The organism is Aureimonas sp. Leaf427, from assembly GCF_001425485.1.
Lineage (GTDB): Bacteria > Pseudomonadota > Alphaproteobacteria > Rhizobiales > Rhizobiaceae > Plantimonas.
The window spans coordinates 1-55,983 of the sequence record NZ_LMQW01000048.1; the positions used below are offsets into that span (position 1 = coordinate 1).

A 55,983-nucleotide genomic window follows, 5' to 3' on the forward strand; every position below is an offset into this window, starting at 1 on the left:
GCGTGGTCGTGGCGCTGCCGTGACGAACCTGTCCCATAGAGCCTCCTTCCAATTCGAGGAAAGGATCTCACCATGAAACCCTGGGATTGAACACCTAGGAACCTCTGCCTCGTCGCAGCTTCACCGTTGCCCTTCCAGGGGCAACCCATCCACCAAAGGCTGAAAGGAGCCATTGATGGGCAACATTGTAACCGCGAATTTCCGCGGAGACGAGCTTTTCGGTTTTGAGAGCGACGACGGCACGTTCGTCGCGCTCAAGCCGATCGTTAAAGCGATGGGACTGGACTGGAATGCCCAGCGTCAGCGTCTCAATCGGGACCCGATCCTGTCCGAAGGGACGTGTGTCATGCACGTACCCTTCGGCTGTGGCGGGGCGCAGGAGACGACTTGCCTGAAGCTCGAACTCGTTAACGGCTGGTTGTTCACCATCGACAGCAGCCGCATCAAGGACGAAACGGTCAAGGCGAAGGTGCTCGTCTACCAACGCGAATGCTACGGCGTCCTGTTCGAAAACTTCTACCGCGGCGCCAAGCTGCCGGGGGTGGAGATACCCGCCGACAGCGAGGCTCATGAACCCGAGACGGGGCGCATTCGCATGGTGACGGAAGCTCGCCAAACGTTCGGCACTCGCGCGGCCGGACAGCTCTGGTTCATCCTCGGCTTGCCGATCGCGATGATGGAACAGAAGCGTCAGCTTGATCTGATCGAGTTCTCGCGGATCAAGACGGCTGACGGATCGCCAGCAGCCTGAAGCAAAGCGGCCCGGCCGAGAGCTTGGTATGCGACGAGCAGAGCTCAGGGTTCAAACACCCAGTCCCCCGACAACGAAGCCTTAAAGCCAAACCGCTGCCCGGAGACGGACCTCCCCAGGCAGCGGCGGCGAAATGGAAAGGCCGGTCGAGAGCGTTCCCCCCGCCACAATCTACGGCAAGCAGGCGAACGCTTCAAGAACACGAGGAGGGACGGAACAGTGAGCGACTGCCTCGTGAACGTTCGGATCGGCCTCTTCCATTTTCAGCTCTCCAAGAGCTGGCGGCTCCGCTTCAGCCGCAACGATTTTCACCGCGGATACCCGGACGGACGGGTCGCGATCTACGAGCTCTTCGGGCTGGAAAGGCTGTGGCGATGACGACGATCGAACGCACCCGTCTTGCGTTGCCCGAGCGGCGATTCCTGAACTCTCGGCAGGCCGCCGATTACCTCGCCGTCTCGCCCAACGTGTTCCAGCGGGAATGCCCGGTTGCACCGGTTCGGTTCGGCGCCGTGGTGCGCTGGGATCGGAAGGCGCTGGACACCTGGCTTGACGGACTCACGAAAACCGAGGCCAACCTTTCGGGCGATGATTGGCTCGGGATGATGGATGATGCTGCGGCGGGGACCTAGCACAGTGACGGTGAAGGGACTGAAGCGGTACACCGTCAAGGGCGAGATGTACTGCTACCATCGGGCAAGCGGCACGCGCCTGATGGCCACGTTCGGAACGCCGGAGTTCTTCGAGGAGCTGCGCGTCGCCGAGGAGAAGGCGAAGGGCCGGCCGGCCGCGATCGATGGGACGCTGGCTGCGGCGATCGCGCTCTACAAGACGCACCATCGGTGGCTCGATCTCGCGCCGCGGTCCAAGTCCGATTACGAGAAGGTGCTGGCCTATCTCGAGCCTCTGAGCCGGATGCCCTTGGCCTCGATCGACCGGGCGTTCATCGCCGGGCTGCGCGACAAGGCCTTCGCGAAGAGGAAGCGGCGGTTCGCGAACTATGTCATCGCGGTTCTCGCGGCCGTCTTCGGCGTGGCGACCGAGCGCGGCAAGATGAAGGACAATCCGGCCAAGGGCGTCCGCCAGATCCCGAAACCCAAGAGCGCGCCGAAGGCAAACCGGGCCTGGAAGGCGAACGAGCGCGCCGCCGTGATGGACGCGGCACCGCCGGCATTGAAGCTGGCGATCGCGCTGGGAATGTACGCCGGCCTTCGCGAGGGCGACGTGATCTCACTGCCGCGCAACTGCGTCCAGGACGGGCGGATCGTCGCTCGGACGAACAAGGCGGGCGTCGATATCGCTTGGCCGCTGCATTCGACTCTGGCCGAAGTGATCGAACAGGCGGCGAGCGCTGAAGCGGCGAGAGCCGAGAAGGATCGGTTGGCGGGCAAGCTGGCGAAGCCGGCCGCGATGACGCTGTGCGTGAACTCGCGCGGCACGGCATTGACCGGCGACGGCTTCCGCTCCTCGTTCTTCAAGCTGATCGGCAAGCTGGAGGAGGACGGGCGGGTGGCGCCCGGTCTGACGTTCCACGGCCTGCGGCACACGATCGGCGCGCTGCTGAAGGAAGACGGCGCGAGCGAGGAGGATATCGCGATTGCGCTCGGTCAGAAGACGATTGCGATGGCCCGGCACTACTCGCAGGAGGCGAATCATCGCACCCGAATGACGGCCGCGACGATCGCTTTCGACCCCATCAAGAGGAACAAAGCGGGCGCATAATTGTCTAACGCGACTGTCTAAGGATGGCGGTTCTGTTCTGATCCGTGCCCATGAGAGCCAAAAGCTTAGCGATTTCAGTGGGTTTGCTGGCTGGGGAACCTGGATTCGAACCAAGACTAGCGGAGTCAGAGTCCGCTGTTCTACCCTTAAACTATTCCCCAGCAGGGTATCGTGCTGTGCGACAGCCGATGAGGGGTCCTATAGTCGATCGAGGGCGGTCTGGAAACCCCTCTTTTTGCCTGCTCGTCATTTCCGATCCGATCCGATCCGATCCGACACGGGTCGGGGGTGAAGAGGGGTGGCCGCGTCCGCTCGAGCGGCGCTGGCGTTGATCGCCGGCCGACGGCGAGGGCTGGGAGATGAGTTCGGAACGTTCGCCAAGGGCCGGATGCGGCTGATGCCGGGGGATGGCGGACTTGGTCGGGCGGAGGACGGGAGGCTCGAAAGGGTGGTGCGGGAGGGGAAGAGGCGCGGGTGGGCCGCCCGTGAGGACGGGGTGGATGGTCTGCCATGGCGGGCGGGACCGCTCTTGTGCTTCGCGAAGGGCTTGGTACAGTCCGCACAACACAAAAACCAAGGCGCGAGAACCGACCTTTCGGGTTGTGCGGCGCCGGAGAGATATAGTGAGCATCGATGATATTCGGGGGAGACCGCCTGCCGCGCTGATCGATCCGATGGGGGCATCCCGCCGGGACGATGACGGTTCCGCTGCGAAGGGTGCCTCCGCGCGGCCGCGTCTTGCGTCGGGCAAGGCCGGGTCGTTTCGCTATGCCGAAGATGCGGGGCGGGAGGCTTCGATGTCGCCGAACCTGTCGGCGCGGTCGAAGGCCATGTCTGCGGGGCCGTCCGGGCAGCGGAGCGGCATGGCGTCGGAGGATGCCGCGCGGCGGGCGGACGATGGTGCGGCAGTCCAGCGGGCGCTCGGCGATCGGCCGGCGCCGGATCGCATCCCCGTGCCTGCATCCGAGGATGGGAACGTGCGACCGGGGCAGGCCCAAGCCGGGCCGGACGAAGGTGCCGCTCCGCCGCTGACCAAGCGGCAGAAGCGTCGGCGGCGGAAGCCGGGCGTGCAGCCGAGCCTTGCGGGCGGACCGACGGAACGAGGGTCTTCGGGCGGGAGGTCCACGGATAAAAGCGCGTCCGCCGAGGGGGTATCCCCCGCGGCCGGTTCGTCGCAGCCTTCGAAGGAGCCGGGCGCGCGTTCGCGCCGGCGGCGTCGCAAGGGCCTCCAACGCCCGGCCACTCCGTCGCAGGCCGGTTCCAAAGCCGATTCGTCCGTCGACGGCCCGGAGGTCGGGCCGCGCGCGGGCTCCGCGTCGCCGGGCTCGGCTGGCGCGCAGGCGGCCGGCGATCACGGCGACGCATCGCGCCTTGCCGGCCGTGACCTGTCTGCCGGGAATTCTCGGCAACGGAGCGGCGAACAGCGTGCGTCCGATGGGCGCGTGGCGTCCGGGAGCGTTGCTGAGGCCGGCTTCCGGGGCGGCGTCGAGGATCGTGCCGAGGCCGATCGCCCCGCGTTCGACGATCGCCACGCGGGTTTCGCTCGCATCGCGGTCCCGGCCGGACAGGACACGAACGGCTCCGGCCCGGGCTCGGCGGCGTCGGGCGCGGCTTCGCCGGCGACCGGCAACGATCGTCCGAGCGTCGGAGCGACGACGCAGGCGCCGAGGGCGGATGCATCGGCCGCGACGTCCGGCGACCGGATCGGCTCGGCGATACAGCCGATGGCGGCCTCTCATCAGGCCGCGGCGGCCGGGGAGGGCGAGCGCGTTCAGCCCCCGGTCTATGCCGCTCTCGATCTCGGCACGAACAATTGCCGTCTTCTGGTCGCGGTGCCGACGCGGCCCGGACAGTTCCGGGTGGTCGACGCCTTCTCGCGGATCGTGCGGCTCGGCGAAGGGCTCGGCCGCACCGGGCGTCTGGCCGGCCCCGCCATGGATCGCGCGGCCGCGGCGCTCGCGATCTGTGCGCAGAAGCTGTCCGCGCGAACGGTCGCGGGCGCCCGGCTGATCGCGACGGAGGCCTGCCGGGCGGCGGCGAATGGCGAGGAGTTCATCGAGCGCGTGAAGCGCGAGACCGGGCTGGAGCTCGAGATCGTCAGCCGCGAGACGGAGGCGCGCCTTGCGGTCTCCGGCTGCGGCTCGCTGGTCGATCGCACGGCGGAGGGCGCGGTGCTCTTCGATATCGGCGGCGGTTCGACGGAGATCGCGCTTCTCGACCTTCGCGGCGGGTCCTCGCGGCGCCTGTCCAACCACATCGTCGCCTGGACCTCGCTGCCGGTCGGCGTCGTGTCGCTGGCCGAGAGCCATGGCGGGCGCGATGTCGGCCCCGAGCTTTTCGAGGCGATGATCGAGGAAGTGGTCGAGCGCATCGCGCGCTTTCCCGGCCGCGGCCGGCTGGACGAGCTGGTCGGCGGTCCCGCCTTCCATCTTCTGGGCACGTCCGGCACGGTGACGACGCTCGCGGGCGTGCATCTGGGGCTGGAGCGCTACGATCGCCGACAGGTGGACGGGCTGTGGCTCAGCGATGCCGAGGTGACGGAACTCGTCGCCCGCATCGCCGGCTGGAGCTTCGAGGAGCGCGTCGCCAACCCTTGCATCGGCAGCGACCGGGCCGATCTGGTGCTGGCGGGCTGCGCAATTCTGGAGGCCATCCGCCGGGTCTGGCCGGCGCGCACGCTGCGCGTGGCCGATCGTGGCCTGCGCGAAGGCCTGCTCACGGAAATGATGGTCGCCGACGGCGTCTGGCGCCGGCCCCAGCCTGTGCGCCCGAAGGCTCTGGCATGAGCGGCGGGGGCATGATCCCCGATGACATGAGGAACAGATAATGGTGGGCGGTCGGGGAGACGATCGCGGGCTCGTGGTCCGCGTCAAGAAGAAGAACAAGCTGAAGGCGTCCTCGCGCGCCTGGCTCGAGCGGCAGTTGAACGATCCCTATGTCCGCCGCTCCAAGCTCGACGGCTATCGCTCCCGCGCGGCCTACAAGCTGATCGAGATCGACGATCGCTACAAGCTCCTGAAGCCCGGCATGCGGATCGTCGATCTCGGCGCCGCGCCGGGCGGCTGGACGCAGGTCGCGGTCGAGCGGGCCAATGCCTCCGACAAGGAATCGCGCATCGTCGCGATCGATTATCTGCCGGTCGATCCGATCCCCGGCGCGACGATCTTCGAGCTGGATTTTCTCGACGAGACCGCGCCCGGCCGCCTCATCGAGGCGCTGGACGGGCCGCCGGACATCGTCGTTTCCGACATGGCCGCGCCGACGACCGGCCATCGCAAGACCGACCATATCCGCACCATGCATCTGTGCGAGGTCGCGGCGGATTTCGCCGTCCGCACGCTGAAGCCCGGCGGCCACTTTCTGACGAAGACCTTCCAGGGCGGCACGGAAAACGAGCTTCTGACCATGCTGAAGCAGCATTTCGTCAGCGTCCACCATGTGAAACCGCCGGCGAGCCGCGAGGATTCGGTCGAGCTCTATCTCCTCGCCAAGTCCTTCAAGGGACGGCGCGAGGAACAGGTGGAGGTGCCGGAAGCCGAGGGCGAGCCGGGCCCGCTCGGTTGACAGCCGGGCTCGGCGTCGTATCGACCGACGCGGGGCATCGGCGATCGCCCGGGGCCGTCCGTCTCATTCCGCGGGAACGCGCCGGCCGGCGATCTCGGCGCCGGCTTCCGAGGAGAGGTTGACGAAGGCGATGGCCGCAAAGACGGTGACGGCGCCGACGATGATGAAGGCCCGCTGGAAATCGGCGATGGTGGAGACGCCGTCCGTGCCGAACGCCATCTGGATTTCGAGAATCGCGCCAGCGGTCGCGACGCCGGTGGCGATGGCGACCTGCTGGAAGGCGGCGAGCATGGCCGTCGCGTCGCCCGTGCGCGCTTCCGGCACGTCGGCGAAGGCAAGGACGTTGACGCTCGTGAAGAAGAGCGAGCGGAAGAAGCCGCCGATGAGAAGCAGCGAGATGAGGAGCAAGAGCGGCGTCGTCGGCTCGTAGAAGCCGATCAGCGTCATCAGGCCCCCGCCGATCACGCCCGCGCCGATCAACGTGGACCGGAAGCCGAAGCGTTTGAGGACCGGCTTGGCCAGGAACTTCATCATCATGGCGCCGCCGATCGAGGCCGCGCTCACGAGGCCGGACTGAAGCGGCGTGTAGCCGAAGCCGAGCTGGAGCATCAGTGGGAAGAGGAAGGGCACCGCGCCCGCTCCGATGCGGAAGATCGCGCCGCCGATGATGGCCGCGCGCAGCGTCTGGATCTTCAGGAGCCGGAGTTCGAGAACCGGCCGCGTCGTCTGCCGCGCATGGCGCACGTAGAAGGCGGCGGCGATCGCCCCCGCGATCACCATGATCCCGCCGAAGACGGGCGGCAGCGCCGGCAGCGACACGACGGAGAGGCCGAAGACGATGCCCGCGCAGGCAAAACCCGACAGGGCGAAGCCTCGCCAGTCGAAGGAGATGTCGGGGACGGGCTCGACGAAGGGCAGGAAGCGCGTGGCCAGCGCGATGCCGACGAGGCCGATCGGCAGGTTGATGAGGAAGATCCAGCGCCAGTCCGCATAGGTCGCGATGGCGCCGCCGATGGGCGGGCCGACGAGCGGGCCGACGAGGGCCGGAATGGTGAACCAGGCCATGGCCGAGACGAGATCCGAGCGCGGCACGGCACGCACGAGGAGCAGTCGCCCGACCGGCGTCATCATCGCCCCGCCGACGCCCTGCAGGAAGCGCGCGGCGACGAAGCCTTCGAGCGAATTGGCGATGGCGCAGGCGAGCGAGCCGACCACGAAGACCCCGATCGCCCAGCGGAAGACGGTCTTGGCGCCGAACCGGTCGGCCATGCGCCCCGAGATCGGGATGAAGACGGCCAGCGAGACGTAGTAGCTCGTCAGAGCCAGCTTCAGGGCGATGGGGCTGGTGCCGATGTCGCGCGCGATCGTGGCGAGCGACGTCGCGATGACGGTCGAGTCCATGTTTTCCATGAACAGCGCGACCGCCAGCACCAGGGGAACGATGCGCTTCACGGCGGATGGCCTCGGGGAGGGGGATGAACGAGCGTCTGCCCGACTTAGGGCGAATGCAGGGCCGAGGCAATCGAACGCGCCGGATGCCCGCCGCTCGCGGAGCCGATCCCGCGACGCAATTCTAGCGGAGGGAAGGCCTGCGGAACCGGGCGTCCGGCCTTGCAAGGCTTGGGCCGGCGGGTATTCTTCCCTACGGGTGGGGGGATGACGGCATGGGTTCCGGGGGACGATTCTTTCGCGACAAGACGCCGCCGCGTCTTCTCATGCTGGCGGCCCTCGCGCTCCTGACGGCGTCCCAGTTCTTCGCCTATTTCGAGACGCCCGGACGGCTGCTTGCAGGCTTCGAGCGCCCGGCGGGCACCGCGCCCGGCATATGGGACGAGCTGCCCGTCACGGGCTGGCAGCTGCACCCGCAGGCGCTTCCGATCCTCGTCGTCCTCTCGCTTGCCTTTCTCGCCGGCGAGATCGCCGAGCATCCGTTTTTTCGCCGCTTCGGCTACTGGATTTCGCTCGGCCTCGCCTTCGCGGCCATGTCGCCGGGGGCGCCGACCCGCGCGACGGGCGCGGCCATGGGCGGCGTCGCCTTCCTCATGGTCCTCGTCGCGGCCGTGTGGCAGCAGCTCCTGCCGCGCATGATCGCCCCGCCTGCCGCGACGGGCGCGCCGCCCGAGGCCTGATCCGCGCGGCGGCAGCGGCAGGTTCCGCCGCTTCCGCTTGCCGATGGCCGGTGTCTCCCCAGGTTGCCTTATGAAGAGGCCTCGATGCGCCGGTCGACATCCGGCGAGCCCATGCGGCCCGATCGGGAAGAGGATGCGACATGACCATCAATCGACGCGACGCGATGAAGCTGGCGGCCGCCGGCGGGCTCTCCGCCGGAACGGTTCTCGCGGCCGCCACCGCCACCGCCGGCGCTGCGACGGCGGCAGGCGCCAAGGATGAGACCGGGCCGGGCTGGCACCGCGTGAAGATCGGCGCAGCCACCGTCACGGTCGTCCTCGACGGCGTGCGCCCCGGCGACGGCCCGCATCCGACCTTCGGCGAGAACCAGAGCGCGGAGGCGGTGGCAACCCTAATGCGCGAGAACCTTCTGCCGGAAACCCGCTTCGCCAACGGCTTCAATCCGGTTTTCGTCGAGACCGGCGATACGCTCGTCCTCTTCGACACGGGAATGGGGCCGATGGGGCGGGCGAACGGCCTCGGCCTGCTGGTCGAGCGCATGGGCGCGGCCGGCCTCTCGCCGGAGGATGTCGACATCGTCGTTCTCACCCATATGCACGGCGACCATATCGGCGGGCTGATGGAGGAGGGCAGGCCGACCTTCCCGAACGCCCGCTATGTCGCGGGGCAGGTCGAGTTCGATTTCTGGACCTCCGCCGAGGCGAAGGCCGGGTCCCGCGCCGACAATGCCAAGCTGGTCGAGGCCAACGTCGTGCCGCTGAAGGACAAGACGAGGTTCATCGCGGAAGGGGCCGAGGTCGCGCCCGGCATCACGGCGCACGAGGCCTTCGGTCACTCGCCCGGCCACATGATCTTCGAGCTCGTCTCCGGCGATCAAACGCTCTGGCTGACCGCCGACACCGCCAACCACTTCGTCGCCTCGCTCCAGCGTCCCGACTGGGAGGTGCGCTTCGACATGGACAAGGCCGCCGCCATCGCCACGCGGCGCCGCGTCTTCGATCGGATCGCCGAGGAGAGAGTCCCGTTCCTCGGCTATCACATGCCGTTTCCGGGTATCGGCTATGCGCAAAAGACGGGGGAGGGCTATCGCTTCGTGCCCCTAAGCTACCAGCTCGACGTCTAAAACCGGGCGAAAGCCGGTTTTAGCAGCCTCGCCGCCCTGTGGACGGCGGGTGCCGCCATCGCCGTCGTGCGACCGGGGTTCTTCCCAATCCGGGGAGGGCATGCTAGCAGCCCGTGCCAACCCTTCGCCGCCCGCTGCACCGCACACCGGCCGGCAAGGTCTCAGATCACGAGGGACTTGGCATGGCTCGCATCATCGAAACCGCGACCGGCGCGACCGCGCTGACCTTCGACGACGTCCTCCTCCAGCCGGGCCATTCGCAGGTCATGCCGGGCGAGGTCGATCTGCGCACCCGCGTCACCCGCACGCTGAAGCTCAACATTCCGATTCTCTCCGCCGCCATGGACACGGTGACGGAAGCGCGGCTCGCCATCGCCATGGCGCAGGCCGGCGGCATCGGCGTCATCCACCGCAATCTGACGCCCGCCGAACAGGCCGAGGCCGTGCGGCAGGTGAAGAAGTTCGAGAGCGGCATGGTCGTGAACCCCGTCACGATCGGCCCGAACGCCACGCTCGGCGATGCGCGCGCGCTGATGGTGCAGCACCGCATCTCCGGCATTCCCGTCGTCACGGAAGGCGGGCCGACGCCGGGGCAACTCGTCGGCATCCTGACCAATCGTGACGTGCGCTTCGCCACCGACGACCGCCAGCCGATCCACGAGCTGATGACGAAGGACAATCTCATCACGGTCGCCGAGACGGTCGCGCAGGACGAGGCCAAGCGCCTTCTCCACCAGCACCGGATCGAGAAGCTCGTCGTCGTCGACGGCGACAACCGCTGCATCGGCCTCATCACCGTCAAGGACATCGAGAAGTCCCAGCTGAATCCCAACGCCTCGAAGGATGCGCAGGGGCGCCTTCTCGCGGCCGCCGCCACCAGCGTCGGCGAGGACGGGTTCGAGCGGGCCGAGCGCCTGATCGACGCAGGGATCGACGTCATCGTCGTCGACACCGCCCACGGCCATTCCCAGCGCGTGCTCGACGCGGTGGAGCGCGTGAAGCGCATGTCGAACGAGTGCCAGGTGATCGCCGGCAACATCGCGACGCCCGACGGCGCAAAGGCGCTGATCGATGCCGGCGCGGACGCGATCAAGGTCGGCATCGGCCCCGGCTCGATCTGCACGACGCGCATCGTCGCCGGCGTCGGCGTGCCGCAGCTCTCCGCCATCATGGGCGCCTGCGAGGAGGCCGACAAGGCGGGGGTTCCCGTCATCGCGGACGGCGGCATCAAGTATTCCGGCGATCTCGCCAAGGCGCTCGCCGCCGGCGCCTCCGCCGCCATGATCGGCTCGCTTCTGGCCGGCACCGACGAGAGCCCCGGCGAGGTCTACCTGCACCAGGGCCGCTCCTACAAATCCTACCGCGGCATGGGCTCGGTCGGCGCGATGGCGCGCGGTTCGGCGGACCGCTACTTCCAGGCCGAGGTGCGCGACACGCTGAAGCTCGTGCCGGAGGGCATCGAGGGCCAGGTTCCCTACAAGGGCCAGGTCTCGGCCGTCCTGCACCAGCTCGCCGGCGGTCTGCGCGCCGCCATGGGCTATGTCGGCGCGGCCGATCTGGAGGCCTTCCGCACCAAGGCGACCTTCGTGCGCATCTCCAATGCCGGCCTTCGCGAGAGCCACGCTCACGACGTGACGATCACGCGCGAAAGCCCGAATTATCCGGGCTCCGGCCTCTGAGGCCGGCGCCGTGAACGGCAATCTCGCCATCCTCTGGCCGATGATCGTCCAGGCGTTCCTGACGCTCGCCGTCTATGGCGTGCTCGCCGTCAGGCGTGGCGCGGCGCGGAGCGACGAGGCACAGATGGCCGCCTGGCGCGCGTCGGGAACGGAGCCGGCGCGGGGCGCCGTCGCCGCGCGCAACATCGCCAACCAGTTCGAGCTGCCCGTTCTCTTCTATGCGGTCTGCTTGGCGCTCTACGTCGTCAACGGCGCCTCCTGGCTCGCCGTGCTCCTGGCCTGGATCTTCGCCGGCTCGCGCATTCTCCACGCCGCGATCCATCTCGGCCCCAACCGCGTCAGCCAGCGCATGCCGGTGTGGCTGGTCGGTTATGCAGCCGTCGCCGCGCTCTGGCTCATTCTCTCCGTCCACATCCTGGGCGTGGGCGGCGTCTGATTTCCGATCGCGGCGGAAGGGCCGTCTCCCGTTCGGATCGAGCGGTGACGGTGGCGATCTATGCGACGGCGAGGGCGGCCGGCGCGGCCAAGCCGTCGAAGCGCCCGACCCGGTTTCGGCCGGCGCCCTTGGCGGCATAGAGCGCGTTGTCCGCCCGTCGCATCGCCGGCACGAGATCGCCCTCTCCCGTCTGCAACTCGGTGAGGCCGATGCTGACGGTGACGTGGACCGGTCCCGCCGGCAGATCGAACGGCTCTGCCTGGATCGCCGCCCTCAACCGCTCCGCGATCTTGAGGTTCTGATCGACGGTCGAGTTCGGCAGGATCACGAGAAACTCCTCGCCGCCCCATCGCGCGGCGATGTCGCCCGTTCGAAGGCTCGATCGAATCCGCTCCGAAAACTGCTTCAAGACGGTGTCGCCGGCGTCGTGACCGAAGGTGTCGTTGATGGACTTGAAATGGTCGATATCGGCGACGAGCAGGCCCGTCGAAGGCCGGTTCGGCGAAACGACGTCTCGGCTTTTCACGAGACGATCGAGACCCCGGCGATTGGCGAGACCCGTCAGCGGATCGACCTCCGCAAGGCCCTGAAGCTCGAGACTCGCCCGTTCGCCGGCCATGGCGAGGTAACCGAAATAGACCAGGACCCCCGTCACCTGATCGACGACGATCGACATGCGGCCGCTGTCCACGGTCCGGCTGTTCATCTCGCCGAGGAGGATCATGACGATCGAAATGAGGAAGATCAGACAGTAGCCGAAGAAAGCGAGCGCGACGACATATTGCGACCAGAGACGCTGTTCCGCCGACGGACGAAGGATCTCGGCGACCGGAAGCCCCGCCGAAACCATGCAGATGGCGAAGATGGGGAGGAGGGCCGTGTTGAGGCTGAACCCTGCCGCCATGCTCGCCGTGGAGACGAGGCTGGGCAGGATCGTCAGCGCGACCACGGCCGGCCAGACGATCGTTCGGCCATAGAAGAGCCGCAACCCGCTCCAGGACAGCGTGAGGCTCGCAGAGAAGCAGACATAGACGATAAAGCCCGAGACCGCGCCGAGATCGTCGGTCGGCGGGATCTGCGCCACGACGAAGGTCCCGATCGTCGATGTCACCAAAGCGCCGATCCAATGCCACAGGCATCGTTCCTGGGGCCGACGAAGGGCGATGACGAAGAAGACGACGAGATAGGCGAAGCGGCTGAGGAAGCTCGCGAAGAACAGGGTTGCGACATCGAGGGGCGCGGCCATGTCAGCCCTCGTTCGCGATGGGAACGGATGCCGCAACCGACGCGCTTTCGCGGCGAAGCCCTTCTGCAAAGACGGGACGGCGACGCCCGCCGTTCCAGCCCTGGCCGATGAACGTGCCTTCGAACGCGCGCCGCCGAACCTCGAAGGGCGGCATCGCTCGGATGTGGCGGTCCACATGCTGGGGCGCCCGGCACTTCATTGGCATAGAATAAGCTCTACTTATATTCTAGCTTGCCTAGAGCTTGCGACGGTCCAGCCATTAGAATTGCCAACTATAAAGAAAAAGTGTAGCAACATCGCTGCAAGAGTATTTATATTATAGTTAAGCAGACATCGCCGTGGGTTTTTGCTTCTGCCTTCCAAGTCGCAAGGCACGGTCCGTGCCGTGTGCGACGTCCCGCTGACTCAGGAGGCCGTCGCCATGACGATGAAACCGGCGGATTATCGCCGTTCGATCGCACGTCCGGTGCGGGCCTTCGTGCTGGCATCGGCCTTCGCGTCCACGGGACCGGGCATCGCCGAAGCTGCCGATGCCGCGACGGCGCTGCCGTCCGCCAAGACCGATGCGCCCGCCTCGACGGGGCTCGGGGCCGGCGACTGGCTCCTCCGCGCCCGCATCATGGGGCTTCTGCCCCATGGCGAGACGTCGGATGTCGGATTGATCGGCGGTCGCATCGAAACGCCCGATCAGATCATGCCCGACGGCGAGATGGCCTATTTCCTGACCGACCATGTGTCCTTGGAAGTTCAGGGCGGCATCGCTTTGTCCAAGCCGAAGATCGTCGACACCGTCGTCGGCACGCTCGAGATCGGCTCGATCTGGAGCGCTGCCGTCTCCACCCTCGCGCAGTACCATTTCCGTCCCGAGGCGCGGCTGAACCCCTATGTCGGTGCCGGCGCCAGCGTATCCTGGCCGGTGCGGATCGATCCGGCCGCCGGTATCGCCGATTTCGACATCGAGCGGCTCGTCTCCCCGATGGTTCAGGTCGGTTTCGACTATCAGCTGTCCGACGACTGGTTCGCCAATGCGATGGCGAAATACGTGTTCGTGCCCGGGCAGACCTATACGGGCGGCGGAGCGTCGTTCAAGTCGGACCTCGACATGGTCGTCGTCGGCGTCGGAATCGGCTATCGGCTCTGATCGCAACGCCCGGCCCCGGGGCTTGGTCGAGCCTCCGGCGTTATGACGCCACCGTCGCGGTCAACGCCGTCTTCAGCGTGGCGCCGTCGGCGAAAAGACGAACGGGAACGCTCGCCTCCCGGCCGCGAATGTCCGCCGTCAGCGCTTCGCCGACCGAGGGGTCGAGCCCCGCCGCCTGCATCAGCCGCTCGGAAAGGCAGACCGGGGCGTTCTGCGCCTTGGCGATGCCTTCCAGGCGCGAGGCGGTGTTCACGGTGTCGCCGAGCGCGGTGAAGGCGGTGTCGGTCTCTCCCCCGCCGATGCGCCCGAGGATCGCCGGACCGCAGTGAAGCCCGATCGCCACCCGCAGCGGCTCGTCGAGATCGGCGGCCAGTTCCTGGTTGATCGCCTCGATGACGCCGAGAAGATCGAGCGCGGCCTCCACGGCATGGCGCGCGCCGGTCTCGATCGGCTCCTCGATCGCGAAGAGCGCCATCAGCCCGTCGCCCATGAACTTGTCGATCTGCCCGCCCCGCAGCGCGACGACGCGCGACGCGCGGTCGAAATAGGCGTTGAGGAGATGCACCACGTCGTAGACGAGGCGCCGCTCGGTGAGCCGCGTGAAGCCCCGCAGATCCGCGAACATCACGGCGACCTCCCGTTCGACGCCCCAGCGATAGGGATCGGTCGCCGAGGCCGGGTCGTAAACCTTGGAGGCGCCGACGAGGAGGCGCACGGTGACGTCGCCCGTCGGCCGCGCCTGGCAGGCGAGGCGCACGTCCGGCGGCGCGTCGATCCGGTCGAGCAGCCGGGCCTCCGCCGGGCCCGCGGGCGAGAGCGACGACAGGCCCGAGAGGATCTGCACGCGGCAGGTCGAGCAGCGCGCGCGGCCCCCGCAGGCCGAGGCATGGGCGATCCCCGCCTCGCGGCTGATGTCGAGCAGCGTCTGTCCGAAGCCGCCCCGCACGCTGCGATTGCCGTCGTAGGTGACGGTGAACTCCGCGCGCAGCCGCTTGAGGAACGGCTTGATCAGCGGCGAGAAGACGAGGGCGACCCCGGCGAGGAAGGAGACGAGACGCAGCCCGCTCGTCTCGCGCAAAATCCAGTGGAGCGCCGGCAGCGGCAGATAGCGCCGCCCGGCATTCTCGGCTTCCACGAGGCGGGCGGCGCTGACGAAGCCCGTGAAGGCGAAGATGAGGATGGCGACGGCGACCCAGCCGAGGACCGGCGCGAGCCGCCCGTACCAGGGCTTCAGCCGCAGCCAGGCATGGATGCCGACGCAGCCGTGCAGCCAGACGACGGTGAGAAGCAGCGTCTGCAGAAGCAGCCCGCTCGGCCAGACCAGGGTGAGGAGCCGGCGGTAGCCGACCTCGACGTCGAGGATCACCTCCGCGCCGCGGGTCGCCAGGATGTGGGGAAAGAGGAGCGCGGGCACGGCGAGGCCGGTCGCGATTTGGACGAGCTGCCAGACCGGCATGCGCCAGCTCTGGCGGCGCACCGTCTTCGCCACGACCAGGAGCGTGTGGACGACGAGAGCGCCGTAGAGCGCGGTGAGGCCGACGGGGCCCGTCCAGATGGCCCGCTTGATCTCGGCGCCGGCTTCGAGGGCGGACAGGGAGATGTTGCCGAGCGCATGGTTGAGGAGATGGGTGGTCGCGTAGGCGAAGAGGACCAGTCCCGAGGCCAGACGAAGCGATGCGATGCTGGGCAGGCGGCGGCGCCAGATCGCGATCGCCGCCTTGCGCCCTCCTCGTTCGTCCTCCGCCGTTCGAACCGTCACGAAGGCTCCCCGTCTCGCCCGCCGCGAGCGATGCGACGCGCGCGACGTGACCCGAGATCGCTTCGCTTTGCAATCCATTTTGCCGCGAAGGCGGGCCGGTCGGGTCGCCGCTCGGGCGCCTGAACGGCCTTACGGCCGAGCGTTGACATCGCCGCGAAGGCGGGGCGGTCGTCCCGCGACGAAAGCGCGCGAGGCACCACGAAAGCGCCGGCGACATGGTGGCGCGGCCGAACGGCGAGGGCGCCGTCACGAGGGCTCGTCGGTACGATGCCGGCCACCCCGCCGCGCCCGCTTGTCGTGCGGCCGAGGCGCCGGGGTGGCCGGCTGCAGCCGCGCGCGTTCCCGGAAAGGCGATGCCCCCACCCCCTCCGGCGCGCGTCGGCGGTTTCGCTCAGGCGAGCAGGATGTCGCTCGCCTGCAGGTGCGACAGATCGTAGTTCGCAAGAACCACGCTGCCGCCGTTCCACGACAGGACGGCATCGCTGCCGACCTGATGGAACTGCGAGATCGCCGCATCCGCCGTCTTGAACAGGGAAGCGCTGAGGACGAGCGTGTCGTGGCCCTCCACGCCGGCGTTGAAGTCGGTGATGACGTCGCGGCCGCCGGCGCCCTTCGAGAAGTCGAAGATGTCGTTGCCGACGCCGCCGGACAGGCGGTCGTTGCCCGCCCCGCCGACCAGGAGATCGTTTCCGATCCCGCCGAAGAGCTCGTCATTGCCCGCATCGCCGAAGAGCTTGTCGTTGCCCGCGCCGCCATGGAGAAGGTCGTTGCCCGCCCCGCCGTGCAGGACGTCGTTTCCGCCCATGCCGAAGAGCCGGTCCACGCCGCCCGTGCCGGTCAGCGCATCGTCGCCGACCCCGCCTTCGCGGTGGCTGGCATAGCCCTTGTCGCCCGTCAGGAACCACAGGCTGTCGAGCTTGGACTCCCGCACCTGATAGGTCGAGGTGCCGAGAAGATCGGGCGCATGGCCGAACGTCACCGTCTCGACGCCCGACAGTTCCTTCAGCCCGTACTGGCCGGTCAGGTCGCGCAGGACGAGCGTGCCGTCCGTCAGGTGGATCGCCTCGTAGTCGCTGGCCTTGCCGGACAGCTCCACCGTATCGGACCCCGCACCGCCCGCGACGACGTCGTTTCCGGTGGAGAGGCTGAACCGGTCGTCGCCGCCGAAGCCGTCGAGGAAATCATTCGACTGGCCGTCGCGCAGGAGGTCCGCCTTGTCGGAGCCCAGGATGAAAGCCGGCTCGCCGAAATGGCTCGATGTCGAGCGCGCGACGTCCTCGACCCAGACCACGGGGCGCAGCAGGTCGCTCAGCTGCGAGACGACGATCGCGCTGTCCTTCTCCATGATCGAGGAGAAGGTCGAATTCGCGATCGTTAGCGGCGCGTCGGCGAACATGTTGGTGATGTGGGCATTCCAGCCGCCGACGAGGTTGAAGACCGTGTCCGGGCCGAAGGGCGAGAGCGGGCTGGCATAGAGATCGTTGAAGAGAACGGTGTTGTCGATCGAACTGTCGAACGGCCTGTCCTTGTGGACGAGCGCCTCCGTCACGCCCTCCAGGATCGAATCGGTCGAGGTGCCGAGCGATCGGTAGACGAGGTCGTTCTCTCCGCCGAAGTTCAGGATCTTCTCGCCGTTGTCGTAGATGTTGGGGGAGCTGAAGGCGAAGTAGTTGGCGTCGTCGTAGAAGCCCCCGGAAATCTCGCCCGATCGCTCCGCGAGAATGTTGGCGGCGCCGCCGCCGAGGCTGTATCCGGTGACGACGACGTCGTCGCCGCTCAAGCCATGCGCCTTGGCGAATTCCGCGGTCGCGTCCAGCGCATATCGGAACTGGTCGATATAGCCGCCCTTGGCCAGCGACAGGTAGTCGGGCAGGTCACCGATGTCGCTGGTGCCGGCGAAGGCGATGCCGATCCGCTCGATCGAGCCGTCGGCGCCGAAAAATCCCATGATCTTGGTCTGCGCGCTCAGCGACGTCGAGCCGTCGAAGAAGCCGAGTCCGTCCACCTTGTGCGGGTCGATGCCGAGTTCGGAAGCGGTCAGGTCTCGCCATCCGGCCGGCGGCGCCAGCTTGTCGCTGGTTCCCGTCAGCACGCCGCCCGCGTCTCCCAACGCGCCGAAGGCTCTCAGCTGGCTATAGCGCGCGAGGTTGAAGGCCTCGGCCACCTCCGCTCCCGCATTGTGGCCCTTGTAGTCGAAAATCGCCATCGGTTCCTCCCATCGGCGTCACGTCCGCAAACGCCGGCTTTCCTCCCGCTGACGTTTACGTGAACTGCGTGACGCTACGCCGGAAGTTTAGTTTGGGGTAGTTAGGGGCTCTACCATTTCAGGAGGGCTCGCGGCCGTCGCGAAGGAGCCCGGCCAGCGCCTCGAAATCCGCCCGGCGGGCCGTCGAGGGGCGGTGGACGAGCACGAGCCGCCGGGAGGGCGCGGGCTCCTGGAACGGCAGGACCTCGATGCCGCCGGCCGCCATCTCCACCCGCACGGCCATGTCCGGGATGAGCGTTGCGCCGAGCCCGCCCGCCACCATGCGCAGGATCGTGGACAGGCTGGTCGCACCGAGGCCCGAGAAGCGCGTGCTCTCGACGAGCTGGCAGACCTTCATCGCCTGTTCGCGCAGGCAGTGGCCTTCCTCCAGGAGGATGAGCCGCTCCCCCGCCAGCGCGCCGAGCGGCACGCGCCCCTGCTGGAACCGCCCGGCTTCGGCTAGGGGAATCGCCAGATGGAACCGATCCTCGAACAGCGCGATGGCCTGGAGCCGGTCCTCCCCGACGGGAAGGGCGACCACCGCGCAGTCGAGCTCGCCCGCCATGACGTCGGAGACGAGCACCCGCGTCAGGCTTTCGCGGATCGAGATGTCGAGGGTCGGATGTTCGCGTGCCAGCCGCGCGAGGAGCGTCGGCAGGAGATAGGGCGCGACGGTGGCGATCAGCCCGAGCCGCAGCCGACCCGACAGAACCGATCCGGCGGGCGTGCCGAGACCTTCGAGCTCGTCGACATCGGTGAGGATGGTGCGCACGCGCTCCACGATCGCCTCCCCGGAGGGCGTCATGGTCACGCCGGAGGGCCGGCGCTCGAAGAGGAGGCTGCCGAAGCTTTCCTCCATCGCGGCGATCTGCGCGGAGAGGGCGGGCTGGGAAATGTTGAGCCGCCGCGCCGCCTCCCCGAAATGGAGCGTCTCGGAAAGCGTGCGGAACGAGCGGAGCTGGCGAAGCGTGAGCATGGCGATAGGATAAGCTGATCGGTGCGGCCAGGAAATACGATTTGCGATGATCGCCGAGAGCGTATCAAAGTCCCCTGGAACCATTCCAGCTTAACGAAGGACACCGATATGGCCGACAAGCCGATCCTGACCACGACCGCCGGCGCCCCGGTTCCGGACAATCAGAACTCCTGGACGGCCGGCGAGCGCGGGCCCGTCCTTCTGCAGGACTACCAGCTGATCGAGAAGCTGGCGCACCAGAATCGCGAGCGCATCCCCGAGCGCGTCGTCCACGCCAAGGGCTGGGGCGCGCACGGCACGCTGAAGATCACCGGTGACATTTCCAAGTACACCAAGGCGAAGGTCCTCCAGCCCGGTGCCGAGACGCCGATGATCGCGCGCTTCTCCACGGTCGCCGGCGAGGCGGGCGCGGCGGATGCCGAGCGCGACGTCCGCGGCTTCTCGCTGAAGTTCTACACGGACGAGGGCAACTGGGACCTCGTCGGCAACAACACGCCCGTCTTCTTCGTGCGCGACGCCTACAAGTTCCCCGACTTCATCCACACCCAGAAGCGCCATCCGAAGACCAACATGCGCTCGCCCACCGCCATGTGGGACTTCTGGTCGCTCAGCCCGGAGAGCCTGCATCAGGTGACGATCCTGATGTCCGATCGCGGCATCCCGGTTTCCCCCGCGCATATGAATGGCTACGGCAGCCACACCTTCTCGTTCTGGAACGATGCCGGCGAGCGCTACTGGGTGAAGTTCCACTTCAAGACTCAGCAGGGCCACAAGCACTTCACCAACGAAGAGGCCGACGCGGTCATCGGCAAGACGCGCGAGAGCTATCAGGAAGCGCTCTATGGCGGCATCGAGAAGGGCGAGTTCCCGCGCTGGACCGTGCAGGTCCAGATCATGCCGGAGCTCGACGCCGAGAAGACGACGTACAACCCGTTCGACCTCACCAAGGTCTGGCCGCATTCCGAATACCCGCCGATCGAGATCGGCGTGCTCGAGCTGAACCGGAATCCCGAGAACTACTTCGCCGAGATCGAGAACGCGGCCTTCTCGCCGTCCAACATCGTCCCCGGCATCGGCTTCTCGCCGGACAAGATGCTCCAGGCGCGCGTCTTCTCCTATGCCGACGCGCATCGCCACCGGCTCGGCACGCATTACGAGAACATCCCGGTGAACCGGCCGAAGCACGAGATCCACCACTATCATCGCGACGGCCAGATGAACACGTATGGCGGCATCCGCACGGGCAATCCGGACGCCTATTACGAGCCGAACTCGGTGAACGGCCCGGTCGAGCAGCCCAGCGCCAAGGAGCCGCCGCTTCGCATCCACGGCGATGCCGACCGCTACAACCATCGCGTCGGCAACGACGACTACGGCCAGGTGACGGCGCTCTTCAACCTGTTCGACGCCGGACAGAAGCAGCGCCTCTTCGCCAACATCGCCGCCGCGATGTCGGGCATTCCGGAGGAGATCGCCGAGCGCCAGCTCGCCCATTTCGGCCGCGTCCATGCCGACTACGAGGCCGGTGTGCGCGCCGCCCGCAAGACCCTGACGGGCCGCGAGCCCGCCATCTCGGTGACGCTGGAAACGCCGCAGCAGGCCGCCGAGTAAGCTCGACCGTCGATCGAGGAGACTGGAAGGCCGGGAGCGATCCCGGCCTTCCTTCTTTCGGGCTCTGCAGAGGAAGCGCCTTGTTGAGGGCGGACGATGCCTTTATCGTGATGCCTTCACGTCAAGAGGCCGACATGGGATCGAACTGGACTCTGAAGGATGCCGAAGCGCAGTTCGCCTCGCTGGCGGAGGCTGCCTTCCATGGTCATCCGCAACGCGTGACGATCGAGGGGCTCGGCGAGGTCGTCGTCGCCGCGGCCTCCAGCTACGACCTGATGGAGAAGCGGCCCAAGACGTTTATCGAGCACATCATGGACTTTCCGAAGCTTCCCGAAGGTTTGGAAGACGTGTTCGACGACCGCCATCTCTATCCCTCGGAGTTTCGCGAAATCGATCTCGGCTGATGTATCTGATCGACACGATGGTTCTGTCCGAGCTGGGAAAGACTCAGCCGCATCCCGGGGTCGTGACCTGGATGGATGCGACCCGCTATCTGCAGGCTTACGTCAGCGTCATGACGATCGGCGAGATCGAGCGCGGCATTCACAAGATCGAGCAGCGCGAAGGGCAGCCGGCGAATCGACATCGGGACTGGCTGAAGCGCTCTCTGCTCGTCTATGACCAACGGATTCTGCCGGTCACGATCGAGGTCGCCCGCCGTTGGGGGCGCCTGACGGACGAGCTGCGCAACACCAACCCGGACCTTCTCATCGCCGCCACCGCCCTCGAACACGACCTCACCGTCGTCACCCGAAACACCCGACATTTCGAGCCGACCGGCGCGAAGCTCCTGAACCCCTACGAATCGTGAGACCTTGACCCTATTCCCGTGCCAGCCTTCGTCCTCCCGCAACCGCGCACAGGGAGCCCTCCCATGCGCCTAGGCGGACGCATCGCAGCCGCCGTCGAGGTTCTCGAAGACACGTCCAAGCGTCGCCGGCCGGTGGCCGATGCGCTGAAGGACTGGGGTCTCGCCCATCGCTTCGCGGGTTCGGGCGACCGGGCGGCCATCGGCAACATCGTCTACGACGTCCTGCGCGCCAAGCGCTCGCTCGGCTGGCGCATGGGCGACGACAGCCCACGCGCGCTGGTGCTGGCCGCCATCATGGACAATCGCGGCCTCGACGGCGCCGGCCTTGCCGCCGCGCTCGAAGGCGACCGCTTCGCCCCGACCTTCCCGAACGAGGCGACGCTGAAGCGCTTTTCCGAGGCCGATCGCTCCGCCGCGCCCGACGCCGTGCGCGCCGATCTGCCGGATTGGCTGGCCGCCGAGTTCGCCGGCGCCTTCGGCGACGACTGGATCGAGGAGGCTGCAGCGCTCTCCGCGCGCCCGCCGCTCGATATCCGCGCCAATGCGCTGGTCGCGACCCCGGGCGCCGTTCTCGGCGAGCTGTCGCCCTTCGGCGCCGAACCTGCCGGCATCGCGCCGGAGGGCATCCGCATTCCGCCGATCGCCGGCGACGGGCGACATCCGAACGTTCAGGTCGAGCCGGGCTTCCTGAAGGGCGCCTTCGAGATCCAGGACGAGGGCTCGCAGATCGCGGCCCGCCTCGTGGAGGCCGCGCCCGGCGAGACGATCCTCGACATCTGCGCGGGGGCCGGCGGCAAGACGCTGGCTCTGGCCGCCGCGATGAACGGGGAGGGGCGCATCCACGCCTTCGACAGCGATCGCCAGCGCCTCGCCCCCATCTACGACCGCCTGAAGCGCGCGGAGGCCTCGAACGTCGAGGTCCACGGCCCGCGCGACGATCTCTCCGCGCTGGTCGAGGCGATGGACCGCGTCGTCGTGGATGCCCCCTGCACCGGCACCGGCACGTTCCGCCGCCGGCCGGACGCCAAGTGGCGCCTCGCCCAGAGCGCGGTGGACAAGCGCATGGCCGAACAGGATCAGGTGCTCGACAGCGCCGCCCGCTTCGTCAGACGCGGCGGCACGCTCGCCTACATCACCTGCTCGCTTCTCGGCCGCGAGAACGGGGAGCGCATCGCCGCCTTCCTCGATCGTCATCCCGATTTCAAGCTCGACGATGCCGAGGCGATCTGGAGCCGCGTCCTTCCCGCGGCCGGCGGGCGCTACCGCGCCGAGGCCCTGGCCGGCGGCCGTACGCTGACCCTCACCCCGCGCCTCACCGGCACAGACGGCTTCTTCTTCGCGCGGCTGGTCCGCCGATGAGCCGCCCGGCCACCGCGAGCACCGCGCCGAAGCGCTGGGGGCTTCTCGCCCTCTTCGTCGCCGCCGTTCTCGGCGGGGGCATGGTTATCGGCATCAACAACCCGCCGGGCGACTGGTATGCGGGCCTGCAGAAGCCCTGGTTCACCCCGCCCGGCATCCTCTTCCCGATCGCCTGGACGGTGCTCTACATCCTCATCGCCGTCGCCGGCTGGCGCGTGGTCCGCGCTGGCCTCAAGGGCGCTCTGGCGCTCTGGCTCGTCCAGATGGCGCTGAACTTCTCGTGGTCGCCGACCTTCTTCGGCGCCCATCTCATCGGCTGGGGACTTGCCATCATCCTGGCGATGCTCGCGATGATCCTGCTCTTCATCGCCAAGACCTGGCGCACCGAGCGAACTGCCGCCCTTCTCTTCCTCCCCTATGCCGCCTGGGTCGCCTTCGCCTCCCTCCTCAACGGCTCGATCGCCCTCGCCAATTGATCCGCGAAACCTCGTCAAATGGGAATGCGCCGATGAGCCTCAGCGAGGGGACCGTGACCGAGCTGCATGTCGACGAGCTAGCCGGCCGGCGCGTGCTCTTCGCCATGGCGGCCGAAGCCGAATACGGCCCGCATCTAAAAGCCCGCATCCGCCCGCTGATGACGGGCGTCGGCCCGATCGAGGCCGCGCTCAGCCTCGGCGTCGCGCTGCAGGCGCTGGCCAATGCCGACCGTCTGCCCGATCTCGTCGTCTCGCTCGGGTCGGCCGGCTCGCGCGTGCTGGAGCAGGGCGCAGTCTATCAGGCCTCCTCGATCTCCTGGCGCGACATCGACGCTTCGCCGCTCGGCTTCACCAAGGGCGTCACGCCCTATGTCGACCACCCGATCCACATGCCGCTGCCGACGCCGATCGCGGGCCTGCCCGCGGCCCGCATGTCGTCCGGCGCGAACATCGTCTCCGGCGCCGCCTACGACGCGATCGATGCCGAGATGGTGGAAATGGAGACCTTCGCCATCCTGCGCGCCTGCCAGCGTTTCGGCCTGCCGCTGATCGGTCTGCGCGGCATTTCGGACGGCGCGGCCGAGCTTCACCACTACGACGACTGGACGGCGCTCCTGCCCGTCATCGACGAGCGCCTCGCCGATGCGGTGGACCGTCTGGCCGTCGCCATCGAGGCCGGACACGTAAAGGCCTTGCCTTATTGTCGACACTTGCCTAAAGCCCCGCGATGACACACCACCCCGACACCGTCCTCATCATCGACTTCGGCTCTCAGGTGACGCAGCTCATCGCGCGTCGCGTTCGCGAGGCCGGCGTCTATTCCGAGATCGTGCCCTTCCAGCTCGCCGAGGAACATTTCCATCGGCTGAAGCCTAAAGCGGTGATCCTGTCGGGCGGACCCGCCTCGACCGGCGATATCGACAGCCCGCGCGCACCCCAGGCCGTCTTCGACGCCGGCATTCCGATTCTCGGCATCTGCTACGGACAGATGACCATGTGCGTGCAACTCGGCGGCCGGGCCGAGCCCTCCCATCACCGCGAGTTCGGTCGCGCCTTCCTGGAAGTGCAGAAGAGCTGCGCGCTCTTCTCCGGCCTCTGGCCGGAGGGCACGCGCCATCAGGTCTGGATGAGCCATGGCGACCGCGTCATCGACATGCCGCCCGGCTTCGAGATCTTCGCCAAGTCGCCCGGCGCGCCCTATGCCGTCTTCGGCGACGAGAGCCGGAAGATGTACGGCCTGATGTTCCACCCCGAAGTCGTCCACACGACCGACGGCGCCAAGCTCATCGCGAATTTCGTGCACAAGGTCGCGGGCATTGCCGGCGACTGGACCATGGCCGCCTTCCGCGCGCAGGCGATCGAGGAGATCCGGGCCAAGGTCGGCTCCGGCCGCGTCATCTGCGGCCTGTCCGGCGGCGTCGATAGCTCCGTCGCGGCCGTCCTCATCCACGAGGCGATCGGCGACCAGCTCACCTGCATCTTCGTCGACCACGGTCTCATGCGCCAGAACGAGGCGGAGGAGGTGGTCACGATGTTCCGCGACCATTACAACATCCCGCTCGTGCATGTTCAGGCGCAGGACCTCTTCATCGACGCGCTGGAAGGCGAGGTCGATCCCGAGACCAAGCGCAAGACGATCGGCCGCCTCTTCATCGAGACCTTCGAGGCGGAGGCCGCCAAGATCGGCGGCGCCGAGTTCCTGGCGCAGGGCACGCTCTATCCCGATGTGATCGAGAGCGTCTCCTTCTCCGGTGGTCCCTCGGTCACGATCAAGTCGCATCACAATGTGGGCGGCCTTCCCGAGCGCATGAACATGAAGCTCGTGGAGCCGCTGCGCGAGCTCTTCAAGGACGAGGTCCGCGTCCTCGGCCGCGAGCTCGGCCTGCCGGAGCATTTCGTCGGCCGCCATCCCTTCCCCGGTCCGGGCCTTGCCATCCGCTGCCCCGGCGGCATCACGCGCGAGAAGCTCGACATCCTGCGGCAGGCCGATGCGATCTATCTCGACGAGATTCGCAAGGCCGGCCTCTACGACGTGATCTGGCAGGCCTTCGCCGTGCTCCTTCCCGTCCAGACGGTCGGCGTCATGGGCGACGGCCGCACCTACGAGTTCGTCTGCGCCCTGCGCGCCGTGACCTCCGTCGACGGCATGACGGCCGACTTCTACGCCTACGACATGGAGTTCCTCGGCAACACCGCGACCCGCATCATCAACGAGGTCAAGGGCATCAACCGCGTCGTCTACGACATCACCTCCAAGCCCCCCGGCACGATCGAGTGGGAATGACGCTGAGGTCGTAAGTCACGGCCGGGGCTCGTGCCCGAGGTGCCGGTGCCGGCGGGATGTCTCCCGCTCGGCGCGAGCCCGGTCCGGCATGCGGACTGTCTGCCGGCCTCTATAATATGATTGACTTAGTCAAGTATCGGTTGTTAGCCGCGGCAGGGCCGGGTCCGTTTTCCGGCGGCGTCGATCGTGGGGAGGACGATGGGCGCCAATCAGCACTTCCCTAAGGATGTGACGTCTTGCACCTGTCCCGCTACCTCCCCCTCGCAGCCGCTCTTCTCGGCATCGGTCTTTCCACCCCCGCCCACGCCACCGACTATCCGCTCGTCGTCACCGACCTTGCCGGCCGGAACGTCGAGATCAAGGCCGAGCCGCAGCGGATCGTCGTGCAGGATGGCCGCGATCTCTTCACGCTGGCGGTGCTCGACCGCGAGGACCCGTTCAAGCGGATCGTCGCCTGGAACAACATTCTCGCAAGGTCCGATCCGGACTCCTTCGCCGCCTTCGCCGCGCGCTGGCCCGAAAGCTCGGCACGGCCGATCGACATGAAGTTCGGCGACGAGGGCCAGGTCAATCTGGAGCAGGTCGCCGCCACCAAGCCCGATCTCCTGATCTTCCAGGTGCGCACGCGCCAAGCTCTCGACGATGCCGACCTGTTCGATCGCCTGGCCGGTCTCGGCATTCCCATCGTCCTGGTCGACACGGAACTCGAGCCGACGAAGAACAGCCCGAAGACGGTCGATCTGCTCGGCCGGGTGCTGAACCGGGAAGCGGAGGCCAAGGCCTTCAACACCTTCTACGCCGAGCGGCTCGCGCTGGTGCGCCAGCGCATCGAGGGCGCGCCGAAGAAGCCCCTCGTCTTCATCGAGGCCAAGGCGGGCCAGAAGGGGCCGGACTCCTGCTGCTTCACCCATGGCGACGTCTATTTCGGCAAGCTCGTCGCCGAGGCCGGCGGCGAGAATCTCGGCTCCCGCCTCGTCAAGGGCCGCACCGGCGACGTGGCGACGGAGACGCTCATCGACGCCAAGCCGGACGTCTTGCTGATGAGCGGCTCGAAGTTCAGCAATGACGGCTCGATTTCGCCGCCCATCGGCATCGCCGCGGATCGTGGACGGATCGAGGCATCCCTGAAGGTGTTGTCGGGCCGCAAGGGTTTCCAGTTCATCAAGGCGGTCGAGGACGATCGGGTCTACGGCCTCTATCACCAACTCTATGCGAGCCCCTGGAACGTCTATGCCATCGAGTTCATGGCCAAGGCCTTCTATCCCGATCGCTTCGCCGATCTCGATCCCGAAGCCGATCTGAGGACGCTGGTGGACCGCTTCACCGGCCTGCCCAAGGATCTCCCGCTCGTCTTCGGGGCGAAGGCGCCGCTGGCCGACTGAACGGCGGTGACGCCGAACGGCGCGGGCCGGCCTTTCGTCCCCGCGCCGCCGAACGGGCCCCGCCCGTCTCTCGAACAGCGGATGCCCGCATGACCCGTCTCTCCCTCGAAGCCGATTCCAGCTCGCCGCTGGGATCGGCATCCTCCGACTATGGGCGTTCGGTCGCGCGGCGCGTCGCCATTCTCGTCGCCCTAGGGCTCGTCGCCGTCGGCGCCTTCGTCGTGGACATCTATGTCGGCTCGGGAACGCTCGGCATTTCGGAGGTGACGGAGGTCCTGTTCCGGCCGGACCGGGCCGAGGCGAGCGCGCGCTTCATCGTCTGGGAGCTGCGCATGCCGATGACGCTGATGGCGCTCGTCGCGGGCATCGGCCTGTCGCTGTCCGGCCTTCTCATGCAGACGATTCTCGATAATCCGCTGGCCGAGCCGTTCACGCTCGGCGTCTCCTCGGCCGCCGGCTTCGGCGCGGCCCTGTCGCTCGGCTTCAGCGTGTCGGTGACGAGCGCGATGCCCTGGCTGCCGGGCGAGCTGATCACGGCGGTGAACGCCTTCCTCTTCGCGCTCCTGGCGGTCGGCCTCGTCCTCGGCCTGTCGCGCGGGGGAACGAGCGTCCAGTCGATCACCCTTCTCGGCATCGCGCTCCATTTCGTCTTCTCGTCGCTGCTCTCGCTCGTTCAATATGTGGCGAGCGTCGACCAGCTGCAGAGCATCGTCTTCTGGCTGATGGGCTCGCTCCAGCGGGCGACCTGGCTGAAGGTCTCGATCGCCGGCGGGCTTTGCCTCGTCGCGGTGCCCATCGTGCTCGTCAATGCCTGGGCCCTGACGACGATCCGCTCCTTCGGCGAGGAGGCGGTCGTCTTCGGCGTCCGCGTGCGCCTCATGCGCATCGTCATGCTCGGCCTGTCCGCGCTCCTGGCCGGCGCGGTGACGGCCGTGGTCGGCATCGTCGGCTTCATCGGGCTGGTCGGCCCGCATGTCGCGCGGCTTCTGGTGGGCGAGGATCACCGCTTCACGATCGCGGCGACGATCGCCGTCGGCGCGGTCTTCGCCCTCTTCGCGTCCGTCGCCTCGAAGGTGGTCATCCCCGGCGCCGTGCTGCCGCTCGGCATGGTGACCTCGCTGACCGGCCTTCCGTTCTTCATTCTCCTCGTTCTGCGCCAGACCGCGCGGGCGGGTGGCCGATGAGCCTCGAAGTCTCGGCCTACTCGGTCTCGATCGGCTCGCGGGCGATCGTCGAGGACATGGCGTTCCGCGCCGAGCCCGGCGGCATCGTGGCCTTGCTGGGGCCGAACGGCGCGGGCAAGTCGAGCGTCCTGAAAGGCTTCTGCGGCCTTCGGCGGGCGAGGGGCCGCGTCCGTCTCGACGGCGAGGATCTCCTTTCGATGACCGCCGCCGCCCGGGCCCGCCTCGTCGGCTATGTCGCGCAGGACGTCACGCATCTCGACGTGCAGATGACAGTGTTCGAGCTCTTGCTGCTCGCCCAGAGCGGCGGACGAAGGTCCTGGCGCGCCCCGCCCGAGAGCCTTGCCCGAGCCGGGGAGATCCTGGAGCTTCTCGGCCTGTCGCGCTTTGCCGACCGTCGGCCGGGGGCGCTGTCCGGCGGCGAGCGGCAGATGATCGCGCTGGCTCTGGCTCTGGTGCGCCGGCCCCGCCTCCTGCTGCTCGACGAGCCGACCTCGGCGCTCGATCTCGCCAACCAGCTGCAGATGCTCTCGGCGGTCGAGCGCTACACGCGCGAGCATGGGGTCGTCACGCTGACCGTCCTGCACGATCTCAATCTAGCCACGCGCTACGCCGCGTCGAGCATCATCCTGCGGAACGGCGCCATCCATGCGGCCGGACCGACGCGGGACGTGCTGACGCCCGGCACGATGCAGGACGTCTACGGCGTCGACTGCCGCTTCGTCGACATCCCCGGCACGTCCTTCACGGCGCTCTTCCCCGTGGCGATCGCGGGGGCGGGAAGCGGGGAGACCGCCGCCTGAGGCACGGCTGCGATGCGATGAGGCCCGACCGCCTTTCGGCGACCGGGCCTCGCTTCGTCGGATGCCTGCCGTCGGAGGCGGCGGGGCCGCCCCGATGCGCGCGGTCGGAGCGCCGCGCTCAAGCGGCGTCGGCGGTCGCCCCGGCGGTGATGTGCTGGAACACCTCGAAGCCCTCGAAGGAGGGGCCGCCGATATAGGTCGGCTCGCGCTCGCTGGTCTTCGGGCGCGCATGGGCGGCGCGGAAGGCGTCGGAGCGCGTCCAGGCCTCGAAGTCGGCCTTGCTCGCCCAGACCGTGTGCGAGGCGTAGAGGACGTGGTCCTCGCGCACGGGGCCGCGCAGCATGTGGAACTCGACGAAGCCGGGAAGGCCCGTCAGGTGGCTCTCGCGCTCCAGCCAGATCGTCTCGAACTCGGCCGTGCGGTCCGGCATGACCTTGAAGCGGTTCATGGCGATGAACATGATGATCGTCCTTTTCTCTTCAAACGTTGCGGCGCCCGGCGCCGTCAGAACTGGTAGGTCAGCGTCGCCTTGAAGCTCCGTCCGGGCTCGGTGAAGTAGGGCTTGGCGAGCGAGGTGGAATCGGGAATGTCGAGCCCGTCGTAATAGATCTCGTCGAAGAGGTTGTAGACGCCGCCCTTCACCTTCAGCCCCTTGACCTCGGTCGGCGCCCACCAAGCCGTCAGGTCCACGAGATTGTAGCTCGGCGTCGCCGCGAAGTCGTTCTCGACCTCGTCGCGGGCCGCCGCCGCCGTGAAGATCACGTCGGCGCCGTAGACATCGGTCGCATAGCCGACGCCGAGCCGCGCCTTCACCGCCGGGATCGTGTTGAGATGGACGTCGGTGTCCGTGTCGCGTCCGACATAGCCGCCGAACGTGGCGAAGCCGTGCCAGCCGGAGGGGTGGGCGACGTTGGCCGTGGCCTCGAAACCGTAGATCTCGACATTCGCCCGGTTGACGATCTGCGTGATGCCGAGCGGATAGACGCCGGGCGAAAGGCCGACGGAGGCGGGCGTGACGGCGACGTCGTCGATGAAGTTCTCGTAGGTGTTGTAGAAGGCGTTGACCGAGCCGTTCAGTTCGGGCGTGCCGAACTTGACGCCCGCCTCGAAGCCGTCGCTCGTCTCGGGCTTCAGGTCGGGATCGCCGATGCGCAGGTAGGTGCCGGGGCCGCCATAGGTGAGGTAGAGCTCGTTGGCGGTCGGCGCGCGGAAGGCCTGGGCCCACTGGCCGAACACGGTGATCTCGGGCGCCAGATCGTATTCCGCGCGCAGCTTCGGCGAGAGCGCGCTGTCGCTGGAGGAGGCCGGCAGCCCGCGATAGGTCGGGTTGCGGGTGTAGCCTTCGGTGGCCTGTGGCTCCTGCTCGTACCAGTCGAAGCGCACGCCGGGCGTCAGGCGGAAGCGGTTTTCGAGGAAGGCCATCTCGTCCTCGACGAAGAGGCCGAGCGTCGTGCCGTCGACATCGGGCATGTCCGACTGGTTGGAATGGAGGAAGTTGCAGTTGAAGAAGGCGGGCGGATAGGGCGGCGGCGGGCAGCTGTCGCGCCCGCTCGAGGCCTGCGTCGCCTGGCTCATGAAGGCCTCGCCGCCGAAGCTGACGCCATGGTCGATCGCGCCGGTCTGGAAGCCCGCGAGCGCGCTGCCGGAAAGGCCGAAGGTCTCCTCGCCGCGCTCGGTGAGGCGGCGGTAGTCGCCGATGGGCCGCGTGCGCCGGATGGCGTTGAAGTCGTTGTCGATCTCCTGGTTCTGCCAGTAGACGACGGCATGGGCTGCCCGGATGCGGTCGTTCGTTTCTTCCGGGGCGTAGTCGTATTCGAAGGACAGGCGCTGGCGCTTGTTCGTCTCATCCCGCGTGACCGAGCCCGGCACGTAGGTCGTGGTGAGGGCGGTGAACTCGTTCGTGTCCTCGTCGCGGTCGAAGGACTCCGCCGTCAGGCCGAACACGTGACCGCCCTCGACATGCTGGTTGATCTTGGCGAGCAGGCTCGTGCGGTCGTAGTCGAGCGGGTCCTTGTCCGTGCGCGGGGCGCCGAAGCCGCCGATGACGCCCTGGTTCTCGATTTCGTTTCCGCGCCGGAAGCCGGCCTGGACAAGGCTGTACGTATCTCCGAAGCGCGCCGCCAGCGCCTGGTCGACCGACCAGCTCCGGTCCTTGGAATCGTAGCCTGCGCGGCTGAGCCCGCCGAAGCGCTTGTCCCCGGGCAGCAGGTCTTCCGGATCGAGCGTGCGCAGCGCGACGACGCCGCCGAGCGCGCCGCCGCCGAACACGCTGGAATTGGCGCCCTTCACGATGTCGAGGCCCGACAGCGTGTCGAAGTCGAAGCTCGCGGACCCGCCGACGAGCCCGCGCGCGCCGTCCTCCAGCCAGGGAACGCGCACGCCGTCGATCGTGGTCAGAACGCGCGAGCGGTCGAGGCCGCGAATGTTGAAGGAGCGCGAGCCCTCGCTGAAGTTGATGGCGGGATCGAGCCGCGAGACGTCGTCGAAATCGTCGACCTGCGCCGCGTCGAGTTCGGCGCGGGTGACGCGCTTTGTCAGAACCGTCTCGGCGCGCCCCGCCGGCTCGGCCTTCTTCGCGCCGTCGAGCGTCACCGTGTCGAGCACGATCGCCTCGTTGCTCGTGCCCGTGGCGGAAGCCGTGGTCTGCGCCAGCGCTCCCTGGCTCGCCGCCGCCAGGAGGGCGAGGCTCGTGGCTAGAGCCGTCGTCGTGCGGCGTCGCATGCAGTCCATGGTCGTTCCCCTGTTCGGTCGTCAAACAGCATGGCTGGCGTGGTCGCCGCAGGTCGCGGGATGGCTGGCTTTGCCTCGTGACGGACGTCCGACCCCCTGCCGGATGTCCGTTGGATGTTGACGGTCCTATCGAAATATGAACATGAAAGTCAACAATAAGTCTGGGAATGAATATAGTTGAGAACCATTCCAGATTTGAGCAATTCCAAACAGCGGCGACGTCGTGAGCAATAAGATCCAACATCCGGAAGAGAACCCGCCCGGCGGGATGCCCTCCCTTCGCATCTACACTGCCGAAGACCTGTTCGTCGGCGATCGCGAAGTGGGAATTCGGCATGCGGGAAGCTTGTATCGCCTGTCGATGACGCGGCAGGGCAAGCTGATCCTCACGAAATGAAAGCATCGTCGATGACCCCGTTTCCCGCTGCCGCGTCCTCGCTGCGCGTCCTTCTCCTCTCCGCGGGGCTTCTCGCGGCGGCGCCGGCGCTCGCCGAAGGCCCCTCGCGCATCGTCTCCATCGGCGGCGCGACGACCGAGATTCTCTATGCGCTGGGCGAGGAGAAGCGGATCGCCGCGGTCGATTCCACCAGCCTCTTCCCGCCGGAGGCCGCCGCATCCCATCCCAATGTCGGCTACATGCGCGCCCTCTCGGCCGAGGGCATCCTCGCCCAGGCGCCCGACCTCATCCTGATGGAGGCGGGCTCCGGCCCGCCGGAGGCCGTCAAGGCCATCGACGGCGCGGGCATTCCCGTCGTCCACGTTCCCGCCGGCTTCGATGCCTCCGGCATCGCCGGCAAGGTCCGGACCGTCGCCAAGGCGCTCGGCGACGAGGCCGAAGGCGAGGTGCTGGCCGGGAAGATCGACGCCGAGTTCGCTGCGCTCGCGGCCGATCTGTCCAAGCTGGAGCGCCGGCCGCGCGTCCTCTTCATCTATTCGCTCGTCGACGGGCGTCCGATGGCGGCGGGCGGCAGGACGGCAGCGGACGGCATCATGACGCTGGCGGGGGCGACCAACGTCCTGTCCGGCTTCGACGGCTACAAGACGCTCTCCTGGGAGGCCGCGACCGAGCTTCAGCCGGACGTGATCCTGATGGGCGAGCGCGCGGGCGCTCCGACCGACAGGGACGCCATCCTGGCGCTGCCCGCCATCGCCGCGACCCCGGCCGGCCGAGACAAGGCGCTGGTCTCGATGGACATGCTGTATCTGCTCGGCTTCGGCCCGCGCACCCCGGCCGCCGCCCGCGATCTCGCCGCGCGCCTCCATCCCGAACTGCCGACGTCGGCTCTCCCGGTCAAGGCGCCTTGAGCCTCGCGGTCGGCATCTTGCCCCGGCAGAGAGAGGGCGACCGCGCAGGCCGCGGCACCGTCGCGCTCGGCCTTCTTCTTCTGGCGCTCGGCGCTTGCCTAGTCGTCTCGCTCGGCGTCGGGCCGGCCGGCCTGTCGCCGGCGCGCGTCGTCGAGATCCTCCTGGCCGGGCCCGGCTCGCGGGAATCGATGGGGGAGACCGTGATCGTCTGGCAGATCCGCCTGCCCAGAGCCCTGCTCGGCGCGCTGGTCGGCGCCTCGCTCGGCGTGTCGGGGGCGGTCATGCAGGGCCTCTTCCGCAATCCGCTGGCCGATCCCGGCCTGATCGGCATCTCCTCGGGATCCGCGCTCGGCGCCGTGTCGATGATCGTCGGCGCGGGGGGCGTGCTTCGCACGCTCGCCGCGGCGCTCGGCGGCTTCGCCCTGCCGGTCGCGGCCTTCGTCGGCGGTCTCGCCGCCACGAGCGTTCTCTACGCCATCGCGACGCGCCAGGGCCGAACCAGCGTCGCGACCCTGCTTCTGGCGGGCATCGCCATCGGCGCCTTCGCCAGCGCCGCGCTCGGCCTTCTCGTCTATCTCAGCGACGACCAGCAGTTGCGCGACATCACCTTCTGGACGCTGGGCGGTCTTGCCGGCGCGAACTGGCCGAAGCTCTTCGCCTGCGGACCCATCATGCTCGCCGCGCTCCTCGCCGTCCTGACCCTCGGCCGAAGCCTCAACGCGCTCACCCTCGGCGAGGCCGAGGCCTTCCATCTCGGCATTCGCGTCCAGCGGGTGAAGCGGCTCGCGATCTTCCTCGTCTGCGCGGCGACGGGAGCGGCCGTCGCGGTCGCCGGCGTCGTCGGCTTCGTCGGCATCGTCGTGCCGCACATGCTGCGCCTCGCCATCGGCGCCGATCATCGGGTTCTGCTGCCGGGCTCGGCACTCCTCGGCGCGATCCTTCTCCTCCTCGCCGACATGGTGGCGCGCACCGTGGCCTCGCCCGCCGAGCTTCCGATCGGCATCCTGACGGCGGCCCTCGGTGCGCCCTTCTTTCTCTGGCTGCTCCTGCGCCGCCGCGGCCTTGCGGCCTTCTGATGCTGGCGCTCGATCGGATATCCCTCCGGCGAAACGGCCGGACGATCCTCGACACCGTCTCGCTGGAGCTTCGGGCCGGATGCTTCACCGTGCTCGTCGGGCCGAACGGCGCGGGCAAGTCGACGCTCCTGAAGGTGCTGACCGGCGAGGTTCGACCCGACGAGGGCGAGGTCCGCTTCGAGGGCGAGCCGCTCGGCGCCATCCGACCGGAACGCCTCGCGACGCGCCGGGCCGTTCTGCCCCAGGCCTCGCATCTGGCCTTTCCCTTCACGGTCCTGGAGGTCGTGCGCCTCGGCCTCGAGGCGCGGCCCGGCCTGTCGCCGGATGCGCGGCGCCGCGAGCCCGTGCTGGCGCTGGAGCGCGTCGATCTCGGCGGCTTTGCGGCCCGCGTCTTTCAGGATCTCTCCGGCGGCGAGCAGCAGCGCGGCCATCTCGCCCGGGTTCTCGCGCAGATCGGGCCGCCCGTCGAAGGGGGGCGGCCGAAGGCGATGCTTCTCGACGAGCCGACGGCCAGCCTCGACATGCGCCACCAGCTCGACGTTCTGGAGCTCGCGCGCGACTTTTCGGTTGGCGGCGGTTTGGCGTTCGCGATCGTGCACGATCTCAATCTCGCCGCCGCCTATGCGGATCGCCTCGTCGTCATCGAGAAGGGCCGCATCGCGCTGGATGGGGCGCCGGATGAGATCCTGCGCGACGGGCGCATGGAAGAGATCTTCGACGTGGCCTTCGACAGGATCGAACCGGCCTTGGGCGCGCTCCATCTCGTGCCGCGCCGGCGAGCCTGACGATCCGCGGCCGCGCCAGGGGACGGAAAGGCGAACGCCAGACCGAGGTCTGGCGTGCCATGGAAGACTGTTTTCGACGGCGATCCACCGCCGGGGGCCGCGTCCCCGTACCGTCCCGCGATCGTCGCGGCCTGCGGCGGGGTTCGGCTTACTTCTTCGGCTTCGGCGGGGTCACGCCCGGCATTTTCTGGCTGGGCGCCGAAGCGTTCGCCTTGGGCGCCGCCGGCTTCTTGGTCTTGCCCTTGCTTTCCTTCATGGCCTTCTCCTCCAGCGTTCCGATGAACGCCTCATCCAGATAGGGCGCGGAGGGCGGAAGGGAGGCGCCTCGTCAGGCCCTTTTCGCGCCGTCGCTCCGCTTGCCCCGCGCGACGATCTGGAGACCGTCCTCCGGGAAGGGCCGCTGCAGCTTGGCTGCCTGCGGCCAGGGCGCGCGAAGCCAGAGGTCCATCTCGTCCGGGTCGGTCAGGATGACCGGCATCGTCTTCGGGTTGACGGCGCCGACGGTCTTGTTCGCATCGCTCGACAGGAGGCCGAACGCATCGACCGTCACCTCCACATCCGCGGACTTGCGAACCGAGGTCCAGCGTGTCCAGAGGCCGGCGAAGACCATCATCGGCCGCTCCTCGCCGGCGGCGAACCAGACGGGCGCCCGTCGCCTGTCGCCCGTCGCCTCGTGTTCGGTGAAGGAGGTGAAGGGCACGAGGCAGCGATGCTCCGCCGGCAGCCACTGGCGCCAATGCGGGCTCTTCGTGTCGCGGATGTTGGTGACGCCCGGATCGTTCGTCCGGCCCTTGAGCGCGAAGGTCGTCGACGGCATGCCCCATCGCATCAGGGACAGGACGCGGGCGCCGTCGATATATCGGACCACCGGCGCGGAGTCGTCGGGAAAGATGCCCGGCATTGGCGTCCAGTCGCCCGCCCGGTCGATGGCGGCGCGGGTGAGCTCGCGGATGGCCGCCTTGCCCTTTGTCAGGCTGTAGAGATCGCACATGCCGGGGAAGAAGCATGAGACCGGGCGGACAGTCCAGCCGTCGCGCTCCGCGATGCACCGATCCCGATGCCGTGTGCCCCGCGCGGTTTGCCGGTCAGGCATGACGCTGCGTCATGTCGCTGAGTTTATCGCTAAGTTCGTCTGATGGAAGTTGACGATCCGCTAGACACGAAAAGCACAAACGGAAAAGCGGGTCGACATGCTGTCCGTCGACAAGACTTATTAAGCCGATCCACACGTCCATCCGCCATGATGGGACCACTGCTTGCGGGGTGCATCATGCCGTCTGTCCACAGCGACGACCTTCAGTCTCGGCTTCTGATTCAAAGCGTCACGGACTACGCCATCTATATGTTGAGCCTCGATGGCCACGTCACCAGCTGGAATCCCGGCGCGGAGCTCGCGAAGGGCTATCGGGCCGAGGAGATCCTGGGCCGGCATATCGGCTGCTTCTACGGCGAGAGCGACCGGAGCGCCGGGATTCCCGAAAGCAATCTCGACACCGCCCGCCGCGACGGTCGCTGCGAGGACCAGGGCTGGCGCTACCGAAAGGATGGCAGCCGCTTCTGGGCCAACGTCGTCATCGACGCCGTCGAGGTCGACGGCGAGATCGTCGGCTTCGCCAAGGTGACGCGCGACTGCACCGAGCAGCGCGAGCAGGCGCTGGCCCTCGCCGCCATGTCGGACCATCTGCGCACCGTTCTGTCCTTCAATCCGCACGCGACCTGCCTGCTCGACGCCGATCTGCGGATCGTCCTCGGCAATCCGGCCTTCGCCGCGCTGCTGGGGATCAATCGGGGCGCGGGCGAAGGGGAGCGCTTCGCCGATCTCCTGCGCGATCCCTCGGGCGAGGCTCCGAAGGCCGCGACCCTCGATCTTCTGGAGGACCTTCGCCAGACGACGTGCCGCGAGGTCTCGCACGAGATCGACTGGAACGCCCGGACCCTTCTCGTCATCCTGCGCAGGGCGGAGGACGGCGGCACGGTTCTGTCGCTGGAAGACGTGACGGAGCTTCGCCGCAGCCAGAAGGCGGTGCTGCGAAAGGCGACGCACGACGCCTTGACCGACCTGCAGAACCGGGACGCTTTGCAGGCGCGCCTCGGCGCCCGCCTCGCCGGCGCCTCGGCCCCGTGCTGGCTCCTCTATGTCGATCTCGACCGGTTGAAGGCGGTGAACGACACGCACGGCCATCTCGCCGGGGACGCCGTCCTGAAGGAGGTCGCCGGCCGGCTGTCGAAGGGACTTCGCGACGGCGACCGCGCCTATCGGGTGGGCGGCGACGAGTTCATCGTTCTCGTCGATGGCTCGCCGAGCGCGGGCGACGTCGCCGCCATGGCGAAGCGGCTCCACGACAGGCTCGCATCGCCCTTCGACTTCGAGGGGCGAACGCTGGGCATGGGATGCAGCATCGGCATCGCCGTCTCCAGGCCCGAGGACGAGGCGACGCCCTCCGACCTCGTCGATCGCGCCGACATCGCGCTCTATCAGGCCAAGCACGACGGGCGCGGATGCGTTCGGTTCCACGACGAGGAGATGGCGCTGTCGGCCCTGAAGCGCCGGACCATGGAAATGCAGCTGCGACAGGCGATCTCCGGCGAGGAGTTCCGGCTCTTCTACCAGCCCGTCAGCAAGGCCGACGGCGCCGGCATCGAAGGGTTCGAGGCGCTGATCCGCTGGACGCAACCCTGCGGCACCATGATCCCGCCCGGCGACTTCATTCCGCTGGCGGAGGAACTGGGCCTCATGGCCGAGATCGGCAACTGGGTCTTCCAGACGGCCTGTCTCGAGGCGGCCTCCTGGCCGTCCCACCTCACTTTGGCGGTCAACGTCTCGGCCACGCAGATGCGCGACCCGCTTCTGATGGAGCGCGTGCGGGCTGCCCTCGACCGGAGCGGGCTCGACCCGCACCGTCTCGAAGTGGAGATCACCGAGACCGCGATGATCACCGATCATGCCCAGACCCTGTCCATCCTCATGGAACTGCGGGCCATGGGCATCCTCGTCGCCATCGACGATTTCGGCACGGGCTACTCGTCGCTGAGCTTCCTGCAGACGCTGCCCTTCACCCGCATCAAGATCGACCGCAGCTTCGTTCAGGACATCGCGAGCAACAGCCAGTCCATGGCGATCGTGCGAGGCGTCATGCGCATCAGCCGCGATCTCGGCCTGCAGGTCACGGCCGAGGGCGTCGAGACCGACGAGCAGCGCGAGATCCTTCTCGGCGAATCCTGCCAGAACCTGCAGGGCTATCTCATCGCCAGGCCCATGCCCGTCTCGGAACTGAAGACCTTCCTCGCCAAGGCCGGCGCGCCCTCCGACGCCCGGACCCGCGCCGCCTGAGGGGCGAACCTCCGACGACGATCGCGGCGACCGTTGCTGCGTTCCGAAGAGAAGAGAAGCGGTGGGGCGTAATCTCGCGAGACGTGCGCCGCCTTATGTTCGAGGATGTCATCCAGGCCGATGCAGGCGCTCCGCCGAAGCGGGTTCGGCGCGAGCAACGCCGCCGCCGCACGGCCGGCCGATAGCGCATTGCCGGTCCGTTCGCCGCGGCTTAGGCTGCCCGCATGATGACACCCGCCGAATGCATCGCCGCCCGTTCGCTCCTCGCCTGGTCGCAGCTCCATCTCGCGGAAGCCACCGGCGCCGATGTCTCGGCCATCCGAAACTACGAGGCCGGCAAGATCGCTCCGGCCGAGGCGAACGTGGAAGCGCTGAGGCGGGCTCTGGAAGCGGCCGGCGTGCAGTTCGTTTCCGAGATCGGCGGCGGTGCCGGCGTGCGCCTGCACGAGTCCGGCATCGGCTGAAACGGCTGACGCAGGGCGAGCCGACCCGTCCGGGTCCAGAATTGGGCTCGTCGGCAAGCCCCTCGTTCATATGCGCATGACGGGGTCGGGCGTCGCCGCCGGGCAATCCTTCGATCAGAGCGACGACTGGACGGCGTTCCGAACCGTCCCGAGATCACCCGGATGCGACAAGGCCCGCCCGGTTTTCTCCGAGGCGGGCCTTGTCCTATCGACGGGAGCGGATCGATGCGGTCCGCTCGATCCTCAGTGCGCCTTCACCAGACCCTGGACATGCGCCATGTGCTTCTCGAGCGCCGGCAGCGTCGTCTTGGCGAAGGCCACCACCGCCGCGTCGTCGCCCGAGCCGGCATAGGTCCGGAAGAGGGCCACGGCCTCCATATGGGCCTGCGCCTGCATGTCGATGTAGAGCGTCTGGAAGTCCGCGCCCTCGGCCGCTTCGAGTTGGCTCAGCATGGCGGCATGCTTGGGCGCCAGGGCGGGATCAGCGGGGGCGGCAGCCGCGCCCTTGCCGAGGGCGGCCTTCAGCTCCGTCTCGGCCTTCGTATGATCCTCGATCATGGCGGCCGCGAACGTCTTCACGTCAGCCGCCTCGGCCTTCGTCTTCGCCATCTCGCTGGAGCGGATCTCGAACTGGTCGGAGCTCATCACGGTCTTGGCGAAGTCCGGCGTTGCCACCGTCATGATCGGATCGGCGGCGTCGGCCGACTTGGCATCGGCCGCGAAGGCCGCCGGCGTCGACAGGAGGAGGGCAAGCGTCAGGGTCAGCGTCTTCATCGCGGTTCGGCTTTCGTAGGATGGGAAAAGGGGGCGGCTGCGGATCACTGGCCGGCCTTGGCGAAGGCCTGCTTCAGATCGGCGACCGCCATGTCCATGGCCTCCTTGGCCGCCGGCACGACCTTGCCCATGCCGAAGAACTCGTGCGTCACGCCCGGGAAGGTCTTCTCGTTCACGGCGACGCCCGCCGCCTTCAGCTTCTCCGCGTATTCTTCGGTCTCCGAGCGGAGCGGATCGATCTCGGCCGCGATGACGGTCGCCGGCGCGACGCCGGCCAGGTCCTTGCGATCGACGAGATCGATGCGGGGATCGGCCGTCTCGTCCTTGGAGGCGAAGACATGGTCGACGAACCAGGCGATGTCCGGGGTCGCGAGCGGCGCGGTCTGCGTGAAGGCCGTCTTCGACGGCGTGTCCATGGCGTTGGAGGCGATCGGATAGACGAGAAGCTGGTGGACCGGCTGCGTCGCCTTCATCTCCTTCGCCATCAGCGCGACGGACGCGGCGAGGTTGCCGCCGGCGCTCTCGCCGGCCACGGCGATCCGCCGGCTGTCGCCGTTCTGCGAGCCGATGTTCTCGACCACCCAAACATAGGCGTCGTAGGCGTCCTGATGCTGCGCGGGAAATTTCGCTTCCGGCGCATGGCGATAGTCGACCGACACGACGATCGCGCCGGTGCCGAGCGCGAGGCTGCGGGCGGACGCATCGTAGGTGTTGATGTCGGCGATGACCCAGCCTCCGCCGTGATAATAGACGATGACGGGAAGGGGCCCCGTGCCCTCGGGAATGTAGAGGCGGGCCGGCACGCTACCGGTCTTGGTCGGAATGGCGATGTCCTTGGTCGCAACCTTGGATTCGGGTGCCGGCGAGATTCTCTTGTCGCGCTGGACGCCCATGGCCGCATCGGCGGCGCTCGCCTGCATCCGGGCCTCGGGCACGGTGAGGGTCGAGACGGGCTTGGCCTGAAGCTCCTTCAACTTGTCGAGAACCGCCTGCATCTCGGCCGTCGGCTTCGGAGCGTCCTGCGCGGCAGCGGGAAGGGCGAGCATGGGCATGGAGACGAGCAGCGAAAAGCCGACGAGGCTGTCGCGGAAATATCGGGATGGCATGGGAGATCCTTGAATGGAGGTCCCACGAAGAAGCCGCCCCTCGATCCCCGCGTTCCCGAAAACCGGGATAGGCGCCTACGGAGCCGGTCAGTTGCGCGTGACCGCCCCGTGACCGTCACGTCCATCAAGTCCGCTCTCGCTCCGGTCCGGCATCGTCGAGCGACCCGAACTCAGCCGCCCGGCTTGCGCCATTGCGCCAGACCCTCCCGGTCGTTTCGATCCAGCGCCGTATAGCGGACGGAGCGAGCCCGCTCCCCGCACCACGAACAGCGCCACGTCCGATCCTCGATGGCCTCCCCGGGACCGATCGTCTCGCGAAAGTCGGACGCGCGAAACGTCGCCGTCTTGCCGCAGCCGCACCGAACCTCGACCCCGAGCCCCCTGCGAACCGCCTCACCGAAGAGCTTGATGTCAGACAGCATGGCTGTGACCCTGTTTCCGTCCGGAACAGAATAGAAACAAAATCTTGCGGGCAAGCCTCGGGGCCGACATCCTCAGGGTCGGTCGTCTTGAACGACCGGATGCCTCGGCATCTTCGATGCGTCGATTCTAATGCTCTGGAATGTTTTCCTTGAAGATCACCTGCAAGCGGGGCGGGTGGCCTTCATAGGGCACGTCGGAAATGGCGTGGGTCAGGATGTTCAGCGCCTCCCGCGCCTCGACGCGGGGGTTCTGATCGATGATCGCGTCGAGCGTTCCGTCGAGCAGCAAGGCGCGGGCGGCCGCCGTGAGGTCGTGGCCGATGAAGGTCACGTCCTTTTGGAATCCGTGCTCCTTCAGGGCCTTTGCAATGCCGGTATTGCCCGCGCCGACATTGTAGATCGCGGCCAGATCGGGATGGCGGTCGAGGAGGGCCGAGGCCTCCTCGTAAGCCTTCTCGCGATCGTCCAGCATCTCCCGCATCTCGACGATGTGAAGGCCCGTCGCCTCCTCGTTCAGGAAGTGGCGAAAGCCCATCTCGCGCTCTTCATGGCCGCGATAGGACAGCGAGCCGGCAAAGAGAGCGATCTTCGTTCGGCCCGGCCCGACGAAACGCTTCACGAGATAGCCCGCGAGGCGGCCGGCGGCGCGATTGTCGATGCCGACATAGGCGACGCGCGGCACATGCAGGATATCCGAGGCGATGGTCACGACCTTCACGCCGCTCGACGACAGCGAGCGGATGGCCTCGCGAACGGTCGGATGATCCAGCGCGATCACGCCGACGCCTTGCGTCTTTCCCTGCAGCCCCTGCAGCATCCGCGCGAGGGCATCGGGGTCGAACCCTTCGATCGTTTCGACATGGACCGCGATCCCGTCGCGCGCCTTGCCCTGGCCGAGGAGTTCGGCCTGAAGCGTTTGCATGAAGGGGTTCGTGCCGGCGGGCAGGGCGAAGTGGAGGTCGATTCGCTCGCCGGGCCGATGGGCGACAGCGGGGCCGGTCCCGCCCTCCTCGCCGATATAGCCGAGCCGCTGCGCGGTCTCCAGGACGATCTGGCGTGTGCGGGTTCGGACCCCCGAACGGTTGTTCAGGACGCGGTCCACCGTTGCGGGCGACACGCCGGCCTCTCGAGCCACGTCGATCAGGGTTGCACGCACGCTCGCTTCACTCCGGCTTTCCCATGCGTTCCAAGCCAAGCCGCTTCGAACGCGCACGAGTCCCGCTCCCACATGAGTCCCGTTCTTAGCAGACTTCGCGCATCGGCATGATGCGCCGCAAGCCGATCTCCACCGACGACTGGATCGTGCAGGACGAGGGTCTTCGATCGGTATCCGACGACGAGCCTCACGCTCCCCCGACATTATTTGAGGCATTATGACGTAATTTGACGTTGACACCTCTCGAAAGCCCGCGTCAATATCCCGTCGCGAAAGCGGGTTGAGGAGCCTGCTCCGCGGGAGGACATCGTGATGTCGTACAATGACCGCTGCTCGCGGCGTCGATCTTCGACGTGCCGCGACAGGATCGCCATGCGCATGCCGGCCTTGCCGTTCGGCGCGAGCCGCCGCCGGGGCGCGGCGCGATGAGCGCTGCCGCACACGGCAGGCAGGCTGCGATCCTGACCGCCACGTCCTTCGCGCCCGATGTCGAGGTGCGGAGCCGGGGCTACAGGATCGGTGCGATCGGCGCGGGCATGATCATGTCCGAATGCCATCTTGCAGCCTACAAGGAGGCCGGCTTCACCGTCGCAGCCATCGCCTCGCGGACGAAGGCCAAGGCTCAGGCCGTGGCGGATCGCTGGGGCATCCCGACGGTTCACGACACGCCGGAGGCGCTTCTCGAAGACGAGAGCATCGAGATCGTCGATCTCGCCTATCCGCCGGACCAGCAGCCGGACCTGATCCGGAAGGCGTTCCGGCAGCCGCATATTCGCGGCATCCTCGCGCAGAAGCCGCTGGCTCTGTCGCTGGACGAGGCCATCGCGCTCCGCGACGAGGCGAAGGCGGCCGGCAAGATCCTCTCCGTCAACCAGAACATGCGCTACGACCAGTCGATGCGCGTCGCCCGGCAGATCATCGACAGCGGCGCGCTCGGCGAGATCGTGTTCGCCCAGATCGACATGCACGCCATCCCGCATTGGCAGCCCTTCCTGAAGGACTACGACCGGCTGACGCTGTCCAACATGAGCGTGCACCATCTCGACGTGCTGCGCTTTCTCCTGGGCGAGCCGACCGAGATCACGACGCAGACCCGCCGGGACCCGCGAACGACCTTCGACCACGAGGACGGCATCACCGTCTCGACGCTTCGCTTCGCCTCCGGCGCTCTGGCGGTGTCGCTGGAGGATGTCTGGTCCGGTCCCCGTCAGGAGGGATACGAGGACGACCAGCACATCGGCTGGCGCATCGACGGCACCAAGGGCGTCGCCAAGGGCACGATCGGCTGGCCGACGGGCGCGGCCTCGACGCTGACATTCGCCGCGACGGAAGCGACCGCGGGGCGATGGGTGACGCCGACCTGGGACACGATGTGGTTTCCCCATGCCTTCATCGGCGTGATGGAGCAGCTCCAGCATGCGATCGAGACGGGCGCCGAGCCCGCTCTGTCGGTGGCCGACAATGTCCGGACCATGGCCCTCGTCGAGGCCGGCTACCGCTCGATCGCGGAGGGCCGCACCGTCCGGCTGTCCGAGATTTCCACGAACCGTTGATCGCAGGGAGACCATCGACATGATGCAGACCGGCATTTTCACGGGCTATTTCCCGTATGGCCTGAAGGAAACCGCACAGAAGATCCGTGCGCTGGACTTCAACACGGTGCAGCTCGACCTGCACTTCAAGGATGTCGACCTCTCGGCCGGCCAGATCAGCAAGGACAAGGCCAAGCAGGTCCGCGACACGTTCCGCGACCACCACCTGCCGATCTCGTGCATCTCCGGCTACACGAACATCATCCATCCCGATCCGGCCGAGCGCGAGAAGCGGGTCGGCTACCTGAAGGAGATCATCCGCAACGCCCGGCATTTTGGCACGCCCTACGTGATCTCCGAGACCGGCACCTACAACACCGAGTCCGACTGGGTGCACCACGAGAAGAACAAGACGGAAGAGGGCTTCGAGGAGTGCCGCAAGGTCGTCGCGGACCTCGCCCAGACCGCCTATGACCACGGCGCGGTCTTCCTGCTCGAGACCTATGTGAACAACGTCGTCGGCTCCGTGGAGGAGACGGTGCGCATGTTCGCGCAGGTCGACCATCCCGGTCTCGGCCTCCTGATGGACCCGACCAACTACTTCGAGACCCACAATATCGACCGGATGGACCAGATCCTCGACCAGGTCTTCGACACGCTCTCGGACAAGATCAAGATCGGCCATGCCAAGGACGTGAAGCGCTCGGGGGACGACAAGTCCGAAAAGCATGCCGACATCGGCGATGCCGACGCTTTGGAGAGCCACACCTTTCGCGGGGTCGGCGAGATCGAACTGCCGGCACCCGGCCTCGGCTCGCTGAACTACGACCTCTACCTGAAGCGGCTCTCCGAGAAGCATCCGAACATCCCGATGATCATCGAGCACCTGTCGGAAGACGACGTGCCCCGCGCCAAGACGTTTCTCGACGGCAAGCTGCGCGACAACGGCCTCTGAAGCTCCAACCGAAGGGACGACGACGATGAGGACGGTTCTGAAGCTGGTCTCCGCCACGCTGATCGCCTGCGCGGCGCTAGCCGCGCCCGGCCATGCGCAGGAGGCCAGGAAGACCTTCTATCTCCTGTCGCATGGCGGGCCGTCGGACGCCTTCTGGCTCGACTGGAATGCCGGCGCGCAGAAAGCCTGCGAGCAACTGGCGGTCGACTGCCAGATCTCCTTCTCGGGCGGCGACATGGCGGCGCAGAAGGAGGCCTTCAACTCCGCCATCGCCGCCAAGCCCGACGGGATCGGCACGACTTCCGCGCAGCCGGGTCTCTGGACCTCGGAGGTCAAGGCGGCCAAGGAGGCCGGCATTCCCGTCGTCTTCTTCAACACGGACGATCCGGCGACCGGACGGCAGGCCTATGTCGGCGCGGATCTGACCGAGGCCGGCGCGACCTGGGCCCGCTATCTCGTCGACAACAAGCTGGTGAAGCAGGGCGACAAGGTCTTCCTGCCGGTGGAGGTGCCGGGCGCCAGCTACCAGCAGCTGGAAACCGCCGGCATCGCCAGCGTCTTCGACCCCCTGGGGATCACCTACGACGTGGTGGATGCCGGCACGGACCCGGCCGGCATCATCGCCAAGATGAGCGACTACATGCTGGCCAACAATCCGCCGGCGATCATCGCGCTCGGCGATTCCGTCGCCTCCGCCGTGCGTCAGGTCTTCGACAATGCCGGCATCGCGCCGGGCTCGGTGCCGGTGGTCGGCTGGGGTAATTCGCAGGCGACGGCCGAGGCGGTGCGCGACGGCTACTTCAAGGCCGCGGCCTGGCAGTATCCGTCCGCGCAAGGGTTCATGCCGGTGGCGCTTCTGAACCTTGCGGCCTCCGGCGAGCCGATCGGCTACGACATCCAGACCTTCAGCCTCTACGACCGAACGAGCGTCGAGCCGATCCTGAAGCTCTATTCCAAGTGATCGAACCGTCGCCGGCCGTCTTCGGGCCGGCGGCCTTGCGCGGGAACGTCCGATGTCCGCTTTGACCGAACCCTTGCCCCCGGCCGGGCGATACTGGCGGGGGCTGGCGGCCTCGCCGCAACTGGCTTCGCTCGTCATCCTCGTGGTCGTGCTGATCGGTTTTTCGATCGCGCGTCCGGCCTTCCTGTCGCCTCTCAACATTTCCAACATGATGGCCTTCCTGCCCGAGCTCGGCATCATCGCGCTCGGCATGACGCTGCTTCTGACCGCGGGCGAGTTCGACCTGTCGGTCGGCGCGACCTTCGCGCTCGCGCCGGTGATCGTCATGCTGCTCGCGCAGAATGGCGGGATCGACATCGGCACGGCTCTGGCGATCGGCCTCCTCGTCTGCATCGCCATCGGCCTGATCAACGGGTTGATCGTCACCAAGATCGGGATCTCGTCCTTCCTGGTGACGCTCTCGATGCTGATGATCGTGCGCGGCGTCGCGCTCTACATCACGCAAGGCTTTCCGCTGAAGGCCTGGAACGAGCCGGGCGTCTTCGTCAGCCTCCTCGCCGGCAGCTTCACGCTCGGCGGGTTTCGGCTCTACACCTCGCTCTGGTGGTTCATCGCGCTGACGCTCCTCTGCGGCTACGTCCTGAACTACGCCAAGCTCGGCAACTGGATCAGCGCCATCGGCTCGAACCGCAATGCCGCCGTCGCGCGCGGCGTGCCGGCCGATCGCGTCAAGATCGGCCTCTTCGTCCTGACCTCGGTTCTGGCCGGCCTTGCCGGCATGATCAGCGCGTTCCGCATCTCCAACGCCTCGCCCGTCGCCGGCACCGGCTACGAGCTCGAGGTCATCGCCATGGTCGTCGTCGGCGGCACCGCGCTGACCGGCGGGCGCGGCACCATCCTCGGCACGATCATCGGCGCCTTCATGCTGCGCGCCATCCGCAACGGGATCGTGCTGATCGGCGTGCCGGGCCTCGCCTTCAACATCTTCGTCGGCGCGATCATCCTCGTCATGCTGATCGTGCATGCCATGATCCGCAAAGGGAGCCTGCGGCGATGACGGGCGCGGGCGAAATCCTGCGGCTCGACCGCGTCCGCAAGAGCTTCGGCCATGTCCACGCGCTGCGCAGCGCCTCCCTTATCGTGCGCGAGGGGGAGGTGGTGGCGCTTCTCGGCGACAACGGCGCGGGCAAGTCGACCCTCATCAAGGCGATCTCCGGCGTTCACCCTTTCGACGGCGGCGAGATCCATGTGCGCGGCCGGAGGGCGACGATCCGCAACGCGCGCGATTCCATGGCGCTCGGCATCGAGACGATCCACCAGGACACCTCGCTCGCACCCGATCTTTCGATCGCTCGCAACCTCTTCCTCGGCCGCGAGCCGGTGAAGCTCCCCTGGCTCGGCGTCTTCGCCCCGCTCGATTTCGCGGACCTGCGGCAGGCGGCGGCGGCCCTTCTGCGGCGCGTCGGCATCTCCAAGAAGCTCGATGCCGACGTCCTCGTGAACACGCTTTCCGGCGGCGAGCGGCAGTCGATCGCGATCTCCCGCGCCATGCAGTTCGCGGCCAAGCTCATCATTCTCGACGAGCCCACCAACAATCTCGGCGTCGAGGAGACGCATGGCGTGCTGCGCTTCGTGCGCGAGGTGAAGGCGGCCGGCCACAGCGTGCTCCTCATCACCCACAACATCCACCACGTCTTCCAGGTCGCGGACCGGATCGTCGTGATGCGCCGGGGGGAGGTCGTGGCGGAGAGGAACGTCGCCGATACCGATCTTCTCTCGGTCGAGGCGCTCATCATGGGGGTCGACGTCGCCGATCTGGCGGTGGACGCGAAGGCTCATTGAGGACCCCCGCATGGTAGAACTTTACGGACGGAGCTTGACGCGGCGCGAGGTCGCCGAGCGATCCGGAATGCTCTCGCAGTTCGCGGGCGTGCGGCTGATGACCCTCGGAGACGGCGTCGAGCGCGGCATCCGAATGCTGGAGTTTCGCACCGGCTCGGGCCTGCGCTTCACCGCCCTCGTCGATCGCGCCCTCGACATCGCCGACTGCGACCACATGGGTCGGGCGATCGGCTGGCATTCGCCCTCCGGCTTCCGCCATCCCGGCCTGCACGATGACGAGGGCGAGAAGGGCCTCGCCTGGGCGCGCTCCTTCTCGGGCCTCCTCGTCACCTGCGGCCTCGATCACATCCTCGGCCCCGAGGAGGTTCCCGCCGACACCTACAACTATCCGGGCAAGCGGAGCGTCTCGCACTCCCTCCACGGACGCCTCAGCACCATCCCCGCCCGCCTCACGGGCTATGGCGAGACCTGGACAGGCGACGAATGCGTGCTCTGGGCAGAGGGCATCGTGCAGCAGTCCGCCGTCTTCGGCGAAGACCTGCACCTGATCCGCCGCATTGAGGCCGATCTCGGCGGCAACGAGATCCGCATCCGCGACCGTGTCGAGAACCACGGCTTTTCGCGGACGCCGCACATGTTCTTCTACCACGTCAATCTCGGCCATCCGCTGCTCGACGAGGGCACGCGCTATGTCGCGCCGATCCGGGACGTCGTCTGGGCCGCGCATGCGGGCGAGGCCTATCGGCGCCAGAACGCTGGCTACCGCACGATGCCGGCCCCGCAACTCGGCTTTCGCGAGCAGGTCTGGGAGCACGAGATGGCGGCGGATGCGCAAGGGCGCGTGCCCGTCGCCGTGATCAACGAGGCCGCCGGGCTCGGCTTCGAACTCGTCACGCGCAAGTCGCAGCTCCCCTGCGCCTATGAGTGGCAGAACGTCCAGGCCGGCCATTACGCGCTCGGAATCGAGCCCTCGACCCATCATGTCCTCGGCGACCTCGCCGCCCGGGATCGCGGCGAGATGATCTGGCTGGAGCATGGCGAGAGCCGCTCCTACGACGCGACCTTTCGCATTCTCGACGGGGCCGCGGCCCTCGACGAGGCCGAACGGCGCATCCGTTCCATCGCCGTGCAGCCCGAGGAGGAGTTTCCGACGCCTTCGGGGCACTTCGTCCCGCTGCGACAGAATGACGTGAAATGATGTGAAAAGACATTAATTGAGATGTCTCATTGATGTGCGCCGCATCGCCTGTTATGGCTGGAGCTCAAGCATTGGTTCTGCATCATTCGGGAGGCATGGATGAGCATTGCTGAGAATCTCCAGCCCGCGCGCGCGCGCCGTGACTACAGCCTGACCGGCGTCAGTTCGCGCGAGGCGGTGGAAAATGGTCTGGCGGCCGCGGAGTGGTATCACACCGACATCTCCCGCAAGGAGATGAAGGCGCTGATGCAGCGCTCGGACCAGCCCGCAATCCGCGACACCGCGATCTGGCTGGGCACGATGGTGCTGGCCGCGGCGGGTGCGATCGCCTTCTGGGGCACCTGGTGGTGCGTGCCGTTCTTCCTCGTCTACGGCGTGCTCTACGGCTCGGCCTCGGATTCACGCTGGCACGAATGCGGCCACGGCACGGCCTTCAAGACGCGCTGGATGAACGACGTCGTCTACCAGATCGCCTCCTTCATGCTCATGCGCAATCCCGTGACGTGGCGCTGGAGCCATGCCCGGCACCACACGGACACGATCATCGTCGGCCGCGACGCCGAAATCGCCGTGATGCGCCCGCCCGATCTTCTGAAGACCGCGCTGATGTTCACCGGCCTTCTCGACTTCCGCTATTCCCTGCCGACGCTCGTTCGTCAGGCAACCGTCGGCCTCGATGCCGACGAGAAGTCCTACGTGCCGGAGATGGAGGTCGCGAAGGTGAAAACGGCCGCGCGCTGGCACGTCGCGATCTATGTCGCGACGATCGCGCTCGCGCTCGCCACCGGGTCGTTCCTGCCGCTCATGCTGATCGGCCTGCCCCGTCTCTACGGCAGCTGGCACATGGTCCTGACCGGGCTCCTGCAGCATCTCGGCCTCGCCGACAACGTCACGGACCACCGGCTGAACACGCGCACCGTCTACATGAACCGCGCGAGCCGCTTCATCTATTGGAACATGAACTACCATGTGGAGCACCACATGTTTCCGATGGTGCCCTATCACGCGCTGCCCCGGCTGCACGAGATGATCAAGCACGACCTGCCGGTGCCGAACCCGTCCATGTGGCACGCCTACAAGGAACTCTGGCCGGTCCTGAAGAAGCAGCTGCGCTACGAGGACCATTATCTCCGCCGCGACCTGCCGCCGACCGCAAGGCCCTATCGCGGCGAGTATCACGACTTCGAACTGGCCGCCGCCGAGTAACGCCCCGCAGGATGGTCGAAGACACGACCGCGGCGCCGGACGAACACGACCCATGGGAGGATATCGATGACCGGCTGGGTTGACGCCTGCGCTGCCGACGACGTGGACGAGGAGGACGTGATCCGCTTCGACCATGCCGGCCGCACCTTCGCGATCTACCGCTCCCCCGACGACGCCTACTTTGCGACGGACGGCCTCTGCACGCATGAGAAGGTGCATCTCGCCGATGGTCTCGTCATGGACGACGTGATCGAGTGCCCCAAGCACAACGGCCGTTTCGACTACAAGACCGGGCAGGCCAAGGGTGCGCCGGTCTGCGTCAACCTCCAGACCTATCCGGTCAAGGTCGAGGCCGGCCGTGTCCTGATCGACATCGGCTGACCTTATGACGATCCCGCCCTTCGAGCGCGGCATGGTCGTCGTCGGTGCCGGCGAATGCGGCCTGCGCGCCGCCATCGGCCTGCGCGAGCGCGGATCGACGGCGCCCGTCACGTTGATCGGTGCCGAACTCCATCTTCCCTATGAACGACCGCCGCTGTCGAAGGACGCGATGGCGATCGACGGCGGCCCCGAGCCGAAGGCCGTTGCGAGCCGGGACATGCTGGAGGAGCAAGGGGTGTCGCTGATCGCCGGTGCCGAGGTCGTCGCGATCGATCGCTCCGCCAAGGCCGTGCGCCTCTCGACGGGCGGCCTGATTCCCTACGACAAGCTTCTTCTCGCCACCGGCGCGCGGCCCCGTCGCCTGCCGATGGCGGAGGGCCTTTCGGCCTGCGTCTATCTGCGCACCTTCGACGACGCGCGGGCGATCCGGGCCCATCTGACGCGCGGCGTCCGCGTCGCGGTGATCGGCGGCGGCTTCATCGGGCTGGAGCTTGCCGCCTCGGCGCGGCGGCTCGGCTGTCCGGTCACCGTGGTCGAAAGCCTGCCGCGCCTCTTGATGCGCGCCGTGCCGGCGGACATCGCGGAGGTGATCGAGCGGGAGCACCGGGACCGGGGCGTCGACATCCTGACAGGCATGACCATCGAGGCCATCGAGGAGACCGAGACGGGCCTTCGGATCGCGCTGGCCGGCGGCCGGACGGTGGAGGCCGACCTCTGCATCGTCGGGATCGGCGCCGTGCCCAATGTCGAACTTGCCGAAGGGGCCGGCCTCGCCACCTCGAACGGCATCGCCGTCGACGCCGAACTGCGCACGAGCGATCCCGACATCTTCGCAGCGGGTGACTGCTGCTCCTTTCCGCTGGATCTCTACGGCGGCCGCCGCCTGCGGCTGGAGGCCTGGCGCAATGCGCAGGAGCAGGGGGCGCTCGCCGCCGCGAACATGCTCGGCGGCCACGAGGGCCACGATGCCGTGCCGTGGTTCTGGTCGGATCAATACGATCTCGGCCTCCAGATCGCGGGCCTCTGCGACGAGGGGCGCCATGTCGTGCGCCGCGATCTCGGCGAGGGCAGCTTCATCCTCTTCCATCTCGCCGAGGACGGCCGGCTGGTCGCGGCCTCCGGCATCGGCCCGGGCACCGCGGTCGCCCGCGACATCCGCCTCGCCGAGATGCTGATCGCAAGGCGCTCGCGCCCGGTCCCGCAGGACCTCGCGGCACCTCACGTCAAACTCAAGGCGCTGCTGGCGGCTTGAAGCCGGCCATTGCGGGAGGGAATTTTTCATGAAGCGCATCAGGCCGACCGTCGCGGATCTCAGGGCCATCAGGGGCGAGCGCGAGCTGACCATGCTCCGCGTCATGACGCTGGAGGAGGCGGAAGCCGCCGAACAGGCGGGAATCGACATCGTATCTGTCCCGCCGGACCTGATGCTCCACCCGAGCTACCGGGACGCCGCGCCCAGCCTCTTCTCCATGCCGGGGGAGAACTTCTACGAGATCGGCACGGGCGACGACTTCGTTCGCTGGGCGTTCCGAATGGTGAAAGCCAGCGCGGACGCCGTCTACTGCAGCGCCAGCACCGCCACGATCAAGCGCATGGCGGACGAGGCCATTCCCGTCATCGGCCATGTCGGGCTCATCCCCTCGCGCCGCACCTGGACGGGCGGATGGAAGGCCGTCGGCAAGACGGCGGCCAGCGCGCTCGCCATGATGCAGGAGGTCCGCGCCCTCGAAGCCGCCGGGGCCTTCGGCGCGGAGATCGAGGTCGTGCCCGTCGAGGTCGCAGAGGCCATCTCGCAGCGGACCTCGCTCTTCATGATCTCGATGGGGTCGGGCGGCGGCTGCGACGCGCAATATCTCTTCGCCGAAGACATTCTCGGCGCCAATCGCGGCCGCGTTCCCCGTCACTCGAAGGTCTACCGCAACTTCGCCGCCGAACACGACCGCCTCCAGCAGGAGCGCATCGCCGCCTTCTCCGAATACGTCGCCGACGTCAACGCGAAGTCCTTCCCGGAAGACCGCCACGTCGTCCGCATGGACCCGGCCGAACTCGCCCTCTTCAACGAGCGCATCGACCGGCTGTGACCGCCGGACGTTCGAAGCGCGGAAAGCCAATACTTGTGGCGAAAAGGTCGTGGGACAGGCCTTCGGAACCGACATGTCTACGGCAAGGGCGCCATCGTGCTGGCCGACTACGCTGCGATGGCGGAGCGGCTCGGGCGGCTGAAAGGCAGCTTCATCCCGTCGATCAACGACCATCCTGCGATCCGCGAAATCTTCGCCGCCTTCGACATCGAGCGGGTCGAAGCGACCTATAGCGTTTCGAAGGGCGATCCGTTGAAAGCCAGCCAGCTGATCATTCGTTCGGTAATGCCGTTTCGAGGCGTTGAATGCGCGCCATGCGAGTTGCGGTCAATGCGAAAGCCGCTTCAAGTTGTCCCAAATCGCGCAGCGCGCTACAGTTCAGGTTGCGTCCCGAGTCAGCCTCTGCGACGTAGTGTAAATGGCTGAAACCCTAATCGAGAGCCTTGTTGATTACAGTGTCAGCCTGAATGGCGTCATCATTCCAGTGGGCTCGGTTCAATCTGCACTGGCAAGGTATGCACAATGCTTATTCGTCTGGAACGACGATGAAGTATACAAGGTTTCTACCGCAGGCTCTTCGGTGGCGATCAAATATCGGGGACGATTTCTTTTGATATGCTGCCGCCATCAGCTGAAAGGTATTGATCCTTCTCGCGTATCGCTTCTGACATCCGATGGAGAGTCCTGCCTTTCTTCAGCTGGAGTCAGGCATTTTGATCGCAGGTTGAACGAGTGGGATTACCATGACCTCGCGGCGTTCGACTTCACGGAACCCTGCCTCTGCCATCCTTCGATGCAGGAACGGTTCTTCACGTTAAAAACCGCTCCGCCCAACGGCCCGAACGTCGAAATTCCGTTCCTCATACTCGCCGGGTTTCCATCAAAAGCTCAGGCGTATGAGTTAGAAGACAACAAGCTCGGATTAGCTAAGCGGATACAAATCTGCGTCCTCGATAGTCAGCCCTCCGACGATTCTCTCCTACTGCTGCGCACTATAGACCCGATGACATACGAGCCGGATGGAATGAGCGGGGGATCTGCATTCTCCGTCCATATGGTCCAGGACGCCCTAACCGCGTTCTTCGCCGGTATCATCGTCAGAGCGGGAAATGGCTTCTACCGCATCGTCAAAGCGGGATATGTCATTCGCTTTCTAGATCAATTCGTCAACGATCTAGAGAGCTGACACCGTCCCTTCGGTGAAACGCCGCTATGCCTCGCCTGGAACGATCTGATCGAAGGCAACGGGAAGGGCTTGAGGAGGCAGTGAATGGATTGCGGACCGCTCTCAACTCGCGCAGCGCACCACATAGCCGGGACAGCTGCATCGTGAATTCGCCCCTGGGTTCACGAACAGATAAATCATCCCTCTGGGCGGAGATTTAGTCAACGAAATCAATAGGTCTAATGGCGGAGAGAGCGGGATTCGAACCCGCGTTACGCTTTCACGTAAACACACTTTCCAGGCGTGCGCCTTCAACCACTCGGCCACCTCTCCGTCGCGGCGTCCGGCGGGCCGGGCGCTGCGGAACCGGGGGCGGCGGGCGCTCCCGGTTTTGGTTGGCGTGACCTACCACCGGTTCGCGGTAGACTTCAACCCCCGTCACCCTCTCGTCACAGGCTCCCGCAAGCCTCGCGGCGAATTCGGGGCTGGCTGCCGCCTTCGACGAGCAACCAATGGACGGAATGTGCCTGCCGAGGGCGAGGTCGTGGACGCGGCGGATGAGGTCTTCGGGACGACGGAGAGCGGTCTTAAGCGATTTCGGGCGGCGAGGGGCCGGCGGCGGCAGGCGAAGGCACGATGTTTTAGAAGGCGAGAGTTTTCGACAGGGAGCGCTTGGCGCCTTGGAAGACATCGACGCCCTGGAAAGACGGTGGCTCAGACGGGTTCGCAACGATACCGGGACGATCCAGGCGGCATTGCATCGAGGGGGCTGTCCTCCCACTTAATGGAGCAGCGGCGCGGGGCGCGTCGGGTTCGATCGCCGGGTTTGGGAGAGGCGCATGATCCGGTTTTTCGTGAACGCGGTCGGAACGCTGCTTCTGGCGCTGGCGCTCGTCTTCGCCGTCGGGGACATCGCCCGCTCGATCGCGCAGGATGCGGTGCGGATCACGGCCATGGGCGATGCGATGGCCTCGATCGGCCTGCCCTTCGGTCCCGGCGCTGAAACCTCCAGCGTGACCGCCGATCTCATCGTCCTCGTCTCCTCCTGGCCGGCGGCTCCGGTTCTGGCCGTCTTCGCCTTTCTCGTTTTCCTTCTCGCCCGGCCGCGCGAAGCGCGGGCCCGCCGTCTGGCGCGCTGACCGGAGCGGTTCCCGAAACAGCAGCCGAAAAGGCCATCTCGATGTTTCTCCTCGACATGTTTTCCAAGAAGATGAAGCTGCCGACGCCCGAAGAGGCGCTTCCCGGCCGGTCCGAGCCGCTTCCCACCGCCGCCACGCATTTCGTCAACGGTCACCCGATCAAGGCGCCGTTCCCGGAAGGGCTGGAAACCGCGATCTTCGGTCTCGGCTGTTTCTGGGGTGCCGAGCGCGTCTTCTGGAAGACGCCCGGCGTCTATTCCACCGCCGTCGGCTATGCCGGCGGGGAGACGCCGAACGCAACCTATCGCGAGGTCTGCACCGGCCAGACCGGGCATAACGAGGTCGTGTTCGTCGTCTTCGACCCCAAGATCGTGTCCTACGAGGCGCTGCTGAAGCTCTTTTTCGAGAGCCACGATCCGACGCAGGGCATGCGTCAGGGCAACGACATGGGCACCCAGTACCGCTCGGGCATCTATCTGACCTCGCCCGGCCAGCGCGAGGAGGCCGAGTCTGCCAAGGCGGCCTATCAGAGGGCGCTGACGGCGGCCGGACATGGCGGCCAGATCACGACCGAAATCCGCGACGCGCCGCCCTTCTACTATGCCGAGGAGGAGCACCAGCAGTACCTCGCCAAGAACCCGAGCGGCTATTGCGGCCTCGGCGGCACCGGCGTGTCCTGCCCGATCGGTCTGGCCGTCGCGAGCTGATCGTTTGGCGGGCAGCGATGGTCGCAGCCGATTTTAGATGCGGGCCAAGCCCGGTCGTGCCAGTCTGAGGACGGTGCGGCCGGGCTTTTTCGTGCCGGCGAGACAAGATCATCGAGGCTGCCGGGAGGCGGCCGAGATCCAAGGGAGCGTAACCTTTATGCGTGCATTCTGGACCGGACTTCTCGGCGCGACCGCGCTTGCTGCGGCCATTCCCGTGGGCGCCGCCTCCGCCGCCGAGATCAAGCCGGCTGTCGTCTACGATGTCGGCGGCAAGTTCGACAAATCCTTCAACGAGGCCGCCTATGCGGGCGCGGAGGCCTACAAGACGAAGACCGGCACGGCCTATCGCGATTTCGAGGTGCAGCAGGATGCCCAGCGCGAGCAGGCGCTCCGCCGCTTCGCGCGCGACGGCGCCTCGCCGATCGTCGCCATCGGCTTCAGCCAGGCGGCGTCGCTGGAGACGGTCGCCAAGGAGTTTCCCGACACCAAGTTCGCCATCGTCGATTCGGTCGTCGACCTGCCGAACGTGCGCTCCATCCTCTTTTCCGAGGAGCAGGGCTCCTATCTCGTCGGCGTTCTCGCCGCGATGAAGTCCGAAGGCGGCAAGGTCGGCTTCGTCGGCGGCATGGACATCCCGCTCATCCGCAACTTCGCCTGCGGCTACAAGGGCGGCGTGAAGTCGGTGAAGGCGGATGCGACGGTCATCGAGAACATGACGGGGACGACCGGCGCGGCGTGGAACGATCCCGTGCGCGGCGGCGAGCTTGCCAAGTCGCAGCTCGACCAGGGCGCGGACGTGATCTTCCATGCGGCCGGCGGCACCGGCATCGGCGTGCTCCAGGCGGTCTCCGATGCCGGCAAGTTCGGGATCGGCGTCGATTCCAACCAGAACGACCTCCATCCCGGCCATGTCCTGACCTCGATGGTGAAGCGCGTCGACACGGCGGTCGAGAAGGCCTTCGAGGATGCCGCGGCCGACAAGTGGACC

General features: G+C 67.3%; 54 protein-coding genes and 2 tRNA genes (1 of these 56 only partly in view). 42 read left to right on the top strand and 14 right to left on the bottom strand.

Going from position 1 to position 55,983, the window contains the following annotated elements; genetic code table 11:
• Positions 1-175: 175 nt before the first annotated feature.
• The 4 genes from ASG62_RS19450 (at position 176) to ASG62_RS19460 (ending at position 2,473) form a co-directional block, all read left to right on the top strand.
• Positions 176-751, top strand: a complete 576-nt coding sequence (locus tag ASG62_RS19450; protein ID WP_056696778.1) for a phage antirepressor N-terminal domain-containing protein — start codon at positions 176-178, stop codon at positions 749-751.
• A gap of 219 nt (positions 752-970) precedes the next feature.
• Positions 971-1,129, top strand: coding sequence for a hypothetical protein (locus ASG62_RS26725; RefSeq protein WP_156382264.1), 159 nt, complete (start codon positions 971-973; stop codon positions 1,127-1,129).
• Positions 1,126-1,383, top strand: a complete 258-nt coding sequence (locus tag ASG62_RS19455; protein ID WP_056696776.1) for a hypothetical protein — start codon at positions 1,126-1,128, stop codon at positions 1,381-1,383. The genes ASG62_RS26725 and ASG62_RS19455 overlap by 4 nt, the downstream gene beginning before the upstream one ends.
• Before the next feature lie 4 nt (positions 1,384-1,387).
• On the top strand, positions 1,388-2,473 hold the full coding sequence (locus tag ASG62_RS19460) for a tyrosine-type recombinase/integrase (protein WP_056696774.1): 1,086 nt from the start codon (positions 1,388-1,390) through the stop codon (positions 2,471-2,473).
• A gap of 87 nt (positions 2,474-2,560) precedes the next feature.
• Here the strand turns inward: ASG62_RS19460 and ASG62_RS19465 are convergent.
• Positions 2,561-2,634 (bottom strand) — tRNA-Gln (locus tag ASG62_RS19465).
• 1,224 nt (positions 2,635-3,858) lie between these two features.
• Here ASG62_RS19465 and ASG62_RS19470 point away from each other — a divergent pair.
• Together ASG62_RS19470 and ASG62_RS19475 are read left to right on the top strand one after the other, a co-directional pair.
• Entirely contained in the window at positions 3,859-5,259 is a 1,401-nt protein-coding gene (locus tag ASG62_RS19470) for a Ppx/GppA phosphatase family protein (RefSeq protein WP_413814226.1), read from the top strand.
• Positions 5,260-5,299: 40 nt separating this feature from the next.
• Entirely contained in the window at positions 5,300-6,037 is a 738-nt protein-coding gene (locus ASG62_RS19475) for an RlmE family RNA methyltransferase (RefSeq protein ID WP_056696771.1), read from the top strand.
• Positions 6,038-6,100: 63 nt separating this feature from the next.
• Here the strand turns inward: ASG62_RS19475 and ASG62_RS19480 are convergent, their stop codons facing one another.
• Positions 6,101-7,489, bottom strand: a complete 1,389-nt coding sequence (locus ASG62_RS19480; RefSeq protein WP_056696769.1) for an MFS transporter — start codon at positions 7,487-7,489, stop codon at positions 6,101-6,103.
• A gap of 212 nt (positions 7,490-7,701) precedes the next feature.
• Here ASG62_RS19480 and ASG62_RS19485 point away from each other — a divergent pair, with 212 nt between their 5' ends.
• The 4 genes from ASG62_RS19485 (at position 7,702) to ASG62_RS19500 (ending at position 11,405) form a co-directional block, all read left to right on the top strand.
• Positions 7,702-8,166, top strand: a complete 465-nt coding sequence (locus tag ASG62_RS19485) for a hypothetical protein (protein ID WP_056696768.1) — start codon at positions 7,702-7,704, stop codon at positions 8,164-8,166.
• 140 nt (positions 8,167-8,306) lie between these two features.
• Positions 8,307-9,290: an MBL fold metallo-hydrolase gene (locus ASG62_RS19490; protein WP_056696766.1), complete on the top strand. Its 984-nt coding sequence runs from the start codon at positions 8,307-8,309 to the stop codon at positions 9,288-9,290.
• 182 nt (positions 9,291-9,472) lie between these two features.
• Positions 9,473-10,969, top strand: a complete 1,497-nt coding sequence (gene guaB / locus ASG62_RS19495; RefSeq protein ID WP_056696764.1) for an IMP dehydrogenase — start codon at positions 9,473-9,475, stop codon at positions 10,967-10,969.
• 10 nt (positions 10,970-10,979) lie between these two features.
• A complete protein-coding gene (locus ASG62_RS19500) occupies positions 10,980-11,405 on the top strand; it encodes an MAPEG family protein (protein ID WP_056696761.1) in 426 nt (141 codons plus the stop codon).
• Positions 11,406-11,463: 58 nt separating this feature from the next.
• Here ASG62_RS19500 and ASG62_RS19505 read toward each other — a convergent pair whose 3' ends face one another.
• The gene (locus ASG62_RS19505; RefSeq protein ID WP_056696760.1) at positions 11,464-12,651 is read right to left on the bottom strand and encodes a GGDEF domain-containing protein; all 1,188 of its coding nucleotides are present in this window, start codon (positions 12,649-12,651) and stop codon (positions 11,464-11,466) included.
• A 421-nt stretch (positions 12,652-13,072) separates the two neighbouring features.
• Between ASG62_RS19505 and ASG62_RS19510 the strand changes: the two genes are divergently transcribed.
• Positions 13,073-13,792 (top strand): OmpW/AlkL family protein, encoded by a 720-nt coding sequence (locus tag ASG62_RS19510; RefSeq protein ID WP_056696758.1) that lies wholly within the window; start codon positions 13,073-13,075, stop codon positions 13,790-13,792.
• 40 nt (positions 13,793-13,832) lie between these two features.
• Here ASG62_RS19510 and ASG62_RS19515 read toward each other — a convergent pair whose 3' ends face one another.
• From ASG62_RS19515 to ASG62_RS19525, 3 genes are all read right to left on the bottom strand, one after another.
• Positions 13,833-15,551, bottom strand: a complete 1,719-nt coding sequence (locus ASG62_RS19515; protein ID WP_056696755.1) for an adenylate/guanylate cyclase domain-containing protein — start codon at positions 15,549-15,551, stop codon at positions 13,833-13,835.
• A gap of 391 nt (positions 15,552-15,942) precedes the next feature.
• Positions 15,943-17,757, bottom strand: a complete 1,815-nt coding sequence (locus ASG62_RS27895; protein WP_056696752.1) for a hypothetical protein — start codon at positions 17,755-17,757, stop codon at positions 15,943-15,945.
• Between the two features lie 118 nt (positions 17,758-17,875).
• Positions 17,876-18,772 (bottom strand): hydrogen peroxide-inducible genes activator, encoded by an 897-nt coding sequence (locus ASG62_RS19525; protein WP_056696750.1) that lies wholly within the window; start codon positions 18,770-18,772, stop codon positions 17,876-17,878.
• Positions 18,773-18,880: 108 nt separating this feature from the next.
• On the opposite strand from ASG62_RS19525, the gene katA reads away from it, so the two are divergent.
• From katA to ASG62_RS19575, 10 genes are all read left to right on the top strand, one after another.
• Positions 18,881-20,383 carry a catalase KatA gene (katA, locus tag ASG62_RS19530; RefSeq protein WP_056696749.1) on the top strand — a complete coding sequence of 501 codons (1,503 nt, stop codon included), beginning with the start codon at positions 18,881-18,883 and terminating at the stop codon, positions 20,381-20,383.
• A 134-nt stretch (positions 20,384-20,517) separates the two neighbouring features.
• Entirely contained in the window at positions 20,518-20,787 is a 270-nt protein-coding gene (locus tag ASG62_RS19535) for a hypothetical protein (protein ID WP_056696747.1), read from the top strand.
• Positions 20,787-21,194, top strand: coding sequence for a type II toxin-antitoxin system VapC family toxin (locus tag ASG62_RS19540; RefSeq protein WP_056696745.1), 408 nt, complete (start codon positions 20,787-20,789; stop codon positions 21,192-21,194). Before ASG62_RS19535 ends, ASG62_RS19540 begins: the two co-directional genes overlap by 1 nt.
• 63 nt (positions 21,195-21,257) lie before the next feature.
• Positions 21,258-22,553, top strand: a complete 1,296-nt coding sequence (locus ASG62_RS19545) for an RsmB/NOP family class I SAM-dependent RNA methyltransferase (protein ID WP_056696742.1) — start codon at positions 21,258-21,260, stop codon at positions 22,551-22,553.
• Complete coding sequence (locus ASG62_RS19550) at positions 22,550-23,029, top strand: TspO/MBR family protein (protein ID WP_082537352.1); 480 nt, start codon at positions 22,550-22,552, stop codon at positions 23,027-23,029. The genes ASG62_RS19545 and ASG62_RS19550 overlap by 4 nt, the downstream gene beginning before the upstream one ends.
• A gap of 32 nt (positions 23,030-23,061) precedes the next feature.
• A complete protein-coding gene (locus ASG62_RS19555; protein WP_056696740.1) occupies positions 23,062-23,760 on the top strand; it encodes a 5'-methylthioadenosine/S-adenosylhomocysteine nucleosidase in 699 nt (232 codons plus the stop codon).
• Positions 23,757-25,313, top strand: coding sequence for a glutamine-hydrolyzing GMP synthase (guaA, locus tag ASG62_RS19560; RefSeq protein ID WP_056696738.1), 1,557 nt, complete (start codon positions 23,757-23,759; stop codon positions 25,311-25,313). The genes ASG62_RS19555 and guaA overlap by 4 nt, the downstream gene beginning before the upstream one ends.
• Positions 25,314-25,549: 236 nt before the next feature.
• Positions 25,550-26,695 (top strand): ABC transporter substrate-binding protein, encoded by a 1,146-nt coding sequence (locus tag ASG62_RS19565; RefSeq protein ID WP_056696736.1) that lies wholly within the window; start codon positions 25,550-25,552, stop codon positions 26,693-26,695.
• Between the two features lie 89 nt (positions 26,696-26,784).
• Positions 26,785-27,879 (top strand): FecCD family ABC transporter permease, encoded by a 1,095-nt coding sequence (locus tag ASG62_RS19570; protein ID WP_056696734.1) that lies wholly within the window; start codon positions 26,785-26,787, stop codon positions 27,877-27,879.
• Positions 27,876-28,679: an ABC transporter ATP-binding protein gene (locus ASG62_RS19575; protein ID WP_056696732.1), complete on the top strand. Its 804-nt coding sequence runs from the start codon at positions 27,876-27,878 to the stop codon at positions 28,677-28,679. Before ASG62_RS19570 ends, ASG62_RS19575 begins: the two co-directional genes overlap by 4 nt.
• Positions 28,680-28,797: 118 nt before the next feature.
• On the opposite strand, the gene ASG62_RS19580 is transcribed toward ASG62_RS19575, so the two are convergent.
• Positions 28,798-29,139 (bottom strand): antibiotic biosynthesis monooxygenase family protein, encoded by a 342-nt coding sequence (locus ASG62_RS19580; protein ID WP_056696730.1) that lies wholly within the window; start codon positions 29,137-29,139, stop codon positions 28,798-28,800.
• Positions 29,140-29,183: 44 nt separating this feature from the next.
• Positions 29,184-31,409: a TonB-dependent hemoglobin/transferrin/lactoferrin family receptor gene (locus ASG62_RS19585; RefSeq protein WP_056696728.1), complete on the bottom strand. Its 2,226-nt coding sequence runs from the start codon at positions 31,407-31,409 to the stop codon at positions 29,184-29,186.
• 223 nt (positions 31,410-31,632) lie between these two features.
• Between ASG62_RS19585 and hemP the strand changes: the two genes are divergently transcribed.
• The 4 genes from hemP to ASG62_RS19600 are packed head-to-tail and all read left to right on the top strand — an operon-like array spanning position 31,633 to position 34,575.
• Positions 31,633-31,806 (top strand): hemin uptake protein HemP, encoded by a 174-nt coding sequence (hemP, locus tag ASG62_RS25915; protein WP_244487629.1) that lies wholly within the window; start codon positions 31,633-31,635, stop codon positions 31,804-31,806.
• 11 nt (positions 31,807-31,817) lie between these two features.
• Positions 31,818-32,714: a heme/hemin ABC transporter substrate-binding protein gene (locus ASG62_RS19590; RefSeq protein ID WP_056696726.1), complete on the top strand. Its 897-nt coding sequence runs from the start codon at positions 31,818-31,820 to the stop codon at positions 32,712-32,714.
• A gap of 17 nt (positions 32,715-32,731) precedes the next feature.
• Complete coding sequence (locus tag ASG62_RS19595; protein ID WP_244487628.1) at positions 32,732-33,790, top strand: FecCD family ABC transporter permease; 1,059 nt, start codon at positions 32,732-32,734, stop codon at positions 33,788-33,790.
• Positions 33,790-34,575: a heme ABC transporter ATP-binding protein gene (locus tag ASG62_RS19600; RefSeq protein WP_056696722.1), complete on the top strand. Its 786-nt coding sequence runs from the start codon at positions 33,790-33,792 to the stop codon at positions 34,573-34,575. Before ASG62_RS19595 ends, ASG62_RS19600 begins: the two co-directional genes overlap by 1 nt.
• Before the next feature lie 328 nt (positions 34,576-34,903).
• Here ASG62_RS19600 and ASG62_RS19605 read toward each other — a convergent pair whose 3' ends face one another.
• On the bottom strand, positions 34,904-35,566 hold the full coding sequence (locus tag ASG62_RS19605) for an SOS response-associated peptidase (protein ID WP_056696720.1): 663 nt from the start codon (positions 35,564-35,566) through the stop codon (positions 34,904-34,906).
• Positions 35,567-35,845: 279 nt separating this feature from the next.
• On the opposite strand from ASG62_RS19605, the gene ASG62_RS19610 reads away from it, so the two are divergent.
• Positions 35,846-37,906, top strand: a complete 2,061-nt coding sequence (locus ASG62_RS19610) for an EAL domain-containing protein (RefSeq protein ID WP_056696718.1) — start codon at positions 35,846-35,848, stop codon at positions 37,904-37,906.
• Between the two features lie 224 nt (positions 37,907-38,130).
• The gene (locus ASG62_RS19615; protein WP_056696716.1) at positions 38,131-38,370 is read left to right on the top strand and encodes a helix-turn-helix domain-containing protein; all 240 of its coding nucleotides are present in this window, start codon (positions 38,131-38,133) and stop codon (positions 38,368-38,370) included.
• Positions 38,371-38,613: 243 nt separating this feature from the next.
• On the opposite strand, the gene ASG62_RS19620 is transcribed toward ASG62_RS19615, so the two are convergent.
• The 4 genes from ASG62_RS19620 to ASG62_RS19635 all read right to left on the bottom strand — a co-directional run bounded on the left by ASG62_RS19620 (position 38,614) and on the right by ASG62_RS19635 (position 41,828).
• Positions 38,614-39,144: a DUF4142 domain-containing protein gene (locus ASG62_RS19620; RefSeq protein WP_056696714.1), complete on the bottom strand. Its 531-nt coding sequence runs from the start codon at positions 39,142-39,144 to the stop codon at positions 38,614-38,616.
• A 44-nt stretch (positions 39,145-39,188) separates the two neighbouring features.
• Positions 39,189-40,250: an alpha/beta hydrolase gene (locus ASG62_RS19625; RefSeq protein WP_200944739.1), complete on the bottom strand. Its 1,062-nt coding sequence runs from the start codon at positions 40,248-40,250 to the stop codon at positions 39,189-39,191.
• Between the two features lie 170 nt (positions 40,251-40,420).
• The gene (locus ASG62_RS19630) at positions 40,421-40,672 is read right to left on the bottom strand and encodes a hypothetical protein (RefSeq protein WP_056696711.1); all 252 of its coding nucleotides are present in this window, start codon (positions 40,670-40,672) and stop codon (positions 40,421-40,423) included.
• 127 nt (positions 40,673-40,799) lie between these two features.
• Positions 40,800-41,828 (bottom strand): LacI family DNA-binding transcriptional regulator, encoded by a 1,029-nt coding sequence (locus ASG62_RS19635; protein WP_056696709.1) that lies wholly within the window; start codon positions 41,826-41,828, stop codon positions 40,800-40,802.
• Positions 41,829-42,253: 425 nt separating this feature from the next.
• Here ASG62_RS19635 and ASG62_RS19640 point away from each other — a divergent pair, with 425 nt between their 5' ends.
• The 12 genes from ASG62_RS19640 to ASG62_RS26740 all read left to right on the top strand — a co-directional run bounded on the left by ASG62_RS19640 (position 42,254) and on the right by ASG62_RS26740 (position 53,170).
• Positions 42,254-43,381 carry a Gfo/Idh/MocA family protein gene (locus ASG62_RS19640; RefSeq protein WP_056696831.1) on the top strand — a complete coding sequence of 376 codons (1,128 nt, stop codon included), beginning with the start codon at positions 42,254-42,256 and terminating at the stop codon, positions 43,379-43,381.
• Positions 43,382-43,400: 19 nt separating this feature from the next.
• Positions 43,401-44,315 (top strand): sugar phosphate isomerase/epimerase family protein, encoded by a 915-nt coding sequence (locus ASG62_RS19645; protein WP_056696707.1) that lies wholly within the window; start codon positions 43,401-43,403, stop codon positions 44,313-44,315.
• Positions 44,316-44,340: 25 nt separating this feature from the next.
• Positions 44,341-45,276, top strand: coding sequence for a substrate-binding domain-containing protein (locus ASG62_RS19650; protein ID WP_056696705.1), 936 nt, complete (start codon positions 44,341-44,343; stop codon positions 45,274-45,276).
• 52 nt (positions 45,277-45,328) lie between these two features.
• Positions 45,329-46,333, top strand: a complete 1,005-nt coding sequence (locus ASG62_RS19655; RefSeq protein ID WP_056696703.1) for an ABC transporter permease — start codon at positions 45,329-45,331, stop codon at positions 46,331-46,333.
• Positions 46,330-47,118: an ATP-binding cassette domain-containing protein gene (locus ASG62_RS19660; RefSeq protein ID WP_056696701.1), complete on the top strand. Its 789-nt coding sequence runs from the start codon at positions 46,330-46,332 to the stop codon at positions 47,116-47,118. Before ASG62_RS19655 ends, ASG62_RS19660 begins: the two co-directional genes overlap by 4 nt.
• A 10-nt stretch (positions 47,119-47,128) precedes the next feature.
• Positions 47,129-48,316, top strand: a complete 1,188-nt coding sequence (locus ASG62_RS19665; protein WP_056696699.1) for an aldose 1-epimerase family protein — start codon at positions 47,129-47,131, stop codon at positions 48,314-48,316.
• Positions 48,317-48,415: 99 nt separating this feature from the next.
• Positions 48,416-49,522 (top strand): fatty acid desaturase family protein, encoded by a 1,107-nt coding sequence (locus ASG62_RS19670; protein ID WP_056696697.1) that lies wholly within the window; start codon positions 48,416-48,418, stop codon positions 49,520-49,522.
• A gap of 66 nt (positions 49,523-49,588) precedes the next feature.
• A complete protein-coding gene (locus ASG62_RS19675; RefSeq protein WP_056696695.1) occupies positions 49,589-49,903 on the top strand; it encodes a MocE family 2Fe-2S type ferredoxin in 315 nt (104 codons plus the stop codon).
• 4 nt (positions 49,904-49,907) lie between these two features.
• Positions 49,908-51,155, top strand: coding sequence for an NAD(P)/FAD-dependent oxidoreductase (locus tag ASG62_RS19680; RefSeq protein WP_056696693.1), 1,248 nt, complete (start codon positions 49,908-49,910; stop codon positions 51,153-51,155).
• A gap of 28 nt (positions 51,156-51,183) precedes the next feature.
• Entirely contained in the window at positions 51,184-51,984 is an 801-nt protein-coding gene (locus ASG62_RS19685) for a 3-methyl-2-oxobutanoate hydroxymethyltransferase (protein WP_056696691.1), read from the top strand.
• Between the two features lie 96 nt (positions 51,985-52,080).
• Positions 52,081-52,410 carry a hypothetical protein gene (locus ASG62_RS26735; RefSeq protein ID WP_156382265.1) on the top strand — a complete coding sequence of 110 codons (330 nt, stop codon included), beginning with the start codon at positions 52,081-52,083 and terminating at the stop codon, positions 52,408-52,410.
• Positions 52,403-53,170, top strand: coding sequence for a hypothetical protein (locus ASG62_RS26740; protein ID WP_156382266.1), 768 nt, complete (start codon positions 52,403-52,405; stop codon positions 53,168-53,170). The genes ASG62_RS26735 and ASG62_RS26740 overlap by 8 nt, the downstream gene beginning before the upstream one ends.
• 222 nt (positions 53,171-53,392) lie before the next feature.
• Here ASG62_RS26740 and ASG62_RS19695 read toward each other — a convergent pair.
• Positions 53,393-53,482, bottom strand: a tRNA-Ser gene (locus ASG62_RS19695).
• A gap of 506 nt (positions 53,483-53,988) precedes the next feature.
• Here ASG62_RS19695 and ASG62_RS19700 point away from each other — a divergent pair.
• From ASG62_RS19700 to ASG62_RS19710, 3 genes are all read left to right on the top strand, one after another.
• Positions 53,989-54,288, top strand: a complete 300-nt coding sequence (locus ASG62_RS19700) for a hypothetical protein (RefSeq protein WP_056696687.1) — start codon at positions 53,989-53,991, stop codon at positions 54,286-54,288.
• 41 nt (positions 54,289-54,329) lie between these two features.
• Positions 54,330-54,995 carry a peptide-methionine (S)-S-oxide reductase MsrA gene (gene msrA, locus ASG62_RS19705; protein ID WP_056696685.1) on the top strand — a complete coding sequence of 222 codons (666 nt, stop codon included), beginning with the start codon at positions 54,330-54,332 and terminating at the stop codon, positions 54,993-54,995.
• Positions 54,996-55,152: 157 nt separating this feature from the next.
• Positions 55,153-55,983, top strand: the 5' portion of a protein-coding gene (locus ASG62_RS19710; protein ID WP_056696684.1) for a BMP family lipoprotein. 177 nt of this gene lie beyond the right edge of the window; only the first 831 of its 1,008 coding nucleotides appear in the window; its start codon is at positions 55,153-55,155; its stop codon lies off the right edge, out of view.

Bases quoted from the DNA above. Each gene is read 5' to 3' on its own strand.
- ASG62_RS19450 (WP_056696778.1), top strand. From the start codon at position 176: ATGGGCAACATTGTAACCGCGAATTTCCGCGGAGACGAGCTTTTCGGT.
- ASG62_RS19455 (WP_056696776.1), top strand. From the start codon at position 1,126: ATGACGACGATCGAACGCACCCGTCTTGCGTTGCCCGAGCGGCGATTC.
- ASG62_RS19475 (WP_056696771.1), top strand. From the start codon at position 5,300: ATGGTGGGCGGTCGGGGAGACGATCGCGGGCTCGTGGTCCGCGTCAAG.
- ASG62_RS19485 (WP_056696768.1), top strand. From the start codon at position 7,702: ATGGGTTCCGGGGGACGATTCTTTCGCGACAAGACGCCGCCGCGTCTT.
- ASG62_RS19490 (WP_056696766.1), top strand. From the start codon at position 8,307: ATGACCATCAATCGACGCGACGCGATGAAGCTGGCGGCCGCCGGCGGG.
- guaB (WP_056696764.1), top strand. From the start codon at position 9,473: ATGGCTCGCATCATCGAAACCGCGACCGGCGCGACCGCGCTGACCTTC.
- ASG62_RS19505 (WP_056696760.1), bottom strand. From the start codon at position 12,651: ATGGCCGCGCCCCTCGATGTCGCAACCCTGTTCTTCGCGAGCTTCCTC.
- ASG62_RS19510 (WP_056696758.1), top strand. From the start codon at position 13,073: ATGACGATGAAACCGGCGGATTATCGCCGTTCGATCGCACGTCCGGTG.
- ASG62_RS27895 (WP_056696752.1), bottom strand. From the start codon at position 17,757: ATGGCGATTTTCGACTACAAGGGCCACAATGCGGGAGCGGAGGTGGCC.
- ASG62_RS19525 (WP_056696750.1), bottom strand. From the start codon at position 18,772: ATGCTCACGCTTCGCCAGCTCCGCTCGTTCCGCACGCTTTCCGAGACG.
- katA (WP_056696749.1), top strand. From the start codon at position 18,881: ATGGCCGACAAGCCGATCCTGACCACGACCGCCGGCGCCCCGGTTCCG.
- ASG62_RS19535 (WP_056696747.1), top strand. From the start codon at position 20,518: ATGGGATCGAACTGGACTCTGAAGGATGCCGAAGCGCAGTTCGCCTCG.
- ASG62_RS19540 (WP_056696745.1), top strand. From the start codon at position 20,787: ATGTATCTGATCGACACGATGGTTCTGTCCGAGCTGGGAAAGACTCAG.
- ASG62_RS19545 (WP_056696742.1), top strand. From the start codon at position 21,258: ATGCGCCTAGGCGGACGCATCGCAGCCGCCGTCGAGGTTCTCGAAGAC.
- ASG62_RS19550 (WP_082537352.1), top strand. From the start codon at position 22,550: ATGAGCCGCCCGGCCACCGCGAGCACCGCGCCGAAGCGCTGGGGGCTT.
- ASG62_RS19555 (WP_056696740.1), top strand. From the start codon at position 23,062: ATGAGCCTCAGCGAGGGGACCGTGACCGAGCTGCATGTCGACGAGCTA.
- guaA (WP_056696738.1), top strand. From the start codon at position 23,757: ATGACACACCACCCCGACACCGTCCTCATCATCGACTTCGGCTCTCAG.
- ASG62_RS19570 (WP_056696734.1), top strand. From the start codon at position 26,785: ATGACCCGTCTCTCCCTCGAAGCCGATTCCAGCTCGCCGCTGGGATCG.
- ASG62_RS19575 (WP_056696732.1), top strand. From the start codon at position 27,876: ATGAGCCTCGAAGTCTCGGCCTACTCGGTCTCGATCGGCTCGCGGGCG.
- ASG62_RS19580 (WP_056696730.1), bottom strand. From the start codon at position 29,139: ATGTTCATCGCCATGAACCGCTTCAAGGTCATGCCGGACCGCACGGCC.
- ASG62_RS19585 (WP_056696728.1), bottom strand. From the start codon at position 31,409: ATGGACTGCATGCGACGCCGCACGACGACGGCTCTAGCCACGAGCCTC.
- ASG62_RS19590 (WP_056696726.1), top strand. From the start codon at position 31,818: ATGACCCCGTTTCCCGCTGCCGCGTCCTCGCTGCGCGTCCTTCTCCTC.
- ASG62_RS19600 (WP_056696722.1), top strand. From the start codon at position 33,790: ATGCTGGCGCTCGATCGGATATCCCTCCGGCGAAACGGCCGGACGATC.
- ASG62_RS19605 (WP_056696720.1), bottom strand. From the start codon at position 35,566: ATGTGCGATCTCTACAGCCTGACAAAGGGCAAGGCGGCCATCCGCGAG.
- ASG62_RS19610 (WP_056696718.1), top strand. From the start codon at position 35,846: ATGCCGTCTGTCCACAGCGACGACCTTCAGTCTCGGCTTCTGATTCAA.
- ASG62_RS19615 (WP_056696716.1), top strand. From the start codon at position 38,131: ATGATGACACCCGCCGAATGCATCGCCGCCCGTTCGCTCCTCGCCTGG.
- ASG62_RS19620 (WP_056696714.1), bottom strand. From the start codon at position 39,144: ATGAAGACGCTGACCCTGACGCTTGCCCTCCTCCTGTCGACGCCGGCG.
- ASG62_RS19625 (WP_200944739.1), bottom strand. From the start codon at position 40,250: ATGCCATCCCGATATTTCCGCGACAGCCTCGTCGGCTTTTCGCTGCTC.
- ASG62_RS19630 (WP_056696711.1), bottom strand. From the start codon at position 40,672: ATGCTGTCTGACATCAAGCTCTTCGGTGAGGCGGTTCGCAGGGGGCTC.
- ASG62_RS19640 (WP_056696831.1), top strand. From the start codon at position 42,254: ATGAGCGCTGCCGCACACGGCAGGCAGGCTGCGATCCTGACCGCCACG.
- ASG62_RS19645 (WP_056696707.1), top strand. From the start codon at position 43,401: ATGATGCAGACCGGCATTTTCACGGGCTATTTCCCGTATGGCCTGAAG.
- ASG62_RS19650 (WP_056696705.1), top strand. From the start codon at position 44,341: ATGAGGACGGTTCTGAAGCTGGTCTCCGCCACGCTGATCGCCTGCGCG.
- ASG62_RS19655 (WP_056696703.1), top strand. From the start codon at position 45,329: ATGTCCGCTTTGACCGAACCCTTGCCCCCGGCCGGGCGATACTGGCGG.
- ASG62_RS19660 (WP_056696701.1), top strand. From the start codon at position 46,330: ATGACGGGCGCGGGCGAAATCCTGCGGCTCGACCGCGTCCGCAAGAGC.
- ASG62_RS19665 (WP_056696699.1), top strand. From the start codon at position 47,129: ATGGTAGAACTTTACGGACGGAGCTTGACGCGGCGCGAGGTCGCCGAG.
- ASG62_RS19670 (WP_056696697.1), top strand. From the start codon at position 48,416: ATGAGCATTGCTGAGAATCTCCAGCCCGCGCGCGCGCGCCGTGACTAC.
- ASG62_RS19675 (WP_056696695.1), top strand. From the start codon at position 49,589: ATGACCGGCTGGGTTGACGCCTGCGCTGCCGACGACGTGGACGAGGAG.
- ASG62_RS19680 (WP_056696693.1), top strand. From the start codon at position 49,908: ATGACGATCCCGCCCTTCGAGCGCGGCATGGTCGTCGTCGGTGCCGGC.
- ASG62_RS19685 (WP_056696691.1), top strand. From the start codon at position 51,184: ATGAAGCGCATCAGGCCGACCGTCGCGGATCTCAGGGCCATCAGGGGC.
- ASG62_RS26740 (WP_156382266.1), top strand. From the start codon at position 52,403: ATGGCTGAAACCCTAATCGAGAGCCTTGTTGATTACAGTGTCAGCCTG.
- ASG62_RS19700 (WP_056696687.1), top strand. From the start codon at position 53,989: ATGATCCGGTTTTTCGTGAACGCGGTCGGAACGCTGCTTCTGGCGCTG.
- msrA (WP_056696685.1), top strand. From the start codon at position 54,330: ATGTTTCTCCTCGACATGTTTTCCAAGAAGATGAAGCTGCCGACGCCC.